This window comes from Mycobacterium sp. NPDC050853, assembly GCF_040653875.1.
Taxonomy (GTDB): Bacteria; Actinomycetota; Actinomycetes; order Mycobacteriales; family Mycobacteriaceae; genus Mycobacterium.
In genome coordinates this window covers 339934-397604 of the sequence record NZ_JBFAGW010000002.1, presented here as the reverse complement: position 1 = coordinate 397604, position 57671 = coordinate 339934, and the positions used below count along the sequence as shown (strand labels likewise).

Here is a 57671-nt window from a genome sequence, read left to right as displayed (position 1 = left end):
CCTGCCGAAGTCGGCGATCTCGGATTTACCGGTGCGCCAGGTGAAATAGGTGTACGACTGGGTGAACCCCAGCCGGGCCAGGCCGTACAGCCGCGCCGGGCGAGTAAACGCCTCGGAGAGGAACAGCACATCGGGATCGGCCGCCTTGACCTCGGCGATGAGCCACTGCCAAAAATCGGGCGGTTTGGTGTGTGGATTGTCTACCCGGAATATCTTGACTCCGTGGGCAATCCAGTGCTGGACCACACGTAGTACCTCGGTGTACAGGCCCGCAGGATCGGTGTCGAAGTTCAGGGGATAGATGTCCTGGTACTTCTTGGGAGGGTTTTCTGCGTAGGCGATGGTGCCATCGGGGAGTTCGGTGAACCACTCGGGATGCGCGCCCACCCACGGATGATCCGGTGCGCATTGCAACGCCAAGTCCAGCGCCACCTCCAGACCCAGCTTGCCGGCGGTGTCCACGAACCGGTCGAAATCCTTGAGGGTACCGAGCTCTGGGTGGATCGCATCGTGGCCGCCGGCGGCGCTGCCGATGGCCCACGGCGAGCCGACCTCGCCGGGTTCGGCGATCGGATTGTTGTTGCGGCCCTTACGGTTTATCTCGCCGATCGGATGAATTGGCGGTAGGTACACCACGTCGAATCCCATCGCGGCAACCCGGGCGAGATCGGCGGCAGCCGTCGCGAGGGTGCCGTGCATGGGCCGACCGTCCGGTCCGACTCCACCGGTGGAACGCGGGAACAGCTCGTACCAGGAGCCATAGAGTGCACGTGGGCGGTCCACCCAGATGCCGTATTGCGTACCGCGGGTGAGTAGGTCGCGCAATGGGTACTCGTCAAGCAGCGCCTGCGCCTCACCGGAGAGCGCGTGTTGAAACCGTGCACCGGGATCGTCCTGGGTTCGCAGCACTTCCGCGGCATCCAGAAGCGGCTGGCGATGCTTGCGCGGCACCCCGGTCGCCGCACGCTCGAACAGCCGCGCACCGATCTCCAGATCGTTGGCCAATTCCGCGGCGCGCTGGCCGGCCTCCAGCTTGGCCTGGACGTTATGACGCCAGGTTCCGATCGGGTCACCCCACCCGTCGACCCGGAAGGTCCACAGTCCCTCCCGATCCGGGACGAAGCTGGCGTGAAAACGATCGAGTGCCCCGCCCGGCTGCATCTGGACGTGCAGCGGCTTGATCCGAGTCGCGCTCTTGTCCTTGTCGCGAGGGGCCGAGATTCGGCGCAACGGACCCTCCGCGAGTTGCGGATAGGTGGGACCCAGACAGCGCAGTACCAGGGTCGCGGCTACGGCCTCGTGGCCTTCCCGCCAGACGGTGGCGGCCACGGGCAAGACCTCGCCCACGACGGCCTTGGCCGGATAGCGTCCACCCGAGATGACGGGGCCGACATCGTCGATGCCTATACGTCCGGTCACCACGTCCACCGTAGTAGACAGGGCCTTGCGGCGTGGTGTCGAACATGGTGTGGAAACCGACGTCGACAAGGCGTGGCGGTGTGGAATGACCGCAGGGCATGCGCACGACCAAAATCTCAGTAAGGTTCTGAAGGGTGAAAGCCCTTCGTCGATTCACGGTTCGCGCCCATCTACCGGAGCGGTTAGCGGTGCTGGGCGAGTTATCGAACAACTTGCGCTGGTCATGGCACCAGCCGACCCGGGACCTCTTCGCCGATATCGACCACCGGCTGTGGGAACAGACCAATCACGACCCGGTGGCCTTGATGGGATCGGTCCCGGCGCAGCGGTTGGACGAGCTGGCGGCTGATGACGGCTTCGTCGACAGAGTGGCCGCCCTCGCGGCAGATCTCCACGATTACCTGAACCGGCCGATGTGGTACCAGCGTCAGCTGGAGCGCGGGCGAGAAGATGCGGCGGGCACGTCCGACTTTCCCGCCGCGATCGGCTACTTCTCGATGGAGTTCGGCGTCTCCGAGGTGCTGCCCAACTACTCGGGCGGTTTGGGCATCCTGGCCGGCGACCATCTCAAGGCCGCGTCCGATCTGGGGCTTCCGCTCATTGCGGTGGGACTGCACTACCGGTCGGGGTACTTCCGGCAGTCCCTGACCGCCGACGGCTGGCAGACCGAGCAGTATCCGTTGGTCGACCCGGCAGGCTTACCGTTGCGGCTGCTGGCGCACGAGGACGGCACCCCGATCCTCATCACCGTGCCGATGCCGCAGGACCGGGTGCTCTCGGCCCGCATTTGGATTGCCCAGGTGGGTCGGATTCCGTTGCTGCTCTTGGATTCCGATATCGCCGAGAACGATCGGGAACTGCGCTACGTCACCGACCGGCTCTACGGCGGCGACCAAGATCACCGCATCAAACAGGAAATCCTGGCCGGTATCGGCGGCGTGCGCGCCATCCGCGCCTATGTCGCCTCGACCGGTGCGTCGGCCCCTGAGGTTTTCCACACGAATGAGGGGCATGCGGGCTTCCTCGGTCTGGAGCGCATCCGCGAGTACATCGGACAGCACGGGCTGGATGTCGAGACGGCACTGACGGTCGTGCGGTCCAGCACCGTATTCACCACGCATACACCGGTTCCCGCCGGTATCGACCGATTCCCCGTCGATCTGGTGCGCCGATACTTCGGTGAGTCCGGTGATTCCACCTTGCTGCCCGGTGTGCCGGTGGACCGTATCCTCGCGCTGGGCGCCGAGGACGATCCGTCCACCTTCAACATGGCACACATGGGCCTGCGACTGGCGCAGCGTGCCAACGGCGTATCGCTGCTGCACGGCCAGGTGAGTCGGTCGATGTTCAACGGACTATGGCCGTCATTTGATGCCGCAGAGGTCCCCATCGGATCGATCACCAACGGTGTGCACGCGCCCACCTGGGCGGCTCCGCAGTGGCTGGAGCTAGGGCAGCAGCTTGTCGGCGCCGAGGCGTTCAACGATGCCAGCGGATGGGAGCGTATCCACGAGGTGGACCCCGGCCACATCTGGTGGATACGGTCGCAGCTTCGTGCTCAGCTGATCGAGGACGTGCGTCGGCGGATACGTGCTTCGTGGCTGCAACGCGGTGCGGCCGAGGCCGAGTTGGGCTGGGTGGACAGCGCTTTCGATCCGACAGTGCTGACCATCGGGTTCGCGCGCCGGGTGCCGACATACAAGCGGCTCACCCTTATGCTGCGTGACCCCGACAGGCTGCGCGAGCTATTGCTCGACGAGAAGCATCCGGTTCAGCTCATCGTCGCCGGTAAGTCGCATCCCGCCGATGACGGAGGCAAGGGGCTCATCCAGCAGATCGTCAGATTCGCCGATCAGGCCGATGTGCGACACCGCATCACGTTCCTGCCCGACTACGACATGTCGATGGCGCGCTACCTGTATTTCGGCTGCGATGTGTGGCTCAACAATCCGTTGCGCCCACTGGAGGCTTGCGGCACCTCGGGGATGAAGAGCGCGCTCAACGGCGGGCTCAACCTGTCCATCCGCGATGGTTGGTGGGACGAGTGGTACGACGGCGAAAACGGTTGGGAGATACCGACGGCCGATGGCGTCACCGATGACGCCCGACGCGATGACCTGGAGGCCGCGGCACTCTACGAGCTATTGGCGCAGAAAGTGGCGCCCAAGTTCTACGAACGCGATGAGCACGGCACGCCGCAGCGGTGGGTCGAGATGGTTCGCCACACCCTGGAAAAGTTGGGTCCAAAGGTGTTGGCATCCAGGATGGTTCGCGATTACACCGTTGGCTACTACGCTCCCGCGGCCAAGTCGTTGCGCGCCACGGTCGGTTCCGGCGATTCGTTCGCCCCGGCCAAGGAGTTGGCGCGCTATCGGGAGCGGGTACAGCAGGTGTGGCCGTCGCTGGTCATCACCGAGGTCGACAGTTCGGGCCTGCCGGATACCCCGCTGCTGGGATCGCAGCTGACGCTCACCGCGTCGGTTCAGTTGTCCGGTCTGGCCCCGTCGGAGGTCGCCGTTCAGGCGGTGATTGGACGAGTTGACCTGGACGACAAGCTCTCCGAAGCGGTGAACATTCCGATGACACATACCGGTAGCCGTGGCGGTGGGGTCGAGACCTTCTCCACCACCACCACGTTGCCGGTATCCGGGTCCGTGGGGTACACGGTGCGGGTGCTTCCGCACCATCCGCTGCTGGCCGGGGATGGTGAGCTGGGTCTGGCGGTACTGGCCGCCAGCGACCTGGAGCACTAGGTTCTGAACGCGATCAGCCGTAGCGCTTGAGGCAGCGGTCGGTCGACCCGGCCACTCCGTCGCGGAAGGCATCGATCCGGGAGAAGCCCGCCGGGATGGTGGTTCCGTTGACATCACTGGCGGCCACCCCGTTGGTCAGTAGTCCGGATACCGCCTCGTCGAGGTCGCCGGCGGCGAGCACCATCGGGTTCGGCTCCTGGGTGGGTGTGGTGGTTTTGGCCATCGCCGCCGACGCGACTCCCGTCAGGCAGGCGGTGCGTAATGCGCTCTGCCCGTTGTCGAGCGGTAGTCCGTGTTGATGCTCGACGGCCAACGCATAGCGCGAGATGACCATCGAGTATGCGGTGAAATCGCCGGTGATCTGTCCCTGATCGTGGCTGGGCCGGGCTAGTTGGGCCAGTCGCGGTAGATCGAGAGCCACGGTGTTGGAGTCTGGGCAGTACACCACCGCAGGCGACTCGGCGCGGTGGCCGGGCTCATCACATGCGGCCCCCGACACCGAGAGACGTGGCGCCGCTGTGTTTCCCTCAGGTGCGTAGATCGCCCTGAGCACCGTCATCAGTGTGCGCAAGGTATCGACGGTGACGGGCATGCCTCCGGACTCGCCGGACGGCAAGTTGACCGGGAGCCCGCCGCGACGCTTGGCGATCTCTGCCATGTCGATCCGGGTGCATTCCGCTGCACCGTCGACGAATCCGCGCTGGAATGCCGACACCCGCTCGAATGCGGATCCGTGCGCGTCGACGGTATCGCCGGCCTCGATCGGGTCGTCCCGGAAGGCGATGAGCGCCGCGATGACATGGTTGAGACCGTTGCCGGTGCTCAGCGTGAAACGCGGTGAGCTGCCCTGCGCCACCCACCGCAGGTAAGTTCCGGCGAGGCAGTCGGCCATCTGCTCACCGACCAGCGTCGGCGTCCCGGAGTCAACCATCTCTGATTGGTGTGCGACGGCGTGCCCGTACTCGTGGGCCAGCGTCATGGGTACCGCCATGGACCCGAACATGCGCTCCAGCCTTGGCAGTAGCACGCCGCGGTCCCAGCCGAGGGCATTCTGGCTGATGCAGTACCCGGCATTGTCGAAGCCGGCGGTGGGGTTGTTGCAGAATTCCGTCCCGTCGGGGCCGATGCTATCCCAGGAGATCAACGATTCGACCGGATGGAACTTGGCCCAGAAGGTCTTGGGATAGGCCTCTTGCCAGAAGTCCTCGATGTCGGCGATCGCGTTGACCGCGAGCCGGTCCATCTCGCCGCCGTCGGTGCCGTGCACGGCCCTGTCGGCCGGTTTGGGATGTGGACGCAGCCCGGAAGGACCGTCGACGGCCGGAAGCCCGGCGATTTGGTAAGCGTTGCCGAGCTGCGAAACCGGGGAGCCGTCAACGGCATTCGCACACGCCGACAGCACGAGGACCAAGACGGCACCGCAGGCCAGGATTACCTTCGGCGCGGAGTACCACCTGACCGGAATCGACATGGCCGTCTCTCTGTCGTGGCTATCCCTGTGTGCGGGAACCCTTGCCAGCATATGTCGCTTTATGCTCCGTCATCAGGCGTTGCAGCGCCGCGGTGACCACCGACAAATCGTGCGTCGTCCAGAACGGGGGCAGCGATGCACGCAGAAATCCGCCGTAACCCGCCGTTGCCATCCGTGAATCGAGCACCGCGACAACGCCTCTGTCCTGCGCGCTGCGCAGCAGCCGTCCGGTGCCCTGAGCCAGCAGTAGCGCCGCCTGGGTGCCCGCCACCGCCATGAACCCATTGCCTCCGCGCGCACTGATCGCGCGCTGCCGGGCCGCCCGCAGCGGATCGTCGGGGCGAGGGAACGGGATTCGGTCGATGAGAACGAGTGATAGCGAGGGGCCGGGCACGTCGACGCCCTGCCACAGCGAGAGGGTGCCGAACAATGAGGCTTCGGGGTCGGCGCTGAATTGTTCGACCAGAACCGATGTTGCGTCGTCGCCTTGGCACAACACTGGGGTGTCGAGCCTGGTGCGCATCTCCTCGGATGCTTCCTTGGCGGCGCGCATCGAGGAGAACAGCCCCAGGGTGCGTCCGCCCGCCGCCCGCACGAGGGTCTCGATCTCATCGAGAGTCGCCGCACCCAGGCCGTCGCGGCCGGGGGCGGGAAGGTGTCGTGCGAGGTAGAGGATCGCGGACTTCTCGTGCTGAAAAGGTGACCCGACATCGATGCCGTGCCAGGTGGCCTTGGCCTCGGTAGCGGTCTCTGTGCTGGGTTCTCGGGCGGGCAGTCCCCACGAGGCGGCCATCGTGTCGAACTTCCCACCGAGAGCCAGGGTGGCGGAGGTGAGGATGACGGTGCGCTGGCCGAAGAGCCTGGTGCGCAGCAGCCCGGCTACCGACAATGGGGCGATCCGCAGCACGGGCCGCACCGAGCCTCGGTTGTCCTCATGATCGAGCCACACCACGTTGGGTCGCACCGTGATCTCCGGTTCGGCCCAGCAGGCCAGCACCAGGGAGGCGGTATCGACGATATCATCCAGTGCGGCAACCGCTTCCGTACGTGCTGCGGCGGTCGCCGGGTCTGTGGATTGGCCCGTCGGTATGTCGGTCCGCGCCGCTGCCGCGGCATCGCGCAGCGCGGTCAGGTACGTGACGGTCTCCTCGTCTGCGCGGTCGATGGTTCCCGGCCTGCTGTCGTGGATCAGCGAGGAGAATGTCGCAGAGCTCGCCTCGAATCGGCTCGCCGTCTCGGGAGCAACCAGCCGGGCGATGCGCCGGATGGTCACGGTGAGCCCGACGGCGGAAAGCTCTTGGGTGGCAACGCTCGTCACTCGGTCGACGAGGTCGTGTGCCTCGTCGACGATTACCGCGTCATGCTCGGGCAGGATGTTCATATCGGCGATGGCGTCGATGGCCAGCAGTGCGTGGTTGGTGACCACCACATCGGACTGTCCGGCCTCGAGCCGGGCCAACTCGGCGAAGCACTCGGTGCCGAACGGGCACCGAGTGGCACCCAGGCATTCGCGTGCCGACACGCTGACCTGCGACCAGGAACGTTCGGGGACACCGGGTTTGAGTTCATCCCGATCTCCGGTCTTGGTGGCATCCGCCCAGGTGTTGAGCCGCTGTACATCGCGGCCCAGCGCGCTGGCGGCGAAGGGCTCGAAGAGAGTGTCGGGAGCCTCCTGGTCGGATGCACCACCGTTGTGCAATTTGTTGAGGCACAGGTAATTTCCTCGCCCCTTGAGTATCGCGAACCTGGGCTTACGAGGCAGCGAAGGTGTCAACGCTTCGGCAAGCCGGGGCAGATCGCGATCCACGAGCTGGCGCTGCAGGGCGATGGTAGCCGTCGAGACTACGACCGGGGATGACTCCTCGATTGCGTGGGCAATTGCAGGCACCAGATACGCCAGGGACTTGCCGGTGCCGGTGCCGGCCTGGACCACTAAATGCTCACCGCTGAGCAGGGAGTGTTCCACGGCGGTGGCCATGGTGGACTGTCCGGCGCGTTCGGTGCCGCCGAGCGCGGCGACAGCAGTGGCAAGGAGACCAGACGCCGGGTTGGATGAGCCGCTCGCGCGAAGACCATTGAGTTTGGATGAGCCGCTCAGGTGATCACCTCGACGCCGGCGCCCCCGAGCTCATCCAGGGCGCGACCCACCGATTCTTCGGCAATGCCAACGGAATACGCGGTGAGTACGCGTGTATTGAGCCCTGCACCGGCCGCGTCGCGGGCGGTGGCGGCCACGCAGTAATCGGTGGCGATACCCACTACGTCAACGCTGTCCAGATCTCGGGAGCGTAGCCACGGCGCCAGTGCGGTGCCATCCGCGGAGACGCCCTCGAAGCCGGAATATGCGGCGGCATACGCTCCTTTGGAGAACACCTCCTCGACGATGGCGAGATTCAGATCGGGATGAAAGTCGGCGCCGGGCGTGCCGACCCGACAGTGCGGGGGCCAGCTCGTCACAAAGTCCGGTTCCTTCGAGAAGTGGTTGCCGGGGTCGACGTGAAAGTCGCGAGTGGCGACCACCGCGTCATAGCTGCCGGAGTTGGTGAGGCCGTTGAGCGTCCGGGCCAGTGCCGCACCGCCGGGCACCGCCAAGGAGCCGCCTTCGCAGAAGTCGTTCTGCACGTCGACCACGATAAGTGCCCTGCCCATGGACCGACCGTACCTCTGTTGGTGCTCAGTCGAAGATTGTCGACACGTGGCGGCCCATGCGGGATATGTAGTCGATGAGCTCATCGCGAGTGATGGCCAGATCACCGCGTAGATAGTCGATGATGGCGCCCGACGCGGCACCGACGAGCGATACCGACAGGAACCGGCGTCGTCCCGGATCGTCGATATCGACCAGTGCCTTCTCGGCGAGCGAGGCGAAGGCCATCGAACCCGCAAACCCGATACTGCCGAGTATCGGCTCGGTGAAGGGAGCCAGCATCATGATGCGTCCGTACGTCGGGTTGTCGACTGTCGCTCCGATGAAGGTCTCCACCGCACGGGTCTCTGGATCGTCACCATCCACGGTGAATTCGGTGACGACACGCATCACGGATTCGAGAACGTCCTGGTACACCGCGCGCACAAAGTCGTCGCGGTCACCGAACTCCTCGTAGAAATTACGTTCCGACACACCGGAAGATCGGCACACGGTACGGATGGTCAGAGCTGGGCCGTCGACGGCGCCGAGCGCGGCGATACCCGCGTCGAGCAGTGCGCGTCGACGCGTCGCCCGACGCTCATCGGGAGTGGTTCCCGCCCATTGCCTTCTGGCCGCCATGTGACCTCCGGCAGGAATTATCCCATCAGTCGGGTGGTGATCGCAGGATCCCCGTGGGAAAGGCCGAGTCCCTCCCAGGGCAGGCTCAGCAGTCCGGCTCGTACGCGCCCCCTGGCGGCTTCGAGTGTGTCGGCCGAGACCGACGTGCCGCTGCGCACCAGTGGAACGGTGAGCGTCCGGTGTGGCTCGTTTATCACCGGCCCGCTCGTGGCCGCGCGGTACACCACCTCTTCGGTGATGGTGCCGGTTGGTTTGGCGGTGCGCAGGGCGCACTTGCGACCTCCGTGGGATTCCTTATGGCTGCTGCGCTTAGCCACCGGGATGCCGTCGATTTCGACAAGCTTGTAGACCATGCCGGCCGTCGGCATTCCCGAGCCGGTTACCACCGAGGTGCCTACCCCGTAGATGTCGACGGGCTCGGCGCGCAGCGCCGCGATGGAGTACTCGTCGAGGTCGCCGGAGACGACGATGCGGGTTCGGTGTGCGCCCAACCCGTCGAGCTGTGCACGCACCTGACGGGCCAGCATGCCCAGATCGCCCGAATCGATACGCACGGCCCCGAGCTCGGGGCCTGCGACGGCGATGGCGTTCTCGACACCGGTGGTGATGTCGTAGGTGTCCACTAGCAGGGTGGTGCCGATACCGAGCGCCTCTACCTGGGCGCGGAATGCTTCGCGTTCGGCCTCGCTGGGGCTCATACCTTCCTGGGCGTGCAGCAGGGTGAAGGCGTGTGCGGCAGTGCCCCGGGCAGGCACCCCGTATCGGCGCTGCGCCTCCAGATTGGAGGTCGACTCGAATCCTGCGAGATAGGCGGCGCGGGCACAGGCCACCGCGGCGAGCTCATGGGTGCGCCGCGACCCCATCTCGATGAGCGGGCGGTCCGAAGCCGCGGACACCATCCGGGCGGCGGCCGAGGCGACGGCGCTGTCGTGGTTCAGGATCGACAATGTCAGGGTTTCGAGAATGACGCATTCGGCGAAGGTTCCGCGCACGGTCAGCACCGGGGACCCGGGGAAGTAGAGCTCGCCCTCAGGGTAGCCGTCGATATCGCCACCGAATCGATACGCGGTGAGGTACTCGAGTGCGTCGTTGTCCAGAAAATCGGACAGCGACCTCAGCTCTTCGGGTCCGAATCGGAACTCGCCGAGTGCGTCGAGTAACCGACCTGTGCCCGCGACCACGCCGTACCGGCGTCCGTCCGGGAGCCTTCTGGCGAACACTTCGAAGGTGGCTCGGCGTCCCGCGGTGCCATCGCTCAGGGCCGCGGCGAGCATCGTGAGCTCGTACTTGTCGGTGAGCAATGACGTAGACATATGCCCCATGGGCGCAACGTTAGCGGGATATCCGGGTCCGTGACCGGCCCCCAGGCGCCGTCGAAACTCCGAACTCCATGCTGACAGACTCAGCGGTCCCGGTATTCTGGGCCTATGGGTGCGCCGGCGCGAGCCTTGCCAGGGACTACAGCGGAGCGGTCCGTCGAGCATGTCGACGCGACCCAGTCGCCGTGGGTCACCATCGTCTGGGACGACCCGGTAAACCTGATGAACTATGTCGCCTACGTGTTCCAGCAGCTGTTCGGCTACAGCGAGACCGAGGCGACCAATCTGATGCTGCAGGTACATCACGAGGGCAAGGCGGTGGTGTCATGCGGCGCTCGCGAGTCGATGGAGATCGACGTCAGCAAGCTGCATTCCGCGGGCCTGTGGGCCACGCTGCAGCAGGACCGATGATCGTGCACCAAGAGATAGCGGCGAGGTAGCGCAGACCTGTGCGAAAGTGGAAGCGCATCAACGCCTCCGATGAAATTCGGCTGCGTTCGGAAATTGAGCCGCACGAGGCGGCGCTCTTGCAGTCCATGGTCACATCCATGTTGGCGATGTTGGATGAGCGCGAATCATCAGCTCCCAGTGACGAATTGGAGCAACTGACGGGTATTCGCACGGGCAACACCGCGGCCCCCACCGATGTCACACTGGGGCGGCTGCTTCCGGACTTTCACCGACCTGATCAGGACGGCACCAGCAGCATCGAGGTGGTCAGCGGACTCAACAGCGCGCTGCGCAGCCTGTACGAGCCGGAGATCATCGACGCCAAACGCGAGGCCGGGCAACAGCTGTTGCGGACACTTCCGGTCGAAGGTGGGCGGTTTGAGCTGTCCGAAGAGGATGCGCAGGCGTGGTTGACCGCGCTGAATGACGTGCGGTTGGCGCTCGGCGCGATGCTGGGGATCGACAGCGACGGGCCGCGAGAACTGCCCACAGACGATCCGATGGCCGGGCATATGGACATCTATCACTGGCTCACCGTCATGCAGGAGCTGCTGGTACTCGCGTTGATGGGGAAATCAGCGGTATGAGCCTGTTCTCTGGGGCGATCACCGACGTTCCGGGAATTCTGGTCGGGCATCACCAGCGGGTGGATCCCGATGCCACCCTGGGATCGGGATGGGCCACCGGCACCACCGTCGTATTGGCACCACCCGGGACCACGGGCGCCGTCGACGTGCGAGGGGGAGCTCCGGGAACGCGCGAATCCGATCTGCTCGACCCGGCGAACACGGTCTCGACCGTCGATGCCGTCATGCTCACCGGGGGAAGTGCCTACGGATTGGCGGCTGCCGACGGTGTGATGCGCTGGCTGGAGGAACGGGGCAGGGGAGTCGCACTATTGGGTGGCACCGTGCCCATCGTGCCGGGGGCCGTCATCTTCGATCTGCCGGTGGGCGCTTGGAAGAACCGGCCCGATGCCGAATTCGGTTACCGTGCAGCTGAACTCGCTAGCGATACGCCGGAATGGGGTGCAGTGGGCGCCGGTGCCGGAGCACGGGCGGGCACCCTCAAAGGGGGCGTTGGATCGTCTAGCGCGGATCTCGGCAATGGAATCATCGTCGGCGCCGTCGTCGTCGCTAATCCCGTTGGACTGGTGATCAATCCGGCGACCGGTCTGCCCTGGAGCCCTGAGTCCGCACCCGAGCTGAGCGTGCCCCCGGTCGGCGAGGTCGAGAAGCTGGGGGGCCTGCCCGACAAATCGGTGTCGTTGAACACCACCATCGGTGTGGTGGCCACCAACGCCCCGCTGAGCAAGGCGCAGTGCCGTCGCGTGGCCATCGCAGCCCACGACGGGTTGGCTCGGGCCATCAGACCGGCGCACACCCCGATGGACGGGGACACGCTGTACGTACTCGCGACAGGCACGGGCGACGGTGATCCCGATGCTCTGACCGTCGCGGTGGGGATCGCCGCCGCCGAGTGTGTCGAGCGGGCCGTGGTGCGTGCGGTGGTGGGCGCCGCGAGCGTCGCCGGAATACCCGCATATCGTGACGTGTTGCCTGGAGCGTTTTCTTGATAGTCCGGAAGGGGTGCTAGTGCTGGTAATCCGTGCCGACCTGGTCGACGCCATGGTGACGCACGCCCGTGCCGACCACCCCGATGAGGCATGCGGCGTGCTGGCGGGCCCGGAGGGCTCCGATCGCCCCGAGCGGCACGTGGCGATGCTCAATGCGGAGCGGTCCCCGACTTTTTATCGCTTTGATTCCGGTGAGCAGCTTCGGGTTTGGCGGGAAATGGATGATGCCGACGAGGTGCCCGTGGTGATCTATCACTCGCATACCGCGACCGAGGCCTACCCCAGCCGCACCGATATCAACCTGGCCGCCGAGCCCGATGCCCACTACGTCCTGGTGTCCACCCGCGATCCTGAGCAGCACGAGCTGCGCAGCTATCGGATCGCCGACGGGGTGGTCACCGAAGAGGACATTTCCGTTGTCGAGCAGTACTAAAGAGCAGTACGAGAATTAAGGAGATGTCCGCCGTGTCGATTCAAGTATCGATTCCCACCATCCTGCGCACCCATACCGGTGGCGAGAAGCGGGTCCCCGCAACGGGTTCTACCCTGCAGGCGGTGATCGCGGATCTGGAGTCCAACTACTCCGGGATCTCCGAGCGACTCGTCGACGGCGGCAAGCTGCACCGCTTCGTCAACATCTACGTCAACGACGAAGATGTGCGGTTCTCGGGTGGGCTGGACACCGAGATCGCCGACGGCGATTCGGTCACCATCCTGCCTGCCGTAGCAGGTGGCTAGCGGCGCATGACCCGCTATGATTCGCTGCTGCAGTCACTGGGGAACACCCCGCTGGTCGGGCTGCAGAACCTGTCCCCTCGGTGGGATTCGGACGGTGACGATGCCCCCCACGTGCGTCTCTGGGCCAAGCTGGAGGACCGCAATCCGACCGGATCCATCAAGGACCGGCCGGCGTTGCGCATGATTGAACAGGCTGAACGGGACGGGCTGTTGGAACCCGGGGCGACGATCCTGGAACCCACCAGCGGCAACACCGGTATCTCGATGGCGATGGCCGCGCAGCTCAAGGGCTACAAGATGATCTGCGTGATGCCGGAGAACACCTCCATCGAGCGGCGCCAGCTGCTCGAGCTCTACGGTGCCCGGATCATCTTCTCCGCGGCCGAAGGTGGCTCCAATACCGCTGTCGCTACAGCCAAAGAGATTGCCGCACAAAACCCTTCGTGGGTGATGCTGTACCAGTACGGCAACCCTGCCAACGCCGATGCGCACTATTACGGCACCGGCCCGGAGATTTTGGCCGACCTGCCGGAGATCACTCATTTCGTCGCCGGGCTCGGGACCACCGGCACCTTGATGGGCACGGGACGGTTCCTGCGCGAGAAGGTGCCGGGTGTGCTGATCGTCGCCGCCGAACCGCGCTACGGCGAGGGTGTCTATGCACTGCGCAATATCGACGAGGGCTTCATCCCCGAGCTGTACGACCCCGAGGTACTGACCACCCGCTTCTCGGTCGGATCGTTCGACGCGGTGCGTCGCACCCGCGAGCTGGTCCAGGTCGAAGGCATCTTCGCGGGCATTTCGACCGGCGCGATCCTGCACGCGGCACTCGGCATGGCCGCTAAGGCCGTCAAGGCCGGGGAGCGCGCCGATATCGCGTTCGTGGTGGCCGATGCGGGCTGGAAGTACCTGTCGACCGGCGCCTACGCCGGTACCGTGGATGACGCAGAGGACGCGTTGGAAGGGCAGTTGTGGGCATGACGGGATATGGCGGCGGCCCCGAGGGATACCGCCCTGCCAACCCCGATCAGCGGTCCGGACGTCCGCAATGGGTCACCGGAGGAATTCTGGTGGCCGCCTTCGTCGCGCTGCTGTACGTCGTTGAGGGCATCGATTCGGTCACCGGACACCGCCTCGACGAGAACGGCATCCGGCCCCTGGAGGTCGACGGACTCGACGGCATCCTCTTCGCGCCGCTGCTGCACGCCAACTGGGGGCACCTGGTTGCCAACACGGTGCCCGCGCTCGTGCTGGGTTTCCTGGCCGCCGCGGCCGGGCTCGGACGCTTTCTGCTGGCTACCGCCATCATCTGGGTGCTCGGCGGTGTGGGGACATGGTTCATCGGCAATCTCGGCTCGCCCTACGAGACCAACCACATCGGGGCGTCGGGACTGATCTTCGGCTGGCTCACCTATGTGATCGTCAGAGGGTTCTTCAACCGCAGCGTCGGGCAGATCCTCATCGGCGTCGTCGTGATCATCATTTACGGCGGGGTGTTGTGGGGTGTGCTGCCCGGACAGTTCGGGGTGTCCTGGCAGGGCCATCTGAGTGGGGCCATCGCCGGCGTGCTTGCGGCCTACTGGCTGTCCGGTAGGGAACGTAAGGCGCGGGAGGGTTCGCCACCGAGGTTGACGACGTGACACTTCCGAGCGCCCCGATTGGGATCTTCGATTCGGGGGTCGGGGGACTGACCGTTGCGCGGGCCGTCATCGATCAGCTGCCCGATGAGGACATCGTCTACGTCGGAGATACCGGCAATGGGCCGTACGGTCCGCTGACCATTCCGGAGATTCGCAAGCATGCGCTGGCCATCGGCGACGACCTCGTCGATCGCGGGGTGAAAGCCCTGGTTATCGCGTGTAATACGGCATCGGCGGCATGCCTGCGCGACGCCCGTGAACGCTATGCCCCGGTGCCGGTGATCGAGGTGGTGCTGCCTGCCGTGCGGCGGGCCGTGCACACCACGCACAACAACAAGATCGGCGTCATCGGCACCGAGGCGACCATCGCATCGGGTGCGTACCAGGATGCCTTCGCGGCCGCGCGCGACACGGAGATTACGGCGGTGGCGTGTCCACGTTTCGTCGATTTCGTCGAACGCGGCATCACCAGCGGCCGACAGGTACTGCAGCTTGCCGAGGGGTATCTGGAGCCGCTGCAGCGGGCGCAGGTGGATACCGTGGTGCTGGGCTGCACCCACTATCCGTTGCTGTCCGGGCTGATCCAGCTCGCTATGGGCGAGGACGTCACGTTGGTGTCCAGCGCCGAGGAAACCGCCAAGGACCTGCTGCGGGTTCTGTCGGAGAGGGATCTACTGCGGCCGCATCCGGATAACCCGAGTGCCTCGCGTCCGAACCGCGTTTTCGAGGCAACCGGCGACCCGGATGCATTCCGCGCCCTAGCGACCCGATTCCTCGGCCCGGCTGTGACGGCAGTGCAAACTCGAGCTAGCGGTGTTCCGGGTTACACCGAAATTGCAACACCTCTCTAACCCTCTGCCGAGACGCTTGCCCGGCGTGGCAAGCTAGGGCTGTGCGAGTCACCGTGCTCGGCTGTTCAGGCAGCGTCACCGGACCGGATTCCCCGGCGTCTGGTTACCTCCTGACGGCACCGGATGCGCCACCGTTGGTCATCGACTTCGGTGGTGGTGTCTTGGGCTCTCTGCAACGCTTCGCCGATCCCGGATCCGTCAGCGTTCTGCTTTCACACCTGCATGCCGACCACTGCCTAGATCTGCCCGGTCTGTTCGTGTGGCGTCGCTATCACCCGAATCCACCCAAGGGCAAGGCCATCATGTACGGGCCTGCCGACACGCTCGTTCGGGTGGGAGCTGCTTCCGCCGAGATCGGGGGTGAGGTGGACGATTTCACCGATATCTTCGACATCTTCCACTGGATCGAGGGCGAGCCCGTCGAGTTCGGATCGCTCACTGTGACCCCCACCAGAGTGGCGCACCCGCCCGAGTCGTACGGGCTGCGCGTGCAGGATGCCTCGGGTGCGGTGCTGGCGTACAGCGGGGATACGGGCATATGCGATGCCGCGGTCGAATTGGCACGCGATGCGGACGTGTTCCTGTGCGAGGCGTCGTGGACGCATATGCCGGGACACCGTCCACCGGACCTGCACCTGTCGGGTACCGAGGCCGGTCAGATCGCCGCCCGGGCGGGTGTGAAGGAACTGCTCCTGACCCACATCCCGCCGTGGACTTCGCGTGAGGATGTCATCGCGGAGGCCAAGTCGGTGTTCGACGGACCGGTCCGGGCCGTGGTCGCCGGCGAGACCATCGACCTGTAGTTCTGGAGGGCACTCTCGCCTTTCCCGTCGCGCGTGAGCAGCAGCGCTCACCCTCGGCGCAATCACCCACATCGCCGCTCACACTCGACGCGGCGACGGAGAAGATAAGGTCGAAGGCGTGTCCAGAAGAGAAGACGGCAGACAAGACGACGAACTGCGCCCGGTGACCATCACGCGGGGATTCACCGCACATCCGGCGGGTTCGGTGCTCATCGAGTTCGGCGGGACGCGGGTGATGTGCACCGCCAGCGCGACCGAGGGTGTGCCGCGTTGGCGGAAAGGTTCCGGACTTGGTTGGCTGACAGCCGAATACGCGATGCTGCCGGCCTCGACTCATACCCGCAGCGATCGTGAATCGGTCAAGGGACGCGTGGGTGGCCGCACACAGGAGATCAGCCGCCTGATCGGACGCTCGCTTCGGGCGTGTATCGACTTATCGGCATTGGGGGAGAACACCATTGCCATCGACTGCGATGTGTTGCAGGCCGACGGCGGTACCCGCACCGCGGCGATCACCGGCGCTTACGTGGCACTGGCCGATGCGGTGACGTACTTGGCCGCACACGGCAAGCTGGCCGATGACGAGCCGCTGTCGTGCGCGATCGCCGCCGTGAGCGTCGGCGTGGTGGACGGTCGGGTGCGTGTCGACCTTCCGTACGAAGAGGATTCGCGCGCCGAGGTAGACATGAATGTGGTGGCCACCGACACCGGCACGCTGGTGGAGGTGCAGGGCACCGGTGAGGGCGCCACCTTCCCGCGTTCGACGTTGGACAAGCTGCTCGACGCGGCGGTGGGTGCTGCCGACCAGCTGTTCGTGTTACAAAAGGAAGCGCTGGCGTTGCCGTACCCGGGGGTTCTGCCGGACGCACCACAGAAGAAGGCATTCGGTTCGAAGTAGGCGGGGGGCCATGAAAATACTTGTCGCAAGCCGTAACTCGAAGAAGCTTCGCGAGCTTGAACGAGTGCTCACAGCTGCCGGAGTTTTCGGTGTCGAGCTGGTGTCGCTAGCCGATGTACCTGCCTATGAGGAAGTACCCGAGACCGGGGCCAGCTTCGAGGACAACGCGCTGATCAAGGCGCGTGAGGGGGTGCGCCATACCGGATTGGCCTGTGTCGCGGATGATTCCGGGATAGCCGTAGACGCATTGAACTGGATGCCCGGTGTGCTTTCGGCACGGTGGTCCGGCCGTCATGGTGATGATGCCGCCAACACCGCGCTGCTACTTGCACAGCTTTCCGAGGTACCCGACGATCGTCGCGGTGCGGCGTTCGTATCGGCGTGTGCGCTGGTGACGCCGGAGGGCGAAGAGGTCGTCGTCGAAGGGCGCTGGAAGGGTTCGGTCGCGCGGCAACCCGCGGGGGAGAACGGCTTCGGATACGACCCCATCTTTGTTCCGCGCGGTGGCATTCGGACGGCGGCGGAGATGACGCCCGAGGAAAAGGATGCGGTATCGCATCGCGGGCGAGCGCTCGCGGCGCTGCTGCCGATGCTGCGCAACTTCGTCGCGCTGGGTCGCACTGCACCCTGACTTCTTTTCCGCCATCTTTCCGGCGAGCAGACACTTAGTGCACGCGTCACCTGAGATCTGCGTGCACTAAGCGTCTGCTCGCGGGCGTTTACGGAACCAGCAGGATCTTTCCGCGGGCGTGGCCGGTCTGTACGTACTCGTGTGCCTGCCTGGCTTCGGCCAACGGGAAGGTGCGATCGATGGTGACATCGAGCTCACCGTTGCCGGCCAGACGGATCAGTTCAGGGCGGGCGGCGAGGCGGATCTCGGTGCCGGCGTCGGGGCCGACGCCGCCGAGCGCCTTGAAGCCATCGGTTGCGGCGCGGGCGAATCCTGCGATGGTGGCGATTCGGTCCTTGTCCGACACCAGGGCCAGGGAGACATCTGCGGCCTCGTCGGTGCCGACGAGATCGAGGGCGACGTCTACCGGCCCGATGGCGGTGACTCGCTCGAGGAGGCCAGGACCGTATTCGACGGGGATCGCGCCGTAGCCGCGCAGCTGCTCGTGTCGGGCGGGACTTGCGGTGGCGATCACCTTGGCGCCGCGGGCCTTGGCGAGCTGGATGGCGAGCAGGCCGACGCCCCCGGCGGCGCCGTGAATGAGCACGGTGTCGCCTTCGGTGACATTGGTGGCTTCCAACAGGTGGACCGCGGTCTGCCCGGTGAGGAGGAACCCAGCAGCTTCGGCGAACGACAAATTCGCCGGCTTTCTGAACACCTCGTCCGCCGAGGCGATGATCTGAGCGGCGTAGCCGCCGATCTGCCCGGCGGCGATGACCTCATCGCCGGGCTGGAGCCCGTCGACACCCGGTCCGACGGCGGCGACCGTTCCGGACACCTCGAGGCCGAGGCGCATCGGAAGCGCGGACGGGTCGGTGCCGAAGGCCCCGGAGTACAGCTTCCAGTCGATGGGATTGACTCCCGCGGCCTTGACGTCGACAAGCACCTGGCCTTCGGCGGGGCCGTCGATCGGCGCCTCGCGGAGTTCGAGGACATCGGGTGCACCATAAGCGGTGGCGACAACTACATGTGTGGTGGTCATACCGCTATCAAACCCGCACCCTGATGTCAGTATTCCTGACATCAGGGATCTTTTTGCGGCTACAGGCCTATAGACCGAACTGCTGCTTGACCTGCTGAGTGCGGTAGTGCTCGACGATGAAGCCGAGTAGCGGGATGGTGCCCGCCAGGAGGGTGCCGGCAGTGCGGGGCCACGGCCAGCGGACCTTGATCGCCAGGTCGGTGGTGAAGATCAGGTACACGAAGTAGATCCACCCGTGCACGATCCCTATCCAGCTCGGCGGATGCGGCACGTGCTCAATGTATTTGAGCCACATCTCCCAGCAGAGAGCGATCAGCCAGACACCGGTGGTCCACGCCAGGATGCGGTAGCGCCACAGTGCGCTACGGATCTTTTCGACCGGCGTGGTGACGGCGGGCGTGTCGGACGTGGCTTCTTGCTCGGTCACGAGGCGGGATTCCTATCTTGTTCGGTCAGGGCGGCGAGGTAGGCGTTGTACTCGGTGAGCGTGCGGTCGGTGGGGTCCGGTTTCGCTGCTGCGGGCCGATCGGGGAGCAAGCCCTCCGGAATTTCGGTGACCAGGTCGGCCGGCGGCGGGGGCGGGCCCTCGTCCTCGTACTGGACGAAGCGGCGGTACGCGTAGATCACAAACACTGCGAAGAGCGGCCATTGCAGTGCGTAACCGAGGTTCTGGCCGTCTCCTGACACCGATTCGAAGCGCTGGAACTGCCACCACGCCAGGCCGAGGAAGGCGACCGCGCTGACGGCGACCAGCACGATGAGTGCGGGCCTCCGACGCCGTGTAGTGGACACCCTCTGACGGTACCGCGTGAGGTCGATGGAGATGCCAATGCCCCTGGTCAGCGCTTCGGTCCGATGAACTCGTCGAGACGTGCGGTGGCCACCTTGCGGTAGATGGAGGCGACGTACTTGGTCGATCGCGTCCAGGGGATACCGAGGTGGTCGAGGGCGGCGGTGAAGTGGTATCGGACGCTGGTGACACCACGATCGTTCGCGACGACTCGGCATCCGTCGCTGTGGATCAGGCCGCGAATGAAATCCTCGGTGGCTTGATCCACGAGATGTTGCTGCCAGCGTTCGAGGGCGATCTTCCGTGAATTGGAGTAGTGGGATGGCAGCTGACAATTCGAACGTAACCGGGGCCACTGACAGCCGCGAGGTATGATCGGAGCCCTGCGGGCGTGGCGAAATGGCAGCCGCGCGGGCTTTAGGTGCCCGTGTTCGAAAGAACGTGTGGGTTCGACTCCCTCCGCCCGCACCACTTGGTCTTGTTGGCCACCGAAGTGTCATCGCTAACCGCCCTAGACTGAAAACATGTCTGTCCCTGACGGTTTGCTTCGTATCGAGGATTGCCTCGACGCCGATGGAAACATCGGTCTACCGCCCGGTACCACGCTGATCGCCCTCATCGACCGGAACATCAGAAACGTCGGGGACACCGTCGCGTATCGCTACCTCGATTTCACCGGTTCGGAAGACGGGCAGGCCATCGAGCTCACCTGGTCAGAGCTCGGGCTCCGTCTGCGGGCCGTCGCCGCGGAGGTGCAGAAGACCATCGAACGCGGAGAACGCGTCGCCATCCTGGCCCCACAGGGCCTCGACTACATCGTGGGCTTCTTCGCTGCGATCAAGGCCGGCGGCATCGCAGTGCCGCTCTTCGCGCCAGAGCTGCCCGGCCACGCCGAACGCCTCGACACGGCGCTAAGGGACTGCACGCCGACAACCATCGTCACCACATCTACCGTCCGGGATGCCGTGCAACAGTTCCTCGGCAGCCTGAAAGATATTGAAACGCCGCAGATCGTGGTCATCGACGAGATACCCGACGAAGCGGGAGAGACCTTCGAATACGTCCACCTCGTCGATGATGACGTGTCACACCTGCAGTACACATCGGGTGCCACCCGCCCGCCGGTCGGCGTGGAGATCACCCATCGCGCCGTTGGCGTCAACCTGACACAGATGATCCTGTCCATCGACCTGCTGGACCGAAACACCCACGGCTGCAGCTGGTTGCCGCTCTACCACGATATGGGCCTGTCGATGATCGGCTTCCCGACCGTCTACGGCGGCCACTCCACCCTCATGTCGCCGACGGCATTCATTCGCCGCCCGCAACGCTGGATCAAGGCGCTCTCCGATGGCTGTAAGGAGGGCCGCGTGATCACCGCCGCTCCGAATTTCGCCTACGAATACACCGCACAGCGCGGTGTGCCTGAGGCGGGCGCAGATATCGACCTCGGCAGCGTGGTCATGATCATCGGTTCCGAGCCGGTGAGTATCGACGCCATCCGTACATTCGAAAAAGCCTTTGCGCCCTTCGGACTACCGTCGACCGCCTTCAAACCCTCGTACGGTATCGCCGAGGCGGTTCTGTTCATCTCCAATATCGCCCCAGATGCCGAGCCCTCCGTCGTGCACCTCGACCGCGGGCAGCTCGCCGAAGGCCGTGCGGTGCCAACGACCGCCGATGCACCCAACGCGTCCACCCATGTGTCCTGTGGCCAACTTGCCCGCAGCCTCCACGGCGTCGTCGTGGACCCCATCACCGAGACCGAACTTCCGGACGGTCATATCGGGGAAATCTGGTTGCAGGGCAACAACGTTGGGCGCGGATATTGGGGGCGCCCCGAAGATACCGAGAGAGCGTTCCACGCCCGGCTAGGCGGGACAGCCCCGAAAAGTCATGCAGCTAAGGCCAATGCCGACGGCGATTGGCTGCGCACCGGCGATATGGGCTTCTACCTGGACGGCGAGTTGTACATCACCGGCCGCTTCGCCGACCACATCACCATCGACGGCCAGAGTCACTACCCGCAAGACATCGAGGCCACTGTCGCCGACGCCTCGCCGATCGTGCGCCGCGGATACGTCACCGCGTTCACCGTCGACGAAGGTCTGGTCATCGTCGCCGAGCGCGCCTCGCGTACCGCCAAGGCCGACCCGCAGGAAGCCGTGGACGCTATCCGGGCCGCAGTCGACGCCGAGTACGGGCTAGAACCCTCCGACGTGCGACTGCTGCCCGCAGGAGCCATCCCGCGCACCACCAGTGGAAAGCTGGCACGAAGGGCCTGCCGCCTCCAGTACCTGGATGACGCCCTGGGCACCCACTGAGACCCCAGCTAACTCATTTGCCTCATTTGTCCCACGTCAGCGAGCCCATTCGCCACGCCCCTCTCGGCCCGGTAGGTTTTCCGGGCCAGTGGCTAAGGCAGCTGCGCTGGCCGGGGAACAAACCGTTAGCAACGTGATGGAGGTGTGCGATGAATGACCTAACCGTCGAAGAACTGTTCGCGCACAACGATGACGTGCAGAAATCCCGTGCGGTCCGGCTATTGGCCGCTAAGAATCTGGCGCCGTACATCACGTTGATGGAACGCCACCTGGACCGCAGTGCGAAGGTTTCCGAACCTGCGCTGGTAGCCAAGCTGGACAGAGATCTGAACGCCGTGGGCCTGGGCGAACAGTCCGGTCTCGCCCTGATCAAGAGCTGGGCCAGCGACGGCTGGCTGCACCGGGTGTCGGACGGCACCGGTCCGGACGCCGAAAATGTCTGCTCGCTGACCGAGGATGCCCGCAGCGCGCTGGCCTTCGTCCGTCGCCTGCGTCGAGCAGACACCGTGGCCACCGGCGGGTCCATCGCCGGTATCGCCGCGGGCCTCAAACGGGTCGCCACGCAGCTGGACGGCGACCCTGCCCGCATGCGCGCCGATATCGAAGCCCAGATCGCCGAGCTGCAGACCCAGCTGCACGCCGTCGACGACGGATACCGCCCTGAACCGGACATCGTGGACCTCGAAGATGAGACCCGCGCCATTGCCTACCAGATGGAACAGGTGATCACCGATATCGTCCGCTACGGCAGCATGCAGAATGAGATCACCGCAGGTCTCATCGATGCCGCCGAGGATTCCGATTCCGGGTTCCGGGACCGTGCGCGACGGATGTTCGCCGACTATGACACCCTCTTCGACTCGCGTGAACGCGCCTCCTACGCGGCCTTCACGCGCACCATTCAGGACCCTGATCAGCGTGCTGCGCTGCGCACCGATATCGCTTGTGTCGCTGAGGGATTACCCGCGCTCGACCCAGGGCTGCGCGATGTGATGAAGAACTTTTTCAAGCTGGTCTCGCAGCAGATCGCCGAGGTCTCCCGCATCGAACAGCGCTGCGCACAGCGCATCCGGAGATTCTTCGCGGCGGGCACCACAGAGCAGGCACGTGGCCGCGCACGACAGCTCAACGACGCGCTGGCCTCCGGGCACGCCCTGCTTAAAGTGTCCACGGCGGATTCGCCAATCGACGCCGAACTGCCGATTGGCCGTTCTGCAGCGGCGTCCATCGGCGCCTTGTCGTTCACCATCAAGGACACCGCGCCGCCGGTGCTCGCTCAGGACGCGCAGTCGGGGCTGCTCGATTTGAGCGGATTTTCGGCGTTGGTCACCCAGGTGGATATGGCCTCGTTGGCGGATACGGTGAACAGCGCCGTCGCCAAGGGGCCGGTGTCGCTGCCCGACATGATCTCTCACGTCGATGCGCCCTATCTGGGCGATGTCATCGTGCTGTGGTCGCTGGCGCTCAAACAGGACCCGGAAGCGGGATCCGCCCCCGACCGTGAATCCGCAAAGGTGAAGTTCCGGTCCCTCGACGGACAGGACCGGGTGATGGAGGTACCTCAGCTGATGTTCCGTGAACCCGTGCTGGTGACTGGGAGTGAGTTATGAGCGCCGTGTCCACTGGTAAGCCCTTGGGAAATATCAATTTTGACGACCTCCCCGGCGTCGAACCCGATGCCTCCGCGCCGAGAACCGTCAAGGGACCACGGTTCGATGGCGATACCAGCGAGCTGCCCGACAAGGCGTGCTGGGCACTGCAGAACCTGGTTGCCCGGCGTTACCTGAGCAAGGACGGCCAGCCCGAACTGTGGGCGACGATGATCGAGCACCGGAAGGTGCTCGCCGCACGGCTCTCCGAATTGGACCTACGACTGCGGGTATTCGATGACCTTGAGGTTGCGTACGCAGAACCGGCGCTCTTGGAGAACCCCAGCCCGTACGGCGCCCGGGTACTGCGCCGCGAACCCCTGGGCACCTACGCATCGATCGTCGCGCTGCACCTGGCCAAGATCGCACGGACCGCCCACGACGAACATGTCCTGGTCAGCCGTGACGATATCCACGAGCTCTTCGCCAACGTCAGTCACGATATCGACCGCGACGAGGCGATGCTGCGCGACCGAGTCGACGAGGCCATCAAACGTTTGTCCAAGGCCGAAATCCTGCAGCGCACTCGCGACGACGAGCACAGCTACAGCATCAGTCCGGTCATCAACGCGCTGATGTCCGCGCAGATGATCGAGGCGTTGCAACGCCAGTACGAGCAGCTCCAGCGCGGCGGCCCCGCGCCGGAAGACTCCACCGACGAAGAAGATGGCGATACCGATGACGACGAATGACGGCCTGAATGATTCTGCCACCCAGCAGTTCTGGCTGTCCCGACTGCAGGTCATCAACTGGGGTGTCTTCGACGGCTACCACAGCATCGAGTTCAGCCGCCGCGGCACGCTGATCACCGGCTCCTCCGGTAGCGGCAAATCATCTCTGCTGGACGCGATCTCGCTGGCGTTCCTGTCCTCGAACCGCCGCAATTTCAACGCGTCCAGCGACACCACCGCCGCGGGCTCCAATATGGGCAAACGCACCGTCGACAAGTACATACGCGGCCTGTGGGGTGAGTTGAAGAACCCCGGGGAGCGGCCCAAGCAGATGTTTCTGCGCGGCAAGGGTGCGGCGTGGTCGGCCATCGCGGTCACGTACGCCGGCACCGACGGCCGCGTCATCACCGGCCTTGTGCTCAAATGGCTTGCTCCGGGCTCTGATTCGGATTCTTCGAGCCGCTACTACCTCATCGACGCCGATACCGATATTCGCGACCTGTGCAACGGGTGGGCCAGCAAGGGGTACTCGGGCTCGGTCTTTGAGAGCGCCGGCTGGCGCGGCCACAAGAGCGAGCGCTGGTATCTGGAACAGCTTTATGCCACCGTCGGGATTCAGGGGTCCTCGGCGGCCCAGCAGCTGCTGGGTAAGGCGAAATCGCTCAAGAGCGTCGGTGGTCTTGAGCAGTTCGTGCGCGAGTACATGCTCGACGAACCTGAGTCGATGGCCGCGATCTCCGAAGCCTTGGGCCAGATCACGCCATTGGTCGACGCCCGCGGCGCGCTGGCGGTGGCGCAGCGTCAGCGGCAGACACTGGGCGATATCGAACAGATCCAGCAGACTTACGCCGGCGACTCCGCTCAGCTTGCGACTGTCGATGTCGTCGATCATCACACCGTGCGCGACTACGTGGACCAGCAGCGCCTGGCGTTGGCGGTCCCGGAGATTGATCTGCTGGACACCGAGATCACCCGCCTGGGCGGGGAGTGCGACGAAATCCAGACGCGCCAGGACATTCTCACCGGTGAGCGCGACAAACTGCTGGGGCGCATCGCTGCCGCCGATAGCAACCTGGCGCCGCTGAAGAGCGAGCTGGCCCACGCCCGCGCCCGTGCCGAAGAGGTGTCGCGACGGCGCACCGCGTATGAGAGCGCGCTGTGGGACCTTGGGCACGCGGACGATATTGAGTCCGCCGAGGAGTTCGAGGCCATGCGGGTGGAAAGCCTGCGGTCGGTCACCCGGATCAATGCCGAGCTGGAAGCCGGGCACGATGCCTATGTCATGGCGGCCGGTGCGCTGTCCGCCGCACGAGACCAACTCAGGTCCGCATCTTCCGAGTTCAAGCGGGTCGAGCATGTCGGTACTCCGGTGCCGCCGGACGAGGACCGCATGCGCGGGGAAATCGTTGCGGCGCTGGGCCTCACCCTCAAGGACCTGCCCTACGTTTGCGAGCTGATGGACCTGCGTCCCGGGCAGGAGCGCTGGCGCCGGTCCGTGGAGAAGGTGCTCCGATCTACCGGCCTATGCCTGCTGGTTCCCGACCAGCACCACCGGCAGGTGCTGCGGTACGTCAACGAGAACCCGATGCGGGGTTACCTGCAGATGGAACGGGTGATCCCTTCCGGTGCGCCGCGTCGAGCCGAGCCGGGCACCCTCGCGGATTGCCTGCGCCTTACCAACCCCAACCACGAATGCTCAAGCGCCGCGATGAATCTCGTTATCGCAGTGGGCGACTACGCATTGGTGGACAGCCCCGACGAGTTCAGTAAGCACCGCCGGGCCGTCACCGACCAGGGGTTGCGCAAGGACGGTGACCGCAGGGCGGTCAAGGACGACCGGCGTGAACTGCGTGCCTCTCAGTACATCTACCAAGGCAATGCCGGTGACAAGCGGGCCGCGCTTTCCGACGATGTGGTCGAGGCGCAGCAGTCTGTGGGGGACGCGGAGAAGTTCATCGGCGAGATGGACACCAAGCGTGAGGAGCTTCGCTCCGAGGTGGTGCGATGGTCAAAGCTGCACGGCCAGTACGAGTACTGGAGCCAGATCGATACCGAGTCGGCCGATGCGGCCGTCGGGCGGTTGCAGGATCAGTACGACGCGATGCTGGAGGCCAACCCGGACCTGACAGGTCTTCAGCAGCAGGCCGACTCCTATCTCGACGAGATCAAGAAGCTTTCCGAGCGTATCGGTGCGTTGAGAAGGCAAGAATCCGAACATGATTCACGCCGTACTCGGCTGCTTGACCTGATGGACAACCTCAGCCCACGGGAGGTGGGCGGGCACACCCGTTCCGGTATCGAGGTCTATGTCCCGCAGCTGTCGTCCAGCCTGGATGTGCTCGAGCCCGATGCTTACCGGCTGGAGCTGTGGCGCCAGATCGAGAAGGACCAGTCCGTGCTGCGGGAAAGCGTGACCCGCTCGCGCAACGAGCTCACCCGAATCCTCAATGCCTACGACCGGGATTTCCCAGACTCGATTCCCAACGACGGCGAGAACTTCGACGAGAAGATCCACGACTACGTGGCGCTGTGCCGCCGGATCGACGAGCGCGACCTGCCTGCCGCATATGAGCAGATGCTGCGGCTCATCACCGAGCAGGCACCCACTGCGGTGCTGCGGCTGCACCAGCTTGCCGAGGAAGAGGCGCATCGCATCACCGACCAGATCGACCGCGTCAACAGTGGTTTGGGCTCGGTGGAGTTCAACAGGGGAACGCGGCTGACGCTGCGGGCCGAGCCCAAGGCGCTCGAAGCGGTGGGTGAGCTCAACGAACGCGCCCGGCACATCTCCGGTCGCGCGGTCGCGGTGTCCATGGGGGACGAGAAGGCCATCCACGACCAGTACCAGGACATCCTGCAGCTGCGGAACCTGCTGGCGGCCGAGACTCCCGAGGCCCGACAGTGGACGCGCGACGCATTGGATGTGCGCAACCGGTTCGTGCTGTACTGCGAGGAGAGTGACGCCACCACCGGTGAGGTGATCCGTACCTACAGCAATGCGGGTGCGAACTCCGGTGGGGAACAAGAGAAGCTGATGGCGTTCTGTCTCGCCGGTGCGCTGAGCTTCAACCTCGCCAATCCCGAAACCGGGGACAACCGGCCGGTATTCGCGCAGTTGATGCTCGACGAGGCGTTCTCGAAATCCGATCCACAGTTCGCGCAGCAGGCGCTGTCGGCGTTCCGAAAGTTCGGGTTCCAGCTGGTGATCGTCGCCACCGTACAGAACACCACCACGATCCAGCCCTATATCGACAGCGTCGTCATGGTGTCCAAACCCGATGGCCCGGGGGTGCGGCCGGTTGCCTCGACCCGTACGGTGCCGATCGGGGAGCTTGGAGATGTGCGAAAGGCCGTGAGCGCGCGCGGGGTTTGAGCTTCTTCGCGCAAGCGGTCATCAGCGCCCGACGAATTCGGCGGTGGTGCGGGTCAAAAATGCCTGCACACCCAGGGCGGCATCCTCGGTGGTGAACAGCTCGCGGATGGTGGGCACAAGCTGCGCCTCGGCAGCGGCCTCGCCCTCGGCTAGGGCTAACCGGGCGTTGCGCAAGGTGGCCTGCACACCCAGGGGTGCCTGGCGCGCGATCGTCTGGGCGATAGCGATCGCCTTGTCGACATGCTCACCGGCAGGTACGACCTCCTGCACGATCCCGATGCGATGCGCCTCGGCAGCGTCGAAGGTCTCCGCCGTCAGCATCCACCGCATCGCATTGCCCCAGCCGGCGGTGCGTGGGAAGCGGATGGTGGCACCGCCGAATGGGTAGATGCCCCGGTTGATTTCGAGCTGGGCGAAGGTAGCGGTCTCGTCGGCGATCACGATATCGGCGGCGAGTGCCAACTCGATACCCAGTGTGAGCACCTTGCCGTGCACGGCAATGACAAGCGGCTTGGACAAATGCGTACCGTCGACCTGCCACGGGTTGATCCCGTTCTCGGCTGTTAACGACCCGCCGCTCTGAATCTCGGCGGCCACGCTGGCCAGGTCGAGACCGGCGGTGAACATGGTCCCCTCCCCGTAAAGCACTGCGGCCCGCAGATCGGCATCCGCGTCGAATTCGCCGAATGCCCGGGACAGCTCCTGGAGCATCGCCTTATCGAACGCATTGCGCTTGGCCGGCCGGTTCAGGCCGATCACCAGGACGTATCCCTCACGCCGGATGCTCAGGGTTTCGTACTCGCTCATTGACTTCTCCGTCCACACCGAGGATTATGTAGAGCAGCATACATAGTCGCCGCAGGGCGAGGGAGAACACCGGAAGGCCGAGGATGAGCACGCCGCGTGAACGAATGGTTGCCTCGGCGGCCCTACTGATCCGCGAGCGCGGCGCACATGCCACCGCCATTTCCGATGTTCTCGAACACAGCGGTGCACCGCGCGGCTCCGCCTACCACTACTTTCCCGGCGGACGTACCCAACTGCTCGGCGAAGCCGTGGATCTCGCGGGGGAGTACATCGCCGGGATGATCGATGGGAAGCCCACCGCTACGGACGCTCTCGACGCTCTCGTCGCCCTCTACCGGAAGCAACTGGTGCGCACAGATTTTCGGGCAGGGTGCCCGGTGGTAGCGGTCGCTGTCGAGGCCGGAGACCCGGAAAGTCCGGCCAGCAATGCGAAGCTCATCGCGCACTCGGCGGTGGTCTTCCAGCGCTGGGTCGGCCTCATCGCGGACAAGCTGGCCGCCGCCGGTGCCACTCGCACCCGCGCCGACGAACTCGCGATGTTGATGACGACCTCGCTGGAGGGGGCCATCATCGTCGCGCGATCCATCCGCGACGTCACACCAATCGATGTGGTGCATAAGCAATTACGCACACTGATCGAGGAGGCCCTGTCATGACCACCACCAATTGGCTGCCCACCGCGTGCATCCTGTGCGAGTGCAACTGCGGCATCGTTGTACAGACCGAGGGCCGCACGCTCGCCAAGATTCGCGGTGACAAAGAACATCCGGGCTCGAAGGGCTACACCTGCAATAAGGCCCTGCGCCTGGATCACTACCAGAACAACGCCAACCGGCTGACCTCGCCGATGCGCCGCCGCCCCGACGGCACCTACGAGGAAATCAATTGGGACACTGCGATCGTGGAGATCGCCGAGGGCTTCAAAGACATCCGTGACAACCATGGCGGAGACAAGATCTTCTACTACGGCGGTGGAGGCCAGGGGAATCATCTGGGTGGCGCGTACAGCGGCGCCTTCCTCAAGGCGATCGGGTCCAAGTACCGCTCCAACGCCCTTGCGCAGGAAAAGACCGGGGAGGCCTGGATCGACAAGAGCCTCTACGGCGGGCATACCCGAGGGGAGTTCGAGCACGCCGAGGTGTCGGTGTTCGTGGGGAAGAACCCATGGATGTCGCAGAGCTTTCCGCGGGCACGGGTGGTGCTCAACGAGATCGCCAAGGATCCGCAGCGCTCGATGATCGTCATCGACCCGGTGATCACCGATACCGCCAAGATGGCCGACTTTCACCTCCGGGTGCGACCCGGTGCCGACGCCTGGTGCCTTGCGGCACTCGCCGCGGTGCTGGTCCAGGAAGACCTGTGTGACGAAGCATTTCTCGCCGAACATGTCACCGGTACCGAAGAGGTTCGGGACGCGCTACGTGCCGTACCGATCGGCGACTACGCACAGCGCAGCGGTGTCGACGAGGATCTCATTCGGCGGGCGGCCCGTCGGGTCGCGTCCGCAGAGAGCGTGGCGGTCTTCGAAGACCTCGGGATTCAGCAGGCCCCCAACAGCACACTGAGCTCCTACCTCAACAAGATGTTGTGGATACTCACCGGGAGTTTCGCCAAGCGCGGAGGCCAGCATCTGCATTCGTGGATGGCACCGCTCATGGGTGGCTTCTTCGGAAACACCCCGGTAACCGGCGCCCGCATCATCGGCGGTCTGGTGCCCTCGAACGTCATCCCCGACGAGATCCTCACCGATCACCCCGACCGGTTCCGCGGGATGATTGTCGAGAGCAGCAATCCCGCACACTCCCTGGCGGATTCGGCGAGATGCAAGGAAGCGTTCCAAACCTTGGAGCTGCTTGTCGTCGTCGACGTGGCGATGACCGAGACCGCCCGCCTCGCGCATTACGTGCTGCCAGCTGCCACACAATTCGAGAAGGTGGAGGCGACGTTCTTCAATCTCGAGTTTCCGCACAACACCTTTCAGCTGCGACACCCGCTGTTCGAACCCGAGCGGGGAACGCTCCCCGAGCCCGAGATCTGGGCGCGGTTGGTCCGGGCGCTGGGTGTGGTGGACGATGCGGATCTGCAGCCGTTGCGCGAAGCCGCCGCACAGGGCCGGGATGCCTATCTGCAGGCGTTCTTCACGGTGCTGGCCAATCCGGCACTTGCCTCGCTGGCACCCTATGTCCTATACGAAACCCTCGGCCCGACCCTGCCCCAGGGATTGGAAGGTGCCGCCGCACTCTGGGGTCTGGCGCAGAAGGCGATGATGACCTACCCGCAGGCGGTGGCGCGAGCCGGCCACCGCGATGGCAACGCGCTTTTCGACGCTATCCTGAACAGTCCTTCCGGTGTCACGTTCACCGTTCACGACTACGAGGACGACTTCGCGCTGATCACTCATGCGGACCACAAGATTGCGCTGGTGATCCCCGAAATGCTTGAGGATATCCGGGGATTGGCATCTCGCCCGGCCCAGCTGACGACACCCGAATTTCCGATCGTGCTCTCCGCGGGTGAGCGGCGGGCATACACCGCCAACGACATCCTCCGGGACCCGTCGTGGCGAAAGCGAGACCAGCAAGGTGCACTACGGATCAGCCTGGAGGATGCGCAGCAGCTCGGTATCGCCGACGGTGAACGAGTGCGCGTCGCCACTGCGGCCGGTAGCGCCGAGGCCACCGTCGAGATCAGCGACATGATGCAGCCCGGCCATGCCTCATTGCCGAACGGGTTTGGGCTCGATTACACCGACGAGACCGGCGTGAGGCACGTGCCGGGTGTCGCCCCGAACGCGCTCACCTCATCGGCCTGGCGTGACGAGTACGCCGGTACCCCATGGCACAAGCACGTTCCTGCGCGTATCGAGCCGCTGGCGGTTAGCGTCTAACGCACGCTGGCGACGTATTTCCGCACCGTCTCCTCGGATTCGGTTATGACACCGAGGTAACCGTCGGGGCGCACCAATGCGAGTGTCGATTCCGAGACGTCGTACTCGGCCGACGGTGCGAGGCGTTGCACGCGCACTCCATCGATGTGCACCGCGCGGTTCTCAAACGTGAGCACAGTGAAGTGGGTTCCGCGGAGCACGTCAAAGAGACGACGTCCGCCCTGCAGCGCCGCGTCGGGCGCTCGGTCCCCGGCTCGGAGCTTTCCGGGGGACGCGCGGTCGTCGATCGCTAGGGAACTCCCGCGATACCCGATATCCAGCTGATGCAACTGCGGCGCAGTCTCTTTTGAGGGCTCGAAGTTACGATAGTGCAGGTCGGTGCTCAGCCCGAGCACCGATGCGGCGACGGGCATCCGTTCCTCTTCGTAGGTATCCAGCAGCTGCTCGGGGGCGCCCGAGCTGACTGCCGCCAGCTTCCAGCCCAAGTTGTAGGCGTCCTGCACGCTGGTGCTCAGACCCTGCCCGCCCGCGGAGGAATGCACGTGGGCGGCGTCTCCGGCCAGGAACACCCGGCCCACGCGGAATCGATCCACCATCCGTGCGTTGACTCGGTAGAGCGATATCCACCGCAGGTCGTGCAGCACAATGTCATCGCGTCCGGACCGCTCCACCAAGAGGCCCTGTACCGCCTCGAGGGTCAATGGGGGAGCAACGTCGGTGGCCATGCTCGCGACAAACTGATAGTGATCACTGCTCGGCAGGTTCCACAACGAAAACCGTTCGGACACCTGCCCGCCGCGCGTCAGTACATGACAGAACGTGCCGTCCAAACCGTCGGCGCGGACATCGCCTATCAGTGTTCGTTCGCTCTCGAAGGTCTTCCCGGCGAATCCCACATCGAGGGCCTTGCGAATCGCGCTACGCCCGCCATCGGTGCCGACAAGGTGCGACGCGCGTATCCGCACCGGGATGCCGTCGCGAAGAAACGTGACGGTCACCCCCTCGCCGTCCTGCTCGAAACCGATTACCTCACTACTGAATTCAACATCGCCTCCGAGTTCACGCAGACGGCCTAACAGGATCTCATCGGTGCGCCACTGCGGCACCATCCAGAAGCGTGGATAGGGCACACCGGGGCCGCAAGGCACACCCGAGCCGACCATCTCGGCCAGAGTTCGTTCGCCGACGATCTCCCGTCCGGCGTAGATACGGAACGGCGGCATGTCCATGCCGCCGGCCTCGATGGCATCCGCGACACCCAGATCGTCGAGCACCTCCTGGGTGCGCGGTGACAGCCCCTTGCCGCGAGAACCGGGGAAGAGGCCGGGTGCCTTGTCGAACACCCGGCACGGGATCCCGCGACGTGCCAATTCGCATGCCAGCGTTAGGCCGGTGGGGCCGGCGCCGGCGATCACTACCGTCATAAAACACCACCTCGGATAAGCACGATCAGCACATGGTCGACGAGCCGCTCGATGAATGCATCGTCGATGGGGGCGTCCAGAGTCAGCCGGTGCGTGATCATCGCCTCGGCGACATCGTGAATGAGCTCCCGGTCGACCTCGGCGGACACCTCGCCGCGAGAGATGGCCCGGGACAGGGGCATATCGAAGGGCGAGAGGCCAGGATCGGCGAGATGACGATTGATCGCCTCGGTCAGCGCCTCGTCGTGTCCCATCGCACGGATGAGGTCGGCATAGAGGGCCGGTGGGACTGCTTCGGCCTTCCGGCGCAGCATGCCCAGCGTCGCAATGAGATCCCCACGCAGATTGCCGGTGTCGGGGACTTCGTCGTTGAAGCTCGCGTCGTGGGCGTCCAGGGCGGCCTTCACCAGCTCGGCCTTGTTTCCCCACCTGCGATAGATCGTAGTTTTGCTGGCATGTGCCTGTGCTGCAACGGAATCCATAGAGAATCGGTCATACCCGTCGCATATCAATACCTGTAGTGCGGTATCGAGTATTGCGGCGCTGCGCGCCTCTCCGCGGGGGACCATGCGCTAAGTGTACGTTATCCGTACACATAGTAAAACGGGATCTAGGCGCCAACTGGCGCCGACGCTCCTATGTCGACTGTCGCCGTGCCATAAGCGGTGCTGCTGGGTGTGTTCGTCGCGATTTTCGACCCCATCCCTTACGGATCGACAGTTGCGGGCATGTGTTGACACCCAAGGTAATTGGTCAGGGCGCCTGCGGGTGATTCAGGTGCTCGCGCAGGAACTGTTGTTCCCGGCGCTCGACGAGGCGTGACTACTGGTACAGATACACGCTCTCGGCGGCGCAGGGCGGGCGGTCCTTGCCCTCGGTCTCGTACTTGATGCCGTACGTCGCCTCGACGGTGCCCTTGTCGCGCAGCTTGGCCGACAGCAGCGTGACGTGGCCGCGAACCCGCGCGCCCACATGCAGCGGCGCTGGGAACCGAACCTTGTTGACCCCGTAGTTGAGCACGGCGTCGTAGGACGCGATCTCCAGCACCTCGTCCAGGAAGGCCGGGGCGAGCGCGAGGGTGAGGTATCCATGCACGATGGTCCCGCCGAATGGGCCGGCCTTGGCGCGCTCGGCGTCGGTATGAATCCACTGCCGGTCACCTGTCGCGTCCGCGAACTCGTTGACCTGTTCCTGGGTGATCTGAACCCAACTGCTGGTACCCAATTCGACTCTGCCCAGGGACAGTAGCTCCTGTGGTGTCGCCAGCCTGGTGGACATACCGCGCGCTCCTTTTCGGGTCGTGGTGCCTTATCGCATTACCGACGTGTTGTGTTGACTGGACTCTTCTTACCCGAGTTCTCATGCCTGCCACGGGACAATGCCGAAATCCGGGGAAGCGATGGGTGCGGGTAATGTTTGCCGACATGAGGTGGTCTGTGCCGCTGCTGCTCGCATTGCTGCTCGTGGCGACGGGCTGTCAACGTGGTGTCGACGGGGAAGCGACGGCCGATAAGCGGCCGGACCCGGCGGGGCCTATTCAGCCGGCGCAGCTCGACCAACTCCTCACTCCGGCGCAGTCGCTGACCATTACGCCGGGAAAGCCACTGTTCGAAACCGATATGCAGTCGGTCCTCTGGATCGGTGCCGATCCCGCGGAATGTCAAGGTGTCGTCGGATACGGCCGATATCCGCTCTTCCCCACGAATTACACCGGGCGTGAAGCGCGGACACAGATTGACAACCAGTACCCGAACCAGCACCAACTCCTCGAGGTGTCGGCCACCTACCCCGGCGACTTCCAGGCGGTGAAGTTTCTGGACTCCGTACGCTCGACCGTCTCCGAGTGCCAGCGTCAGGTCGCAGCCTGGGGCGATGACGAGAAACGTCATACCGTCACACCCGGTCCGGTGGTACCCGGTTCACCGGACATGGTGCGTTGGTCGACGAATCTCAATGGTGATCAATGGGTTTGCGAGTTCACCGTAATCGCCAAGGCGAACGTGATCTCACAGCTCGTCACTTGTTCGGCGGATCGGTCGATCGACAATAGGGCACTGTCGAACAAACGGCTTCAGAAGATCGAGGAGCTGCTCAACTCCAAGGTGTGACGACCGGTCAGGACGATTCGCGTGTCGCGATGTCCTGGGTGAGCAGGTGCTCGGCTCGTTCGATGATGGCATTGACGGTGAAATCGAAGTTGGCATCCGAGATGGTCGCGATCGAATGGCCGCGGGACGCGAGGTCATGCAGGGTGGGCGCGACCGTGGCGCTCGGTGCCAGGTTGCGGGCGTCGCCGGAGGCAGGCATGACGGTATCCAAGTGTTCCAGCACCACGATGCCCCGAATATGCAGAGACAGAGAGAAATACACGTCTATCGCGTTATCCGGGCTGAATCCGACGCCGATCAGGGTCTGGACAAGGGATTCCAGGTTCTGAATGCTCGCCTGCAGCGCCTCGGCACTGAGCTCGCTCGTGCGCATCAGGATGAGCTCGACCAGCACCGGGCGTGTTCGAAATGCCTGGCGCATCCGGCGGGTGTGGTTGCGCAGGGCGTCCTGCCAGGTTTCGTCTCCGATGAAGGGTGCGGCGAAGTGGTACTGCTTGGTGGCGCGATCGGTCATCGCATCGAGCAGTTCGCCCTTTTTGCGGAAGTACCAGTAGATGCTGGTGACACCGACATCGAGATGTTTCGCTAGCAGCGGCATACTCAGCCCGCAGATCCCTATCTCCTCGGCGAGCTCAAATGCTCCGGCGATGATGTCCTCGGCAGTGATGGAGCCGCGGCGTCGCCGTTCTCTTTTTGGGCCTTGTGTGCTGGTCGTCTTGGCCTCGCGGCCGACACCGGCATGTTGCATGTGTAATCCTCGTCGTACCCCCGTTGCGTCGATCTGTCCCCGCCCACGGTTTAAAGGCCCTGGTAGCAAGTTGGCAGGATACCGCAGAGAACTGTGGGCACGGTCAGCTCCCTGTTTGGCTCAGTTCGCTGTGCCGGTGGCACGCGGTCAGACTCAGGGCTTTGCGCGCCGGGTACCTCCCGCAGTACACATGGATCTTGTTCTGGCCATACCCGTGTGCGGGGCACTGACGGCGGGCACCATTGGCATTCGCAGCTGGCGGCATCGGGAAGGGCTTGGCAATGGCAATCGACAGGGATATCGAAACGGAACCGGCGGCAGACGCTGCCGTATCGAAGCCCGAGAAAACCCCTTGGTGGGTGCGGCAGTACACGTTCACGGGTACCGCGGTGGGCCTGGCCTTCCTCTGGCTGTCGATGACCCCGTCGTTACTTCCGCGCGGCCCGCTGTTCCAGGCGTTGGTGAGCGGAGGCGCGGGTGCCATCGGGTACGGGCTCGGCGTCTTGGCGGTATGGCTGGTGCGGTACATGCGGTCAAAGGATTCGAGTCCGCCGCCGCCCGCCATCGCGTGGCGAGTGCTCATCGTGTTCGGGATTATCGGCACTGCCCTGATGATCGTGTGGTTCCACTTCTGGCAGGACCGGGTGCGTGACCTCATGGGTGTGCCGCGGCTGGGATTCTGGGCGCACCCGCAGACCGCGGTGATGTCGGTCATCGCATTGTTCGTCCTGGTCGAATTCGGCCAGCAGATTCGCCGGTTGATCCTGTTCCTCGTCGAGCGGCTCAATCGCGTAGCCCCCAAACGGGTATCCGCGGTGGTCGCCGTCACGTTGGTGGTGGTCCTCGGGATGGCACTCATCAACGGCGTCGTCGTGAGGTTCACGATGCGCGCCCTCAACAACACATTCTCGGCGGTGAACAACGAGGAGAACCCCGACAACCCGCCGCCCACCACCTCATTGCGTTCCGGCGGACCGAATTCATTGGTCTCCTGGGCCTCGCTGGGCAATCAAGGCCGTGCCTTCATCGGAGGCGGTGCCACTACACAAGAGCTTTCGGCGTTCAACAAGGCTCCGGCGACCGAACCGATCCGGGCGTACGCGGGCCTGGAATCCGCTGACGATATTAAGGCGACGGCCGAGCTCGCCGCCCGTGAACTGGAACGTGAGGGCGGCCTTCACCGAAAGGTGGTGGCGGTGGCCACCACAACGGGAACCGGCTGGATCAACGAAGCGGAGGCCGACGCCCTCGAATACATGTACAACGGTGACACCTCCATCGTCAGCATGCAGTATTCGTTCTTGCCCAGCTGGATTTCGTTCCTGGTCGACAAGGAGAACGCGCGCCAGGCGGGGCAGGCGCTGTTCGAGGCCGTTTCGGCACGGGTCCGTGCAATGCCGGAGGGTGTGCGGCCCAAGCTCGTGGTGTTCGGTGAGAGCCTCGGCTCATTCGGCGGTGAAGCGCCGTTCCTGTCGGTGAACAACATCGTGGCCCGCACCGACGGTGCGTTGTTCTCCGGCCCGACGTTCAACAACACCATGTGGCTTGAGGCCACGCATAACCGCGATGACGGGTCGCCGGAGGTGTTGCCCATCTACGACAACGGGCGGAACGTCCGGTTCGCCTCACGCCCGGAGGACCTGAATCGGCCCGCTGATCCTTGGGCGCGCCCACGCATTGTCTACCTGCAGCACGCATCCGATCCGATCGCGTGGTGGAATCCGGACCTCATCCTGAGCAAGCCTGACTGGCTGCGTGAACCCCGCGGCTACGACGTGTTGCCGAGCATGGAGTGGATACCGTTCGTGACGTTCCTACAGGTATCCGCCGATATGGCTGTCGCGGTCGATGTTCCCGATGGTCACGGTCACGTTTATGTCCGGGCCGTCGCCGATGCCTGGGCAGCCATCCTGCAGCCGCCCGGCTGGACTCCGGAGAAGACCGAACGATTGCGGTTGCTGCTGCGCTCGGGGGAGTAGGGCACCAAACCTGGGAAGCGTGCATTCCGTACGGTGGCTGGGTGAGCCACACCCTGGGGTCGAGTAACTACGTGACGACCGCCGACGGGCGCGAGTTGCACTACATGGTCGCCGGATCCGGTGAGCCGACCGTGGTGTTCGAATCGGGAATGGGTTTCTCGCGGTCGGCCTGGGGTCTAGTGCAACCCCTTGTCGCCCAGCGTTTTCGGTCGGTGGTCTACGACCGTGCGAACTTGGGGCGCAGTGGTGACGACCCGGAGCCGCGCACGCTGGAGCGAATCACCGCGGACCTGGGCGCCTTGCTGACGGCCCTCGATTCGGGGCCTTACATCCTGGTGGGGCACAGCTACGGCGGAACCATCGCGCTGGCGACGACGGCGGCTGATCCGTCACGCATCGCGGGCATCGTTCTCGTCGACCACTCTGACGAGAACCTGGATTCCTATTTCCGTCCGGCCTCGATCGGCATGCGGATCCTCGGGCTCATCCATCGTGCGACGCTCGACGCGATGGGGCGGGTGGGTCTGCTGGCGCACCTCGTGCGCCGCATGATGCCCCGGATGCCGCGCGATGTAATCGACGATATGACGTCCGAAGACCTCACGTGGCGGGCTGGACGCGCCGCCAACGAGGAGGAGCGCCGCTTTGTCGACGGGATGGCCCGGTTGCGCGACAACCCGCCGATGTTCGGCGGCATTCCCATCACCGTCATATCGGGAGCCCGCGCGGAGTTTCTGAACGAGGAGACACGGTCCGAGCTGAACGCCGCCCATCAGGTGACGGCGCATCGGCTCGGGGCGCGCCATGTGCTCGCTCGCAAATCCGGACATCAGGTTGTCCTCACCGAACCGCGATTGATCGCCGACGAGGTGTTTCGGATCGCGGACGCGTAGGCGCCCGTCTAGACGCCGCTGTGGCGTATGTGACTAGCGTGGCTACCGTGTTTGTTGAGGCAGTTGTCGTAATCTGAGGCTTGAGTTCTGCAAAACAGCACTTCGAACAGCTTCAGTGAGGTAGTGGTGTCCATATCCCGCCGGGGTGTCCTCAAATACGCCGCTGGCATACCCGCCGCGGTAGCACTGGGAGGTGCCACAGCCTCCCTGACGGCTGCGCGGGCGAACGCTGCCTCGCTCGGGACACTCATCGACTACGCCGGTGGTGTCCCGTCTCCGGAGTCGATCAAGGCCGCCGGACACCTGGGTGCGATTCGGTACGTATCGGATCCGCGCAGCCCGGGATTGTCGGCGGGTAAGCCCATCAAACTTGCCGAAGCGCGCGATCTGTATCGCGCCGGCCTGAAGATCGTCTCCAACTACCAATACGGCAAGCAGGACACCGCGGACTGGCTCGGTGGCCATGACGCAGGAATCAAACACGCGCAACGCGGGTGGCAGCTGCACGTCGCCGCCGGTGGCTCCTACAACGTGCCGATTTACGTCTCGGTCGACGACAACCCGACACCTGAGCAGTACAAGAACCAGGTGGCGCCGTACCTGAAGGCCTGGGAGTCGGTTTTGGGACATGCCCGCACCGGGCTGTACGGCAACTCCAAGACCATCGATTGGGCCCTGCAGGACGGGCTGTGCTCGTACTTCTGGCAGCACAATTGGGGCAGCCCTAAAGGCTTCGTCCATCCCCAGGCTCATCTGCATCAGTTCGAGATCGACAAGCGCGAGGTCGGAGGAATCGGCGTCGACCTCAACGACATTCTTCAGCCCAATTTCGGGCAGTGGGTCTAGGCGTCGAGTCTCACCAGCGCTGACGCGCCTCCTGAGCATTTTCGCGGTCGGATACGTAGCTGGCTAAACATCACCAGTCGCACTGGTAACACAAGTTGGAAACGCGTTGGTATGCCAGCAAACTTATGACACATGTTCTGGCTTTTCCTGGTGTGGATGACCGTGTTGAAGGCGCCGAACGCGACACGCGCGAACGCGGTCGCCGCTACCGGAATCAAGCATAACGATTCGATAACAATCAATGTCTGATCTGCGATGTTATACCTACTCGGCCGTAACCACCCGCATGCAGCGCGTTTGATTGGGCGGTTGGTTGCCAGCACTTGGCCTGCCGTTACGTAAGCGGTGGTTACTCCTGCGTAGAACTCGGCAGTAACTATTACGCCAGAAGATATCGCCACCCCTCTTATGACACTCTTAAGTCCAGACCTGCGGTGATGCGGATACCGATACGAAAACACGGCCTCAATCAATCCCGATCGACAGAGACGACGACACGGGGTACGGCTGGATTCACGACTGACGGAAAGACGGGTAGCGGCGACGTGACTATCAACGAGTACGACAAGGTGACCAGCTCTGAGGGCCCCGACGCGAACGGTGCGGCCGATCCGGGTCCCAGTGCGGGTCCCGCGCTGATCGATCGCCTGGAGTCCGGTGAGCCCTACGCGGTGGCCTTCGGGGGTCAAGGCAGCGATTGGCTGGAGTCACTCGCCGACCTCGCGGCCTCGGCCGGTATCGAATCGGAGCTGGCGACCCTGGCCGGTGAGGCCGAGCTGCTCCTGGAGCCCGTCGCCAAGGAACTTGTGGTGGTGCGTCCGGTCGGCTTCACGCCGCTCACCTGGATGCGTGCGCTGACCGCCGAGGAGCCTGTGCCTGTCGCCGCGCAGCTCACCTCGGCCGCGGTCTCCATGCCCGGTGTACTGCTGGCCCAGTTGGCTGCTGTCCGCGCATTGAAGATCCAAGGCCTGGATCTGGCCCAGCTCCCGCCGGTCGCCGTCGTCGGACACTCGCAGGGCGTGCTCGCGGTCGAGGCGCTCAAGGCCCACGGTGCTCGCGATGTCGAGCTGCTCGCCATCGCTCAGCTGGTGGGTGCCGCGGCGACCCTGGTCGCGCGGCGCCGCGGCATCGTGGTGCGCGGTAACCGCACCCCCATGGTGTCGGTGACCAATGTCGACCCCGAACGTATTAAGGCGCTACTCGACGATTTCGCTCAGGATGTCCGCACCGTTCAGCCGCCTGCGCTATCCATCCGCAACGGACGCCGTTCCGTCGTCATCACCGGTACCCCCGAGCAGCTGTCACGGTTCGAGCTGTACTGCGAGCAGATCGCAGACCGCGAGGCCGCCGAGCGCAAGGACAAGGTGCGCGGGGGCGCGGTCTTCAGCCCGGTCTTCGACCCGGTCAATGTCGAGGTGGGCTTCCACTCTCCGCGCCTTGCCGATGGTGTCGAGATCGCCGGCCGCTGGGCGGCCGCTGCAGGCCTCGACGTCGAGCTGACCAAGGCCTTGACCGAGTCCGTCCTCGTCGCCCCGGTCGACTGGGTGAATGAGGTGAGCCATGTCGCCGACGCCGGTGCCCGCTGGATCCTGGATCTTGGCCCCGGTGACCTCCTCACCCGTCTGACCGCCCCGGTCATCCGCGGACTCGGGATCGGGATCGTACCTACCGCCACCCGCGGTGGACAGCGAAACCTGTTCACCCACGGCGCCGTTCCCGAGGTCGCCCGCGCCTGGTCCAGCTTCGCGCCGACCGTGGTGTCGCTGCCCGACGGCTCGGTCAAGCTGTCCACCAAGTTCACCCGTCTCACCGGGCGCTCGCCAATCCTGTTGGCGGGTATGACGCCGACCACCGTCGATTCGAAAATCGTTGCGGCTGCTGCCAACGCGGGTCACTGGTCCGAGCTCGCCGGCGGCGGGCAGGTCACCGAGGAGATCTTCAGCGCCCGCATTGAAGAACTCACCGGCCTGTTGGAGCCGGGTCGTCAGATCCAGTTCAACTCGCTGTTCCTGGACCCCTACCTGTGGAAGCTGCAGGTTGGCTCGAAGCGGTTGGTGCAGAAGGCCCGTCAGGCCGGTGCGCCGATCGACGGTGTAGTCGTGACCGCCGGCATTCCCGAGCTGGAAGAAGCCGTCGCGCTCATCGACGAGCTCACCGAAATCGGCTTCAGTCACATCGTGTTCAAGCCGGGCACTGTTGAGCAGATCCGCTCCGTCGTGCGTATCGCGGCCGAGGTGCCGACCCGCCCGATCATCATGCACGTCGAGGGTGGCCGCGCCGGTGGACACCACTCCTGGGAGGACCTCGACGACCTGCTGCTGGCCACCTACTCGGAGCTGCGTTCGCGCTCCAATATCACCGTGTGTGTCGGTGGCGGTATCGGTACGCCCGAGCAGGCAGCCGAATACCTCAGCGGCCGTTGGGCACTGAAGTTCGGATTCCCGCTGATGCCGGTCGACGGCATCCTGGTCGGCACCGCGGCGATGGCCACACTGGAGGCCACCACCTCGCCGTCGGTCAAGCAGATGCTGGTCGAGACCGCGGGCACACCCACCTGGGTTCCCGCCGGAAAAGCACAGGGCGGCATGGCTTCCGGGCGCAGCCAGCTGGGCGCCGATATTCACGAGATCGACAATGCGGCCTCGCGCTGCGGTCGTCTGCTCGACGAGGTCGCCGGTGACGCCGATGCGGTGGCCAAGCGCCGCGACGAGATCGTCGCCGCGATGGAGCTGACCGCCAAGCAGTACTTCGGCGATGTCGAGGAGATGACATACGCGCAGTGGCTGAGCCGCTACGTTGAGCTGTCCATCGGTGACGGCGACAGCACCGCCGACACCGTCGTGGCGCACTCGCCCTGGTTGGACGTCACCTGGCGGGACCGCTTCGAGCAGATGCTCAAGCGCGCCGAGGCCCGGTTGCACCCCAAGGACTTCGGGCCCGTCGAGACCCTGTTCGTCGATGAGTCGCTGTTGGAGCGCCCGGCCGAGGCCATTGCCGGGCTTCTTGAGCGCTACCCGGACGCGGCCACCATCAAGCTGCACCCGGCCGATGTGCCGTTCTTCGTCGCGCTGTGCAAGACGCTGGGCAAGCCGGTCAACTTCGTGCCCGTCATCGACAAGGATGTGCGCCGCTGGTGGCGCAGTGACTCGTTGTGGCAGGCCCACGATGCCCGCTACACCGCCGAGCAGGTGTGCATCATTCCCGGCACCGCCGCGGTTGCCGGGATCACCCGGGTCGACGAGCCGGTGGGCGAGCTGCTCGACCGCTTCGAGCAGACTGCCATCGACGAGGTTGTGGCCGCCGGTGTGGAACCGCTGCCGGTGCGCTCGCGCCTGCGTCGCCGCTGGGATGTCGAGGGTCCGTTGGCGACCGTGCTGGACGCGCCGGATGTGTTGTGGTCCGGACGCATTGCCGTCAACCCCGTGCATCGGATCGCTCCCGACGGAGCGTGGCAGGTCTTCGAGGACCGCACTGCTTCACACCCGTCGACCGGTGCCCGCCTTGAGGTCACCGGCGATGACGCCGTGCGTCTGAGCGTGCCGCTGTCGGGCACCTGGGTCGATATCGACCTGACCCTGCCTACGACCACCCGTGACGGTGGCACCCCGGTGGTGACCACCGAAGCCGCCGCCGCGGCCATGCGGACCGTGCTCGCGGTGGCTGCTGGCTTTGATGACTCAGCGGATCTTCCTTTAGTGAATAACGGAACGGTACGGGTTGTCGCGCAGTGGGATCCGGAGCGCGTCGCGGACCATACGGGCGTCACCGCGGTGCTTCCCGCGCCGTTGGCTCCCGGATCGTCGACCGTGCCCGACGCACTGGTCGGCCTGTGCTGGCCTGCGGTGTTTGCCGCCATCGGCGATGCCAAGACCCAGGACGGCATCGGAGTGATCGAGGGTCTGCTCTCGCTGGTGCACCTGGATCACGCAGCCCACCTGATCTCCGCGCTGCCCGCCGAGAATGCCGAACTGACCGTCACCGCAACGGCTTCCGCGGCCACCGACACCGAGGTTGGCCGGGTTGTCCCGGTCGACGTCACGGTGGCGACGGCTGATGGCACCGTGCTGGCCACCCTGCAGGAGCGGTTCGCGATCCTGGGTCGCAACGGGGCCGCCGAGCTGGGCGACCCGGTGCGTGCCGGTGGTGCACTCTCCGAGCACGAGGCAGACACGACTCGTCGTCGCCGTCGTGACGTCAAGATTTTCGCGCCCACCGACATGCGGGCGTTCGCGGTGGTCTCGGGAGATCACAACCCGATCCACACCGACAAGTCGGCCGCGCTGCTGGCAGGGCTGGGATCGCCCATCGTGCACGGTATGTGGCTTTCGGCCGCCGCGCAGCACGTGGTCACCTCAGCAGACACCTCCAGCACTCCGCCCCGCACCTTGGTCGGCTGGACCTCTCGCTTCCTGGGAATGGTGCAGCCTGGTGACGAGGTCGACGTGCGCGTGGACCGTGTCGGAATCGATTCCGGTGCAGAGGTTGTGGAAATTCAGGCCAAGGTCGGCACCGACTTGGTGATGTCTGCGACCGCTCGGCTCGCGGCCCCCAAGACCGTGTACGCCTTCCCGGGCCAGGGAATCCAGCACAAGGGCATGGGCATGGACGTGCGTTCGCGTTCCAAGGCCGCTCGCAAGGTCTGGGACAACGCCGACAAGTTCACCCGTGAACGTCTTGGCTTCTCGGTGCTGCACGTCGTCAAGGACAACCCGATCAGCCTCGTCGCCGGTGGCGTCCACTACCAGCACCCCGAGGGGGTGCTGTACCTGACGCAGTTCACCCAGGTGGCCATGGCCACCGTGGCGACCGCACAGATCGCAGAGATGAAGGAGACAGGAGCCTTCGTCGACGACGCCATCACCTGCGGCCACTCGGTTGGTGAATACACCGCGCTGGCCACCGTCAGCGGAGTCATCCCACAGGATGGTCTGCTGGAAGTGGTGTTCCACCGTGGGTCCGCGATGCACGACATCGTGCCCCGAGATGAGCAGGGCCGCAGCAACTATCGTCTGGCTGCCATCCGTCCGTCGCAGATCGCGTTGGAGGATGCCGATGTCGACGCGTTCGTCGCGGAGATTGCGGCTCGCTCTGGAGAGTTTCTTCAGATCGTTAACTTCAACCTGCGCGGTTCGCAGTACGCCATCGCCGGGACGGTGCGCGGTCTGGAGCTGCTGGAGGCCGAGGTCGAGAAGCGTCGCGAAGAGTTTGGTGGACGGCGCTCCTTCATCATGGTGCCCGGTATCGACGTGCCGTTCCATTCCGAGGTGCTGCGGGTCGGTGTCGCCGAGTTCCGCCGTGCCCTGGAGCGGGTGTTGCCAATGGACAGCGACCCAAACCTGATCCTCGGCAAGTACATCCCGAACCTGGTGCCGAAGCCGTTCACCCTGGACCGCGAATTCATCCAGGAGATCCGCGATCTGGTTCCTGCCGAGCCGCTCGATGAGGTACTCGCCGACTACGACACCTGGCGTAACGAGAAGCCGGTGTTGTTGTGCCGCAAGGTGCTTATCGAGCTGCTGGCTTGGCAGTTCGCCAGCCCGGTGCGGTGGATCGAGACCCAGGATCTGCTGTTCACCGAGGAGGCCGCGGGCGGACTCGGTGTCGAGCGATTCGTCGAGGTGGGTGTGAAGTCAATGCCGACCGTCGCCGGTCTGGCCAACAACACCCTGAAGCTGCCCGAGTTCAGCCACAGCTCGGTCGAGGTGCTCAACGTCGAGCGCGACCACGCCGTGCTGTTCGGCACGGATACCGATCCTGAACCCGATCCCGAGCCGGAAGAGGCTGCCGCACCGGCGGATTCCGCCGCCGCGCCCGCCGTGGCCGCCCCGGCTGCCGCCCCCGCCGCACCCAGCGGTGGTCCGCGGCCGGACGATATCGGGTTCGACGCCTCCGATGCGACGCTTGGGCTCATCGCCTTGTCCACGAAAATGCGCATCGACCAGATCGAGCCGGTGGACTCCATCGAGAGCCTCACCGACGGCGCCTCCTCGCGTCGTAACCAGCTGCTGGTCGACCTGGGTTCGGAGCTGAACCTGAGCGCTATCGACGGAGCCGCGGAGGCGGACCTGTCCGGATTGCGGACGCAGGTCACCAAATTGGCGCGCACCTACAAGCCTTTCGGCCCGGTGCTGTCGGACTCGATCAATGATCAGCTCAAGACGGTCTTCGGACCGTCGGGTAAGCGTCCCGCCGCCATCGGCGAGCGGGTGCGCAAGACCTGGGAGCTCGGCGAAGGCTGGGTCAAGCATGTGACCCTCGAGCTGGCACTCGGTACCCGTGAGGGCACCAGCGTCCGCGGCGGCGATCTCGGCGGCCTGGCGGCCAGCACGCTGACGGACGGCAATGCGGTGGACGCGGCGATCGACGCTGCAGTTGCCGCGGTGGCTGCGCGTCGCGGTGTCGGCGTAACGCTGCCTTCGGCGGGCGGTGGCGCCGGCGCGACGGTCGATGCCGCCGCGCTGAGCGAGTTCACCGACCAGATCACTGGTCGCGACGGAGTTCTCGCCTCGGCGGCCCGTTTGGTGCTCGATCAGCTGGGCCTCGCGGCCCCGGTCGTCACTCCCGACGGTGCCACCGACACCGAGCTCGTCGAGCTGGTATCTGCCGAGTTGGGCTCGGATTGGCCACGTTTGGTGGCTCCGACGTTCGACGGCAAGAAGGCCGTGGTGTTCGACGATCGCTGGGCCAGCGCCCGCGAGGATTTGGCGCGGTTGTGGATCACCGACGAAGGCGAGATTGACCAGGATTGGCAGAGTCTGGGCCTCCGATTTGAAGGTGCCGGGCACGCTGTTGCCGCGCAGGCGAATTGGTGGCAGGGCAAGTCGCTGGCGCAGGGACGCAATGTCCACGCCTCGCTATTCGGACGCATTGCCGCCGGAGCCGAGAGCCCGGATAGCGGCAAGTGGGGTACCGAGGTCGCGGTGGTGACGGGTGCTTCCAAGGGCTCGATCGCCGCGTCGGTGGTGGCCGAGCTGCTATCCGGTGGAGCGACGGTTATCGCCACCACTTCGCGTCTTGACGAGGACCGTTTGGCCTTCTACCGCAACCTGTATCGGGAGAGCGCACGGTTCAGCGCCAAGCTGTGGGTGATACCGGCCAATATGGCCTCGTACGCCGATATCGACGCATTGGTGCAGTGGGTCGGCACCGAGCAGTCGGAAAACCTTGGGCCGATGTCGATTCACCTCAAGGACGCGCAGACCCCGTCCCTGTTATTCCCGTTCGCCGCACCGAAGGTAGTCGGGGATCTGTCGGAGGCCGGCGCGCGTGCCGAGATGGAGATGAAGGTGCTGCTGTGGGCCGTGCAACGGCTCATCGGCGGTCTGTCCGCCATCGGTGCCGAGCGCGATATCGCCTCGCGTCTGCACGTGGTGCTGCCCGGTTCGCCGAACCGCGGAATGTTCGGCGGCGACGGTGCGTACGGCGAGTCCAAGGCGGCCCTCGATGCGCTGGTTACTCGTTGGAAGGCGGAGTCGTCGTGGGCATCGCGCGTCAGCCTGGCGCACGCGCTGATCGGCTGGACCCGCGGCACCGGGCTGATGGGTCACAACGACGCCATCGTCACCGGCGTGGAAGAGGCGGGAGTCACCACGTACTCCACCGCGGATATGGCGTCCATGCTGTTGGCGCTGTGCACCCCGGAGGCACGGGTTCAGGCCGCGCAGGCACCGGTCGAGAAGGATCTCACCGGTGGGCTGGCCGAGGTTGAACTCGATATGGCCGAGCTGGCCGCGAAGGCCCGCGAGGAAATGGAAGCCAAGGCGAAGGCCGAAGCCGCCACGGCCTCCGACGATGAAGACGATCCGAATTTCATTGCGGCACTGCCATCTCCGCCGCGTGGATACACCTCGGCGCTGCCGCCGGAATGGGCCGACCTCGATGTCGACCCGGCCGATTTGGTGGTCATCGTCGGTGGTGGCGAGCTCGGCCCGCTGGGCTCGTCGCGTACCCGTTACGAGATGGAGGTCGGCGACGAACTGTCGGCGGCCGGTGTGCTGGAGCTTGCCTGGACCACTGGACTGGTCAAGTGGGAGAACGACCCCGAGGCCGGTTGGTACGACGCCGAAACCGGTGAACTGGTGCCGGAGTCGGAGTTGGTGGAGCGCTACCACGACAAGGTGGTAGCCAACATCGGTGTCCGCGAGTTCGTGGACGACGGTGCGATCGATCCCGATCATGCCTCGCCGCTGCTGGTTTCGGTGTTCTTGGACAAGGACTTCACCTTCACGGTGGCCACCGAGGCCGAGGCCCGCGAGTTCGTGAGGTGGGATCCCGAGCACACCGTTATCCAGCCGCTGCCGGAGGGCAGCGACTGGCAGGTGACGCGCAGAGCGGGCACCGAGGTTCGCGTCCCGCGCAAGACCAAGCTGTCGCGGACCGTGGGCGCGCAGATCCCGACCGGTTTCGATCCGACGGTGTGGGGTATCACCCCGGACATGGTCGGATCCATTGACCGGGTGGCGCTGTGGAACATGGTCGCGACGGTGGATGCGTTCCTGTCGGCGGGCTTCACCCCGACCGAGCTGATGCGTTGGGTGCACCCGAGCCTGGTGGCCAACACCCAGGGCACCGGTATGGGCGGCATGACCTCGATGCAGACCATGTACCACGGAAACCTGTTGGGCCGTAACAAGCCGAACGACATCCTGCAAGAGGTGCTGCCGAACGTCGTTGCCGCGCACGTGGTTCAGTCGTACGTCGGTTCCTACGGTTCGATGATCCACCCGGTAGCGGCCTGTGCCACCGCCGCGGTGTCCGTCGAGGAAGGCGTCGACAAGATCCGGCTCGGCAAGGCGCATCTGGCGTTGGCCGGTGGTTTCGACGACCTGACGCTGGAGGCCATCATCGGATTCGGTGACATGGCCGCGACTGCCGACACCGAGACAATGCGGGCCAAGGGCATTGCGGACAAGAGATTCTCGCGTGCCAACGACCGTCGTCGCCTCGGGTTCGTCGAGGCGCAGGGTGGCGGCAGCGTGCTGCTGGCGCGCGGTGACCTGGCGCTCAAGATGGGTCTGCCGGTGCTGGCGGTGGTTGCATACGCGCAGTCCTTCGGTGACGGTGTGCACACCTCGATCCCGGCTCCGGGTCTGGGTGCGCTGGCGGCCGGGCGTGGCGGCAAGGACTCGGATCTGGCGCGCTCGCTGAACAAGCTGGGCGTGACGGCCGATGACATCGCCGTGATCTCCAAGCACGACACGTCCACGCTCGCCAACGATCCCAACGAGACCGAGCTGCACGAGCGGCTTGCGGCCTCGCTGGGGCGCTCGGACGGCGCGCCGCTGTTCGTCATCTCGCAGAAGAACCTGACCGGTCACGCCAAGGGCGGCGCCGCGGTGTTCCAGATGCTGGGCCTGTGCCAGGTGCTGCGCGACGGGGTCATCCCGCCGAACCGCAGCCTGGACTGTGTCGATGACGAGCTGGCCACCAGCCAGCACTTCGTATGGCTGCGTGAGTCGCTACCGCTCAAGGAGAAGCTGCCGCTGAAGGCGGGTCTGGTGACGAGCCTGGGCTTCGGTCACGTATCGGGCCTGGTGGCGCTGGTGCACCCGCAGGCCTTCATCGCCTCGCTGCGTCCGGAGGATCGCGACGACTACGAGAAGCGTTCGCACGAGCGCATTCTCAAGGGCCAGCGTCGACTCGCGTCGGCGATGGCGGGCGGCCGGCCCATGTACGAGCGGCCGGACGGGCGTCGCTTCGACCACGATCACGATGAGTCGGAGAAGCGTCAGGAAGCGTCCATGCTGTTGGATCCGGGTGCGCGCCTGAGTGAGGACGAGGTCTACCACCGGTGACCGTTGTCGGTATCGGGATCGACCTGGTCACCATCTCCGAGTTCGGGGAGCAGTTGGCCAGTCCCGGAACGGCTTTCGGGTCCGCGTTTACGCCGGGGGAGCGGCGTGACGCGGCCTCAAAGACCGGTGGCGAGGCACGGTACTTGGCAGCGCGTTGGGCGGCGAAAGAGGCCGTCATCAAGGCGTGGTCTGGGTCGCGATACTCGCAGCGGCCGGTGCTGCCGGAGAACATCCACCGCGATATCGAGGTGGTGACGGACACGTGGGGGCGTCCGCGCATTCGGCTTTCGGGGGCGATAGCCGAGTACCTGGCCGATATGACGGTGCACGTGACCCTGACCCACGACGGTGACACCGCGGCGGCGTTCGTCGTCCTGGAGCAGGGTGACCAGCCGCAGGCTTAGCTCAATTCCTCAGATTCGGGTTTCGGCAGCCGGCTCAGTCGGTGCTGGGACTGAGGCGATGAGTGCAGTCGCAATGAGCCCTGCCACGAGAAAACTCGCAGCTAGATAGCTGCCCAGCGCGACGCCGTGCGCCATTGCGTCGCGGGCGGCGTTGGCGATTGCCGCCGTGTGTGGTTGCGCGGCGAGTGTCTCGATAGCGGCGCCCGCGCTGCCCACGACCGCGTGGGTGGTGGCCTCGGATTGGGGCCCGGGCACGCCGAGTGCCGCCAGACTGCCGCTGAGCCGCGAGCCGAGAACGCTGAAGAAAGTTGACGTGAGTACCGCGATCCCCAGGGCTGACCCGAGCTGACGAAACACGCTCTGCAGGCCGGACCCCTGACCGGAGCTGTGCTCGGGGACGTCGGCGAGCACCACGTTGGTCACCTGCGCGGTCGCGAACCCGACGCCAATTCCGTAGACGAACAGTGTCGCCGCGATGGCCCACCATGTGCTGTCGGGCCGCGCTAGGAATCCGAGCACGGCCAATCCCAACGCCTCCAACGCCAAACCGATACGGACCAGGCCGAGAGACGAGATCTTTTGGGCCATGCCGAAGCTGGCGCCACTAGCCACGAAGCTGCCGAGCGCCACGGGCACCAGAGCCAACCCCGCCTGGACGGGGCTGTATCCCAACGCGAACTGCAGCCACAGTGGAAGGACCGCCACGATGCCGAACTCGCCCAGCCCGATAATCAGCGTTGCAATGTTGCCGTTGCGGAAAGAGCTGATGGACAGGAGCCGGACATCCATCAGAGCTTTGGTCGGCTGCCCCGGCGCGATGCCGCGGGTCAGGGCGACTTGGCGGGCGGTGAACGCAACTAGGCCCAACGCCGCCAGGACCAGAGCGACGAATACGGGCGAGATGCCGAACGTCCACCGTATGCCGAGAAGCTGAAACGGCTCGGTGCTGCGGACCCATCCGTATGTGCGGCCGTCGATCAAACCGAAGGCGAGTAGTCCCAGGCCGATGGTCGAGTACACCGCGCCCAGGACATCTACTCCCGCGCTGGTGCGTGGTGAGCGCGGGATGAACATCAGGGCGCCAATGCAGATCACCGCGACGAGAGGAATGTTGATCCCGAAAGCCCAACGCCACGAGGCATGTTCGGACAGCCAGCCGCCGAGTAGGGGCCCCAGCGCTGTAGCGGCGCCGATTGTGGACCCCCAGATCGCGAACGCCTGGCCTCGCGCCTTGCCGGTGAACAGCACGTTGAGTAGAGCAAGCGATGTCGGCAAGATCAGGGCCGCTCCCGCGCCCTGCAAGAAGCGTGCCAGCACCAACCACTCACCGGTCGGAGCCAGGCCCGCCAGCAGGCTAGTGGCGCCGAAAATGATTACGCCGGTGAGGAAGACGCGGCGGGCGCCGAGAATGTCGGAAGCGCGGCCGACGAGCAATAGCAGCGCCGCGAACACGATCGCGTAGGACTCCTGCACCCACTGCGCTTGAACGGACGTAACACCGAGATCGCGCACGATCGAGGGAATGATGACGTTGACGATCGTGGTGTCCACGACGATCAGGGCCACCCCTAACGCGATGGCGACCAAGCCCAACCATCTGCGGGCGTTATCTGGCAGGTTCATGATATTCCTTCATGGTGAAGTAACTTCATGAAGAAGGTATGGTGTCGAGAGTTGCTTGTCAAAATGCCGCCGGAAACGGAGGCAAAGGAGGTTCCGTGGCACGGAAGACGTCTGGTGACGTTGTGGCACAACGTATTCTGCTTATGGCAGAGATGCACAGCCTGGACGCGACCTTCGCGGAGCTGGGTAGGCACCTCGCGGCATCGCTGGAGACGCATCACACCGACGCGGTCGCGTTGCTGGAGATCGTTGAGGCCGAGCGGCGAGATGAACCGTTGTCACCGGCCAGGCTCGGCGAGCGTGTCGCCCTGACATCGGGTGCGACGACGGCGCTGGTCAATCGGCTCGAGCGTGCGCATCACGTTGTACGTGTGCGGGAGCAGGCGGACCGGCGCGTGGTCAGCTTGCACGCCACAGAGCACGTCCGAGGGTTGGCCGAGCAGTACTTCGGACCGCTGGGCGATCGCCTCGACGAGATGATGAGTCAGTACCCGGCCGAGCAGCGTCGGCAGTTCATCGATTTCATGGTCGATCTGCGTACCACGCTGGAACATCACCTGCGCGAACAGGATTCAGAAGTGCGCCCAACCCAGAGTCCGAGCGTCTGAACGGCGTCGAGTCGGCCGCCTAGACGGACAGGTCGCGGCGCAGCTTGGCGACGTGTCCGGTTGCCTTCACGTTGTACTGCGCTACCTCGATGTTGCCCTTTTCGTCTACGACGAAGGTCGATCGGATGACGCCCACAACGATCTTCCCGTACAGCTTCTTCTCACCGAAGGCGCCATACGCGGTGAGTGTTGTCTTGTCGGGATCAGACAGCAGCGGGAAGTTCACACCATCGTGCTCGCGAAACTTGGCCAGCTTCTCGGGCTTGTCGGGGGAGATGCCGATGACGTCGAGACCGGCACCGTTGAGTTCAGCGAGGCTGTCGCGGAAATCGCAGGCCTGCTTGGTGCAACCTGGCGTCAGGGCGGCCGGATAGAAGTAGACGATCACCTTGCGGCCCTTGTATGAGGACAGCGACACCTTGTTGCCGTCGGCGTCGAGCAGGGTGAACGCCGGCGCTTTGTCGCCAACCTCGAGTCGCTTGGTCTCCGCCATGGCCGGTGCCTTTCTGTTGACCCGTACAGTTGTTGCCCTAGGGTAGTTGCTTGAGTTCAACTGCAGACGTGGAGGAGTGTCAGGTGGCCAGGGATCCCGAAGCAATCAAGGCCGACATCGACAAGGCGCGCGATCAGCTTGCGGCGACAGTCGACACCCTGAGTGACCGCGCCAATCCGCAGCGTCTGGCCGAGGACGCCAAGGCTTCGGTGCTCGCGACCCTGAACAAGCCGGCCATCAAGTTCACCATCCTGGGCTTCGGTGCCGTGGTTGCGGTGCTGGTGGTCCGAAAGGTCGTCGGCAAGTTCCGTCGCGACTGATTTCATCCTCGCTAGCAAGCGCGGTGGCGACTTCCTATGTCGCGTTTACCTGCAATTAGCTATATTGAGCAAGTGGAGCTGCGCTTGCTATTCGAACCTGCTTCGGTTCGCTATCTGACTTGGGTGGTATTGGGGTGGCTGCTTGCTGCCTTCTTGTTTCTCGGCGCGTTCCATTACGACGGTTTTGCGCCGCAGATCGTGCTCGTCACCTGTACCTCACTGGGGCTGCTTGGTGCATGGGTGTGGGACTTTCAAGTCCGGTCCTATCAACGACTCATGTCGGAAGTACCGCCGGCCAGGTACCGCGATGTCTACAGGGCGATCACTCGAGGACCGCTTCCGGAGAGCAGGGAGTTGCGATCGGCGGCGCTCGCCGTTGCGCAGCGTTACCTGAAACAGGCGATGCCAGGCCGACGGTTCAGCATCGGCATGTCGGTGTTTGTCGTTGCTATCTGTGTGTTCAACGCATGGTTCATGAATCGGGACGGGAGTGTCCCGAACCTATCCGCAGCGTGGCTCGCGGTAGCGGCGCTGTGGGCATACCAGGCCGTGCAGAAATTTCACGTTCCACGTCTCGTGCGAGCGCGTGTCGCGCTGTTGACTTCGGCTGAGTTGGAAGCACGCGCATGACAGTCCGGCTCGCACTCGCCCCCGTGTGGGTACAACTGCTCGCATCGATTGTCATCTGGTGGGTGATGGGAAGTCTTGTGTTGGCTTTTTGGCGATCAACTGGGCAGCAGCCCAGAGAGCAGGTGGGGTGGTGGATCGCCGTCGGCGTCGGCGGGATCGTATTTGGGGCACTGGGCGCGGCCATGGGGCAGATAGATGGTGTGAAGTATCGGGCCGCAGTGAAAGATATTGCACCGCAGTACTATCGGCAGGCGGCCAGGGTCTTGGTGCGTGGCCCGATGCCCACTGATCCGTCTGTAAAAGTCGCGGCCATTCGTCTGGCTGATGTGTATTTGTGGCGCGCTGGGCAGCGTCCCCGCTTTTTCGGGCGATTGATCTTGTCCACCATCGTCATGTGGACGGGTCTAGCGGTTCTGCAGGGCTTTGATGACGACGCGAATCCCGCGATCATTGCCATGAACCTCCCGATTTGGCTGTGCTTAGCCGTACAGACCTACTACGTGTTCCCGCTCGTCGACGCGCGGCGTGCCCTCATGCTGCATTCCGAAGGCGCGCGCGCCTAGAACTCGAACCGCAGGATGCGTGCCGACCGTCTCATCGACTCGCTGTACCGCGCCATCCGTGAGGAGATCCGCACCCAGGTCGGAAACAGCTCCACCTCGGGCGCGTCCACCATGCTGAACTCCTCGACGAACTTGAGCTTCGGATTCCAGCGCTCCGGGGTGCGTGGATCGTTGTATCCCTCAAACCCGCGTAGCTGGTTGACCTTCTTGAACATCTTCTGTGGGAACAGTTTTGAGATCCACACACCTATCGCCATGCGGCCATAGTCGTTGAATGCCAACTGTCCGCTGGGGAAGTGGTCGGTGATGGCCCGCATTGCGGCGATGATTTGTTCCTTGGTCAGGAATGCGAAAAGGCCGTCGGCGATGACCATCGCCGGACGATCCGATGGGATGCCTGCGATCCACGCCGGGTCGGTGACGGACACCCCGATGGTGTGCTCACTCGGTCCTGGGGGCATGACGTCATCGCGCAATGCCGCCATCCCGGGGAGGTCGACGCTGTACCAATCGACGGTCGCGGGTGGCCTTACGCGTCGATACCCGTCATCCAGACCGGCTCCCAGGTCGACCACCACGGCATTGGGATGTTCGGTAACAAAGGAACGTACGCGATCGTCGAGAAGTTTTGCGCGCAAAGATGATTGGCACACCACCGGGCTGATCACCCCCAGCGCGTCGAAGTTGTAGTCGATCTGGTCGACGGCCGCCGCTGCGCCCGGGTCCGACAGGATCGGTCGCCTCCAACCGTTGTTGACGGCGCGGGCCTTGAGGGTGAGGAAGGCGGTCTCTTCCTCGGGGGTGATGCCGCTGGTGTCGATACGCATGAACTCGACTATACAAGCGTGTAGTCAATTGTCCAGTCGTGTAGCATTTGGAAATGGAGACCGTGGATCCCGACGACCTCACCGCCCGCGCCCGGATACGGGATGCGGCCCTACATGAGTTCGGCGAGAAGGGATATGACGGCGCCACCATCCGGGGGATCGCCGCTCGCGCTGGTGTGTCCTCAGGACTGTTGCGCCATCATTTCGGGTCCAAGCAGGAACTGCGCGATGCATGCGAGGAATACCTCGTCAAGACGATGCGCAACATCAATGAGCAGGTCCAGGCGAATGTGGAACGCGGTGACGTGCACTACGTTTCCGCCCGCATTCCGATCGGCCAGTACCAGGACTACATCACCAGGGCGCTGGTTGACGGCTCGGCGGGGCAGATATTCGACGAGATGGTCGCGATGACCGAAGGCTGGCTGGCCAGTGCTGACCACAACCGCGTCTATCCGGCCGATATCGACGTCAAGTCCCGCGCGACCGTCATTACCGCCATGGCCTTGGCGGTGCCTCTACTTCAGCAACATGTTTCGCGCGGACTCGGCGTGGATATCGGTTCGCCCGAGGGTGATCTCAAGATGGCGGCGGCCTTGGTTGATGTTTATGCCAACCCGCTGTTGACCCCAGACCAGGCGCAATCGGCGAGGGAGGATCTCGCACGCAGAATGGGGTAGCCAACCCTCATTGTAAAAACTTCGCTGTATGGCGTCGCAATTGCACTGTCACCTGGGTACTCTTAGCTCGTGCCGAGTTTCCTTGCGTTGGCGGTACTCCGATGATTATCGTCGCTGGTCTGCGGCTGGACGCGACCTCGGTCAAAGCGTCGGCGATGATGCTCTACGTCGTAGGGTTCGCCTTCACAGTGTTCTCCGGCCTGGACAGCGTGCGCCTTGCCGTGGTGTTTCTCGTCGGGATCGCAGCGACCGTCCTGCACTATTGGCCGGCGCGGGAGAAGTTCGACCGAATCTCGATCGCGGTCGCGTTCGGCCTGGTCATCGCCCTCATCCTCGATGCATGGTCAACCTGGGTCATCGACCACAGTCTGGCGCCTGGTATTGGAATCGGCATTGTGCGCCTGCTCGCGTGGCTGCTGTCGGTGGCCGGGATTCTGGCGTTTCCACGCCACCTCATCGATAGGGACGCCACCCCGGACGTCTAGGCTCCTGTCCTCTCCAGCCGCGACGGTCTCGTCACCAAGTACGAGAGCACACCGGCCGTGCGGGGTGAGCGTGCCTTGGACCACCGGAACAACAGTCCGTGCAGCAGTGGCACCGGCGACCACCAGAACCACTTGCCCAGCAGTCCCGCCACCGCGGGTACGACGAACGTTCTGACGATGAGCGTGTCGATAATCAACCCGACGCCAATCGCGGTGCCCACCTGCTCGATGCTCAGCACGTCGCTGGAGAGCATTGCGAACATAGTGATACCGAAGACGATCCCGGCCGTGGTGACCACGCCGCCCGTGCCGCCGAAGGCGCGGATCATCCCGGTACGCAGGCCGGCGCCATCCAGGAATATCTCTTCGCGCATGCGCATGGTGAATAACAGGTTGTAGTCAGCGCCCACCGCGACCAGCGCGATGAGGGCAATCGATGGGGCCGACCAGTGTAGATCGCGTCCTAACAAGTCATGCCAGATCAGGGTGGTGATCCCGAGCGCGGACGCGTACGAGACGACGACGGTGCCGATTACCACGGCGGCTGCCACGGGGCTGCGCAGCATTGCCAGCACGATGAGGAAGACCAGCGCGAGCGCCACGGCCGCCAGCAGCAAGAAGTCCTCGCTGACGTATCCACGCAATTCGGCAGTGCCGGTGCCGAATCCGGCGATGTTCATCGTGCTGCCAGCGAGGGTGCCCTCCTTGGTGGCCTCGCTCACCGCGAGTGTGATCTGTGGAGATCGATGTGCGCCGTCCGCGCCAAAAACCTTGCCGTCCCCGAAAACCAGCATGCGGGTCGAGCGGCCGTCGGGGGCGAAGTACAGCCCGGCAGCCCGCTGGAAGCGCGGGTCCTGCCACGCGCGCTGGGGCAGGTAGAAACCACCCTCGCCGCTGCTGCGGAAATCCTCGCGCATGGCGCGCAGGTATTCGGTCAGCCCGGAGAACATGGTGCGAGTCTCGCCGACCGCCTTGGTCAGTTGATCGGTGATCGTGCTCAACTGTGCCACCGTCGAGCGCATGTTCTTCACCGAATCGACGGCGCCGGAGAACGACTTCTCCATTCCCTGGGCACCTGCGCCGAATTTGGCGGTGCTGGAGGTCAGTGAGGCGGTCGCCGCCACCACGGAGTCTATCGGTTCGACGGCCTTGAGCACGAGGGAGCAGATGCCGTCATTGGCGCAGTTGGGATTACCGTTGGTGAACTTGCGCAGCGGATCCATGTACTCCGACACCTGAGACACATTGTCTTGTAACGCCTTCATTCCCGAGTGCATGTCGCCGACGCCGCCGCTGAGCTCTCCCAGACCGCTCACCCCGCCCGCGAGGCCCTTCTGCAGCTGGGCGATTGCTCCCGAGAACTGGCTGAGGGTCGACGAGAGCTGGTCGACGGCCCCCAATCGTTGGCTCATCTGTGTCGTTCCGTCATCCAGCTGATCGGCGATGATTCCCGCTTGTTCGGTCAGCGCCGCCTGCTCGGGGATGGCGCCCGCGGGACGGGAGGCCGATTGCACCATCCGAATTCCTGGAATTTCCATGAGCTTCTTGGTAACTCGCTCGACACCGATGACGCCAGCCGGGTTGCGCAGATCGTGGTCCGCTTGGATCGAGACGATCTCCGGCAGCAACCGGTTCGGCGGGAAATGCCTATCCATCGCCTGATACCCACGGTTGGCGTGCGTGGAAAGTGGCTGCGCGGCAAGCTCGTCGAAACCAAGGCGTAGGCCGGCGATGGGAAGGGCGCACACGATGAGCACCAGCGTTGAGCCGACCAGTACCGGGCCCGGCCAGCGGGCGACCACGGTGCCTACCCGGCGCCAACGGTGTCCAGGCCGGCTCGCCCCTTCGCGCAGTGCACGCGGCTGGGCCAGTCCACGGCGGCCGGCCAATCCGATAAGCGCGGGGAG

At 64.6% G+C, this 57671-nt stretch carries 49 protein-coding genes and 1 tRNA gene (2 of these 50 only partly in view); 31 read left to right on the top strand and 19 right to left on the bottom strand.

The annotated features are described in order from the left end of the window. Window positions 1-1419, bottom strand: partial view of a maltotransferase domain-containing protein gene (locus tag AB0H22_RS10245; RefSeq protein WP_358146541.1) — the 5' portion only. Its footprint begins 654 nt before the window's first position; only the first 1419 of its 2073 coding nucleotides appear in the window; the start codon lies at window positions 1417-1419; its stop codon lies beyond the left edge, outside the window. Window positions 1420-1553: 134 nt separating this feature from the next. Here AB0H22_RS10245 and glgP point away from each other — a divergent pair, with 134 nt between their 5' ends. Next, a complete protein-coding gene (gene glgP, locus AB0H22_RS10240; protein WP_180751640.1) occupies window positions 1554-4172 on the top strand; it encodes an alpha-glucan family phosphorylase in 2619 nt (872 codons plus the stop codon). Between the two features lie 13 nt (window positions 4173-4185). Here glgP and AB0H22_RS10235 read toward each other — a convergent pair whose 3' ends face one another. The 5 genes from AB0H22_RS10235 to AB0H22_RS10215 are packed head-to-tail and all read right to left on the bottom strand — an operon-like array spanning window position 4186 to window position 10233. Next, a complete protein-coding gene (locus AB0H22_RS10235; RefSeq protein WP_358146540.1) occupies window positions 4186-5643 on the bottom strand; it encodes a peptidase in 1458 nt (485 codons plus the stop codon). 19 nt (window positions 5644-5662) lie between these two features. Next, window positions 5663-7741 carry an ATP-dependent DNA helicase gene (locus AB0H22_RS10230; RefSeq protein ID WP_358146711.1) on the bottom strand — a complete coding sequence of 693 codons (2079 nt, stop codon included), beginning with the start codon at window positions 7739-7741 and terminating at the stop codon, window positions 5663-5665. Further along, entirely contained in the window at window positions 7738-8292 is a 555-nt protein-coding gene (locus tag AB0H22_RS10225; RefSeq protein ID WP_358146539.1) for an isochorismatase family protein, read from the bottom strand. Before AB0H22_RS10225 ends, AB0H22_RS10230 begins: the two co-directional genes overlap by 4 nt. Before the next feature lie 25 nt (window positions 8293-8317). Next, on the bottom strand, window positions 8318-8911 hold the full coding sequence (locus AB0H22_RS10220) for a TetR/AcrR family transcriptional regulator (protein WP_180751643.1): 594 nt from the start codon (window positions 8909-8911) through the stop codon (window positions 8318-8320). 17 nt (window positions 8912-8928) lie between these two features. Continuing rightward, window positions 8929-10233, bottom strand: coding sequence for a nicotinate phosphoribosyltransferase (locus AB0H22_RS10215; protein ID WP_358146538.1), 1305 nt, complete (start codon window positions 10231-10233; stop codon window positions 8929-8931). Window positions 10234-10338: 105 nt separating this feature from the next. Between AB0H22_RS10215 and clpS the strand changes: the two genes are divergently transcribed. The 11 genes from clpS (at window position 10339) to rdgB (ending at window position 17817) form a co-directional block, all read left to right on the top strand. Further along, window positions 10339-10641, top strand: a complete 303-nt coding sequence (clpS, locus tag AB0H22_RS10210) for an ATP-dependent Clp protease adapter ClpS (RefSeq protein ID WP_180751645.1) — start codon at window positions 10339-10341, stop codon at window positions 10639-10641. 38 nt (window positions 10642-10679) lie between these two features. After that, entirely contained in the window at window positions 10680-11267 is a 588-nt protein-coding gene (locus AB0H22_RS10205; RefSeq protein WP_358146537.1) for a DUF2017 domain-containing protein, read from the top strand. Further along, the gene (locus tag AB0H22_RS10200; protein WP_358146536.1) at window positions 11264-12256 is read left to right on the top strand and encodes a P1 family peptidase; all 993 of its coding nucleotides are present in this window, start codon (window positions 11264-11266) and stop codon (window positions 12254-12256) included. Before AB0H22_RS10205 ends, AB0H22_RS10200 begins: the two co-directional genes overlap by 4 nt. 19 nt (window positions 12257-12275) lie before the next feature. Continuing rightward, complete coding sequence (locus AB0H22_RS10195) at window positions 12276-12689, top strand: M67 family metallopeptidase (protein ID WP_180751648.1); 414 nt, start codon at window positions 12276-12278, stop codon at window positions 12687-12689. 32 nt (window positions 12690-12721) lie between these two features. Next, window positions 12722-12994 (top strand): MoaD/ThiS family protein, encoded by a 273-nt coding sequence (locus AB0H22_RS10190; protein WP_180751649.1) that lies wholly within the window; start codon window positions 12722-12724, stop codon window positions 12992-12994. A 6-nt stretch (window positions 12995-13000) separates the two neighbouring features. Continuing rightward, complete coding sequence (locus tag AB0H22_RS10185; protein WP_180751650.1) at window positions 13001-13975, top strand: cysteine synthase; 975 nt, start codon at window positions 13001-13003, stop codon at window positions 13973-13975. Continuing rightward, a complete protein-coding gene (locus AB0H22_RS10180) occupies window positions 13972-14634 on the top strand; it encodes a rhomboid family intramembrane serine protease (RefSeq protein ID WP_358146535.1) in 663 nt (220 codons plus the stop codon). The genes AB0H22_RS10185 and AB0H22_RS10180 overlap by 4 nt, the downstream gene beginning before the upstream one ends. Further along, window positions 14631-15485 (top strand): glutamate racemase, encoded by an 855-nt coding sequence (gene murI, locus AB0H22_RS10175; RefSeq protein ID WP_180751652.1) that lies wholly within the window; start codon window positions 14631-14633, stop codon window positions 15483-15485. Before AB0H22_RS10180 ends, murI begins: the two co-directional genes overlap by 4 nt. A 41-nt stretch (window positions 15486-15526) precedes the next feature. Beyond that, window positions 15527-16288: a cyclic nucleotide-degrading phosphodiesterase gene (locus tag AB0H22_RS10170; RefSeq protein WP_180751653.1), complete on the top strand. Its 762-nt coding sequence runs from the start codon at window positions 15527-15529 to the stop codon at window positions 16286-16288. Between the two features lie 118 nt (window positions 16289-16406). Next, window positions 16407-17186, top strand: coding sequence for a ribonuclease PH (rph, locus tag AB0H22_RS10165; RefSeq protein WP_180751654.1), 780 nt, complete (start codon window positions 16407-16409; stop codon window positions 17184-17186). Window positions 17187-17196: 10 nt separating this feature from the next. Continuing rightward, window positions 17197-17817 (top strand): RdgB/HAM1 family non-canonical purine NTP pyrophosphatase, encoded by a 621-nt coding sequence (gene rdgB, locus AB0H22_RS10160; RefSeq protein WP_358146534.1) that lies wholly within the window; start codon window positions 17197-17199, stop codon window positions 17815-17817. An 88-nt stretch (window positions 17818-17905) separates the two neighbouring features. On the opposite strand, the gene AB0H22_RS10155 is transcribed toward rdgB, so the two are convergent. From AB0H22_RS10155 to AB0H22_RS10140, 4 genes are all read right to left on the bottom strand, one after another. Next, on the bottom strand, window positions 17906-18838 hold the full coding sequence (locus AB0H22_RS10155; protein ID WP_358146533.1) for an NADP-dependent oxidoreductase: 933 nt from the start codon (window positions 18836-18838) through the stop codon (window positions 17906-17908). Window positions 18839-18905: 67 nt separating this feature from the next. Beyond that, window positions 18906-19265 (bottom strand): DUF3817 domain-containing protein, encoded by a 360-nt coding sequence (locus tag AB0H22_RS10150; protein WP_358146532.1) that lies wholly within the window; start codon window positions 19263-19265, stop codon window positions 18906-18908. Beyond that, entirely contained in the window at window positions 19262-19630 is a 369-nt protein-coding gene (locus AB0H22_RS10145; RefSeq protein ID WP_180751658.1) for a hypothetical protein, read from the bottom strand. The genes AB0H22_RS10150 and AB0H22_RS10145 overlap by 4 nt, the downstream gene beginning before the upstream one ends. A 47-nt stretch (window positions 19631-19677) precedes the next feature. Further along, window positions 19678-19896 carry a hypothetical protein gene (locus AB0H22_RS10140; protein WP_358146531.1) on the bottom strand — a complete coding sequence of 73 codons (219 nt, stop codon included), beginning with the start codon at window positions 19894-19896 and terminating at the stop codon, window positions 19678-19680. Window positions 19897-20013: 117 nt separating this feature from the next. Between AB0H22_RS10140 and AB0H22_RS10135 the strand changes: the two genes are divergently transcribed. From AB0H22_RS10135 to AB0H22_RS10115, 5 genes are all read left to right on the top strand, one after another. Continuing rightward, window positions 20014-20099: transfer RNA gene (locus tag AB0H22_RS10135), tRNA-Leu, on the top strand. A gap of 53 nt (window positions 20100-20152) precedes the next feature. Continuing rightward, on the top strand, window positions 20153-21952 hold the full coding sequence (locus AB0H22_RS10130) for a fatty acyl-AMP ligase (RefSeq protein ID WP_358146530.1): 1800 nt from the start codon (window positions 20153-20155) through the stop codon (window positions 21950-21952). A gap of 149 nt (window positions 21953-22101) precedes the next feature. Further along, window positions 22102-23562 (top strand): DUF3375 domain-containing protein, encoded by a 1461-nt coding sequence (locus AB0H22_RS10125; protein WP_180751660.1) that lies wholly within the window; start codon window positions 22102-22104, stop codon window positions 23560-23562. Beyond that, the gene (locus AB0H22_RS10120) at window positions 23559-24293 is read left to right on the top strand and encodes a DUF4194 domain-containing protein (protein ID WP_180751661.1); all 735 of its coding nucleotides are present in this window, start codon (window positions 23559-23561) and stop codon (window positions 24291-24293) included. The genes AB0H22_RS10125 and AB0H22_RS10120 overlap by 4 nt, the downstream gene beginning before the upstream one ends. Continuing rightward, window positions 24280-27645, top strand: coding sequence for an ATP-binding protein (locus AB0H22_RS10115; protein ID WP_358146529.1), 3366 nt, complete (start codon window positions 24280-24282; stop codon window positions 27643-27645). The genes AB0H22_RS10120 and AB0H22_RS10115 overlap by 14 nt, the downstream gene beginning before the upstream one ends. Window positions 27646-27666: 21 nt before the next feature. Here AB0H22_RS10115 and AB0H22_RS10110 read toward each other — a convergent pair whose 3' ends face one another. Continuing rightward, window positions 27667-28452 carry a crotonase/enoyl-CoA hydratase family protein gene (locus AB0H22_RS10110; RefSeq protein WP_358146528.1) on the bottom strand — a complete coding sequence of 262 codons (786 nt, stop codon included), beginning with the start codon at window positions 28450-28452 and terminating at the stop codon, window positions 27667-27669. Window positions 28453-28535: 83 nt separating this feature from the next. On the opposite strand from AB0H22_RS10110, the gene AB0H22_RS10105 reads away from it, so the two are divergent. Both AB0H22_RS10105 and AB0H22_RS10100 read left to right on the top strand, forming a co-directional pair. Then, on the top strand, window positions 28536-29108 hold the full coding sequence (locus AB0H22_RS10105) for a TetR/AcrR family transcriptional regulator (protein WP_180751664.1): 573 nt from the start codon (window positions 28536-28538) through the stop codon (window positions 29106-29108). Beyond that, window positions 29105-31339, top strand: coding sequence for a molybdopterin oxidoreductase family protein (locus AB0H22_RS10100; protein WP_358146527.1), 2235 nt, complete (start codon window positions 29105-29107; stop codon window positions 31337-31339). Before AB0H22_RS10105 ends, AB0H22_RS10100 begins: the two co-directional genes overlap by 4 nt. Here AB0H22_RS10100 and AB0H22_RS10095 read toward each other — a convergent pair. The 3 genes from AB0H22_RS10095 to AB0H22_RS10085 all read right to left on the bottom strand — a co-directional run bounded on the left by AB0H22_RS10095 (window position 31336) and on the right by AB0H22_RS10085 (window position 34041). Continuing rightward, window positions 31336-32763, bottom strand: a complete 1428-nt coding sequence (locus tag AB0H22_RS10095; protein WP_358146525.1) for an FAD-dependent monooxygenase — start codon at window positions 32761-32763, stop codon at window positions 31336-31338. The two genes, AB0H22_RS10100 and AB0H22_RS10095, sit on opposite strands and share 4 nt — an antisense overlap. Next, a complete protein-coding gene (locus AB0H22_RS10090; protein ID WP_180751667.1) occupies window positions 32760-33332 on the bottom strand; it encodes a TetR/AcrR family transcriptional regulator in 573 nt (190 codons plus the stop codon). Before AB0H22_RS10090 ends, AB0H22_RS10095 begins: the two co-directional genes overlap by 4 nt. 253 nt (window positions 33333-33585) lie before the next feature. After that, window positions 33586-34041, bottom strand: coding sequence for a MaoC family dehydratase (locus AB0H22_RS10085; RefSeq protein ID WP_358146524.1), 456 nt, complete (start codon window positions 34039-34041; stop codon window positions 33586-33588). Window positions 34042-34175: 134 nt separating this feature from the next. Between AB0H22_RS10085 and AB0H22_RS10080 the strand changes: the two genes are divergently transcribed. Continuing rightward, complete coding sequence (locus tag AB0H22_RS10080; RefSeq protein ID WP_358146523.1) at window positions 34176-34871, top strand: sensor domain-containing protein; 696 nt, start codon at window positions 34176-34178, stop codon at window positions 34869-34871. Window positions 34872-34878: 7 nt separating this feature from the next. Here the strand turns inward: AB0H22_RS10080 and AB0H22_RS10075 are convergent, their stop codons facing one another. Beyond that, window positions 34879-35619 carry a TetR family transcriptional regulator gene (locus AB0H22_RS10075; RefSeq protein WP_358146522.1) on the bottom strand — a complete coding sequence of 247 codons (741 nt, stop codon included), beginning with the start codon at window positions 35617-35619 and terminating at the stop codon, window positions 34879-34881. A 242-nt stretch (window positions 35620-35861) separates the two neighbouring features. Between AB0H22_RS10075 and AB0H22_RS10070 the strand changes: the two genes are divergently transcribed. The 5 genes from AB0H22_RS10070 (at window position 35862) to AB0H22_RS10050 (ending at window position 49535) form a co-directional block, all read left to right on the top strand. Further along, a complete protein-coding gene (locus AB0H22_RS10070; RefSeq protein WP_358146521.1) occupies window positions 35862-37598 on the top strand; it encodes an alpha/beta-hydrolase family protein in 1737 nt (578 codons plus the stop codon). Between the two features lie 71 nt (window positions 37599-37669). Then, window positions 37670-38491 (top strand): alpha/beta hydrolase, encoded by an 822-nt coding sequence (locus AB0H22_RS10065; RefSeq protein WP_358146710.1) that lies wholly within the window; start codon window positions 37670-37672, stop codon window positions 38489-38491. A 123-nt stretch (window positions 38492-38614) separates the two neighbouring features. Next, entirely contained in the window at window positions 38615-39337 is a 723-nt protein-coding gene (locus AB0H22_RS10060) for a DUF1906 domain-containing protein (RefSeq protein WP_180751672.1), read from the top strand. Between the two features lie 545 nt (window positions 39338-39882). Continuing rightward, window positions 39883-49131 carry a fatty acid synthase subunit beta domain-containing protein gene (locus AB0H22_RS10055; protein WP_358146520.1) on the top strand — a complete coding sequence of 3083 codons (9249 nt, stop codon included), beginning with the start codon at window positions 39883-39885 and terminating at the stop codon, window positions 49129-49131. Then, window positions 49128-49535, top strand: coding sequence for a holo-ACP synthase (locus AB0H22_RS10050; RefSeq protein ID WP_180751674.1), 408 nt, complete (start codon window positions 49128-49130; stop codon window positions 49533-49535). Before AB0H22_RS10055 ends, AB0H22_RS10050 begins: the two co-directional genes overlap by 4 nt. A 9-nt stretch (window positions 49536-49544) precedes the next feature. Here AB0H22_RS10050 and AB0H22_RS10045 read toward each other — a convergent pair whose 3' ends face one another. Further along, complete coding sequence (locus AB0H22_RS10045; protein WP_358146519.1) at window positions 49545-51158, bottom strand: DHA2 family efflux MFS transporter permease subunit; 1614 nt, start codon at window positions 51156-51158, stop codon at window positions 49545-49547. Window positions 51159-51253: 95 nt separating this feature from the next. Here AB0H22_RS10045 and AB0H22_RS10040 point away from each other — a divergent pair, with 95 nt between their 5' ends. Then, the gene (locus AB0H22_RS10040) at window positions 51254-51766 is read left to right on the top strand and encodes a MarR family transcriptional regulator (protein WP_358146518.1); all 513 of its coding nucleotides are present in this window, start codon (window positions 51254-51256) and stop codon (window positions 51764-51766) included. Window positions 51767-51785: 19 nt separating this feature from the next. Here AB0H22_RS10040 and bcp read toward each other — a convergent pair whose 3' ends face one another. Continuing rightward, the gene (gene bcp / locus AB0H22_RS10035) at window positions 51786-52259 is read right to left on the bottom strand and encodes a thioredoxin-dependent thiol peroxidase (protein WP_358146517.1); all 474 of its coding nucleotides are present in this window, start codon (window positions 52257-52259) and stop codon (window positions 51786-51788) included. An 83-nt stretch (window positions 52260-52342) separates the two neighbouring features. Here bcp and AB0H22_RS10030 point away from each other — a divergent pair, with 83 nt between their 5' ends. The 3 genes from AB0H22_RS10030 to AB0H22_RS10020 all read left to right on the top strand — a co-directional run bounded on the left by AB0H22_RS10030 (window position 52343) and on the right by AB0H22_RS10020 (window position 53772). After that, window positions 52343-52579, top strand: coding sequence for a DUF3618 domain-containing protein (locus AB0H22_RS10030; protein WP_078353241.1), 237 nt, complete (start codon window positions 52343-52345; stop codon window positions 52577-52579). A gap of 72 nt (window positions 52580-52651) precedes the next feature. Further along, window positions 52652-53209 (top strand): hypothetical protein, encoded by a 558-nt coding sequence (locus AB0H22_RS10025; RefSeq protein WP_358146516.1) that lies wholly within the window; start codon window positions 52652-52654, stop codon window positions 53207-53209. A 23-nt stretch (window positions 53210-53232) separates the two neighbouring features. Beyond that, the gene (locus AB0H22_RS10020; RefSeq protein WP_358146515.1) at window positions 53233-53772 is read left to right on the top strand and encodes a hypothetical protein; all 540 of its coding nucleotides are present in this window, start codon (window positions 53233-53235) and stop codon (window positions 53770-53772) included. Here the strand turns inward: AB0H22_RS10020 and AB0H22_RS10015 are convergent. Then, window positions 53769-54599 carry a class I SAM-dependent methyltransferase gene (locus tag AB0H22_RS10015; RefSeq protein WP_358146514.1) on the bottom strand — a complete coding sequence of 277 codons (831 nt, stop codon included), beginning with the start codon at window positions 54597-54599 and terminating at the stop codon, window positions 53769-53771. The two genes, AB0H22_RS10020 and AB0H22_RS10015, sit on opposite strands and share 4 nt — an antisense overlap. 53 nt (window positions 54600-54652) lie before the next feature. Here AB0H22_RS10015 and AB0H22_RS10010 point away from each other — a divergent pair, with 53 nt between their 5' ends. Continuing rightward, entirely contained in the window at window positions 54653-55279 is a 627-nt protein-coding gene (locus AB0H22_RS10010; RefSeq protein WP_358146513.1) for a helix-turn-helix domain-containing protein, read from the top strand. Between the two features lie 101 nt (window positions 55280-55380). Further along, a complete protein-coding gene (locus AB0H22_RS10005) occupies window positions 55381-55764 on the top strand; it encodes a hypothetical protein (protein ID WP_358146512.1) in 384 nt (127 codons plus the stop codon). On the opposite strand, the gene AB0H22_RS10000 is transcribed toward AB0H22_RS10005, so the two are convergent. Further along, window positions 55761-57671: the 3' portion of an RND family transporter gene (locus AB0H22_RS10000; protein ID WP_358146511.1), read on the bottom strand. The gene runs 1002 nt beyond the window's last position; 1911 of the gene's 2913 nt are visible here — the last part of the coding sequence; the start codon falls outside the window, past its right edge — the gene reads right to left on this strand; it ends in the stop codon at window positions 55761-55763. The two genes, AB0H22_RS10005 and AB0H22_RS10000, sit on opposite strands and share 4 nt — an antisense overlap.

What these genes read in the sequence shown, in the direction of transcription:
- AB0H22_RS10235 (WP_358146540.1), bottom strand. Translation starts at nt 5,643, where the DNA reads ATGTCGATTCCGGTCAGGTGGTACTCCGCGCCGAAGGTAATCCTGGCC.
- AB0H22_RS10225 (WP_358146539.1), bottom strand. Translation starts at nt 8,292, where the DNA reads ATGGGCAGGGCACTTATCGTGGTCGACGTGCAGAACGACTTCTGCGAA.
- AB0H22_RS10220 (WP_180751643.1), bottom strand. Translation starts at nt 8,911, where the DNA reads ATGGCGGCCAGAAGGCAATGGGCGGGAACCACTCCCGATGAGCGTCGG.
- AB0H22_RS10215 (WP_358146538.1), bottom strand. Translation starts at nt 10,233, where the DNA reads ATGGGGCATATGTCTACGTCATTGCTCACCGACAAGTACGAGCTCACG.
- clpS (WP_180751645.1), top strand. Translation starts at nt 10,339, where the DNA reads ATGGGTGCGCCGGCGCGAGCCTTGCCAGGGACTACAGCGGAGCGGTCC.
- AB0H22_RS10200 (WP_358146536.1), top strand. Translation starts at nt 11,264, where the DNA reads ATGAGCCTGTTCTCTGGGGCGATCACCGACGTTCCGGGAATTCTGGTC.
- AB0H22_RS10185 (WP_180751650.1), top strand. Translation starts at nt 13,001, where the DNA reads ATGACCCGCTATGATTCGCTGCTGCAGTCACTGGGGAACACCCCGCTG.
- AB0H22_RS10180 (WP_358146535.1), top strand. Translation starts at nt 13,972, where the DNA reads ATGACGGGATATGGCGGCGGCCCCGAGGGATACCGCCCTGCCAACCCC.
- rdgB (WP_358146534.1), top strand. Translation starts at nt 17,197, where the DNA reads ATGAAAATACTTGTCGCAAGCCGTAACTCGAAGAAGCTTCGCGAGCTT.
- AB0H22_RS10155 (WP_358146533.1), bottom strand. Translation starts at nt 18,838, where the DNA reads ATGACCACCACACATGTAGTTGTCGCCACCGCTTATGGTGCACCCGAT.
- AB0H22_RS10130 (WP_358146530.1), top strand. Translation starts at nt 20,153, where the DNA reads ATGTCTGTCCCTGACGGTTTGCTTCGTATCGAGGATTGCCTCGACGCC.
- AB0H22_RS10125 (WP_180751660.1), top strand. Translation starts at nt 22,102, where the DNA reads ATGAATGACCTAACCGTCGAAGAACTGTTCGCGCACAACGATGACGTG.
- AB0H22_RS10120 (WP_180751661.1), top strand. Translation starts at nt 23,559, where the DNA reads ATGAGCGCCGTGTCCACTGGTAAGCCCTTGGGAAATATCAATTTTGAC.
- AB0H22_RS10115 (WP_358146529.1), top strand. Translation starts at nt 24,280, where the DNA reads ATGACGACGAATGACGGCCTGAATGATTCTGCCACCCAGCAGTTCTGG.
- AB0H22_RS10110 (WP_358146528.1), bottom strand. Translation starts at nt 28,452, where the DNA reads ATGAGCGAGTACGAAACCCTGAGCATCCGGCGTGAGGGATACGTCCTG.
- AB0H22_RS10105 (WP_180751664.1), top strand. Translation starts at nt 28,536, where the DNA reads ATGAGCACGCCGCGTGAACGAATGGTTGCCTCGGCGGCCCTACTGATC.
- AB0H22_RS10100 (WP_358146527.1), top strand. Translation starts at nt 29,105, where the DNA reads ATGACCACCACCAATTGGCTGCCCACCGCGTGCATCCTGTGCGAGTGC.
- AB0H22_RS10095 (WP_358146525.1), bottom strand. Translation starts at nt 32,763, where the DNA reads ATGACGGTAGTGATCGCCGGCGCCGGCCCCACCGGCCTAACGCTGGCA.
- AB0H22_RS10090 (WP_180751667.1), bottom strand. Translation starts at nt 33,332, where the DNA reads ATGGTCCCCCGCGGAGAGGCGCGCAGCGCCGCAATACTCGATACCGCA.
- AB0H22_RS10085 (WP_358146524.1), bottom strand. Translation starts at nt 34,041, where the DNA reads ATGTCCACCAGGCTGGCGACACCACAGGAGCTACTGTCCCTGGGCAGA.
- AB0H22_RS10080 (WP_358146523.1), top strand. Translation starts at nt 34,176, where the DNA reads ATGTTTGCCGACATGAGGTGGTCTGTGCCGCTGCTGCTCGCATTGCTG.
- AB0H22_RS10075 (WP_358146522.1), bottom strand. Translation starts at nt 35,619, where the DNA reads ATGCAACATGCCGGTGTCGGCCGCGAGGCCAAGACGACCAGCACACAA.
- AB0H22_RS10045 (WP_358146519.1), bottom strand. Translation starts at nt 51,158, where the DNA reads ATGAACCTGCCAGATAACGCCCGCAGATGGTTGGGCTTGGTCGCCATC.
- bcp (WP_358146517.1), bottom strand. Translation starts at nt 52,259, where the DNA reads ATGGCGGAGACCAAGCGACTCGAGGTTGGCGACAAAGCGCCGGCGTTC.
- AB0H22_RS10015 (WP_358146514.1), bottom strand. Translation starts at nt 54,599, where the DNA reads ATGCGTATCGACACCAGCGGCATCACCCCCGAGGAAGAGACCGCCTTC.
- AB0H22_RS10010 (WP_358146513.1), top strand. Translation starts at nt 54,653, where the DNA reads ATGGAGACCGTGGATCCCGACGACCTCACCGCCCGCGCCCGGATACGG.
- AB0H22_RS10005 (WP_358146512.1), top strand. Translation starts at nt 55,381, where the DNA reads ATGATTATCGTCGCTGGTCTGCGGCTGGACGCGACCTCGGTCAAAGCG.